Consider the following 57,671-nt stretch of genomic DNA (forward strand, 5'->3'; position numbering starts at 1 on the left):
GGTTGTAGCGCTTACTACCATATGGGTCTCTGTTGGCTTTATAATTTCTATCAAACCCTTAATCTTTTTAATCTGCATTTTATTCCTGGGGCTTGTACCCATAGTGTCGATTAAAATCAGGTCGTAATCAGAAAGCTTCCTCAATAAAATCGGAACCTCTTTGGGTTCAAATATTATTTCTACGGGAATTTCAAGAAGGTCTCCGTAGGTCTTCAACTGTTCAACAGCGCCAACCCGGTAAGTATCGGCAGTAACCAGGGCGACTTTTTTCCCCTGGTTTAGCGTATACAAAGCAGCCAGTTTTGCTATCGTGGTAGTTTTCCCTACTCCTGTCGGACCTATAAAAGCGATTTTAGTTGGTTCATTTTCCAAAAATTTTATAGGCTCCGTTGGCTTTATTATTGACATAATCTGGTTTTTTAAATGGGCCCTGGCAGTATTTTCGTCAAAATTCTCACCAGAAAAATTCCGTTGTAAACCATCGATAATCTTATCTATTAAGTTTCTGTCTATTTCCATTAAGACAAGCCTCTGGTATATTTCACTCAGTGGCGGCGGTAGGTCCGGCGAGGCTTTTTCTATATGTACACCTCGGGAGTACAGATTTTTTAGTATATCTTTTACTTCGTTTATCTCGTTTTTTATATCTTCCAATTTCTCTTGGCTGTTTTCCCTTGCAGGTACCGAGTAAGTCACAGGATTTGACACCGGTTTAGCCGGTGCATTTACATCGCAGGCGGCTATTACTTCTACTTTGGTCTTGGCAAGAAACCCCAGTATCCCACCTTTTTTAATCCGCCTTGTCTGAAGAATTATTGCATCTTTTCCAAGCTCACTTTTTACTTTGTAAAGCGCCTCTTGTATATTATCGGCTATGTAAGTCTTGATCCTCATTTACACTTTCACCGTCCCTACTGACCTTACTTCTACATTTGGATCTATCTCTCCGTAAGACAGAACCGGTACATGCGGGAGGCTGGTTTCTATAATTTTTCTAAAATGTCTCCTGACAAAGGGATTGGTTAAGACAATAGGCTGCATCCCGCGCCTTGTAACCTGATTGATGTTGTCGATCAATGAGCTCAGCATTTTTTGCACCGTAGCTGGATCGATTGAGATGTACACCCCGTTTTCCGTCTGGGCGACCGAATTTAAGATGAGCTCCTCTACATCCTTGTCAAGGGTTATTACCTGAGCTTTCTTATCGGGAATAAACCGGTTAGTTATGACTCTTTTTAACCGCTGCCTTACGTATTCCGTCAGGACATCAGTATCTTTAGTGATGTTAGAGTAGTCACCGAGAGTCTCCAGTATTGTAACCATATCTCTTACGGGTACATTTTCTCTGAGTAGATTAGAGAGCACCTTTTGGATTTCACCGAGGGTCAAAACTTTTGGTACCAGTTCTTCAACAAGAGAAGGGTATTGCTCTTTTATACTGTCCAGGATATTTTTCACTTCCTGTCTTCCGATCAGCTCGTGGGCATAGGCTTTTATTACCTCTGTCAGATGGGTGGCTATAACCGATGAAGAATCCACCACAGTATACCCTAGCATTTCAGCTTTTTCTTTTTTGTCACTGGTTATCCACTTCGCCGGCAAACCGAAAGCGGGTTCCCGGGTATCAATGCCGTCCATTTCTATCGGTCCTCCGGTAGGGTTCATTACCAGGTAGTGGTCAACTTTCAGTTCCCCTCTTGCTGCTTCCACTCCTTTGATTTTTATAACGTACTCGTTGGGCTTTAACTGGATATTGTCTCTCAATCTGACCATGGGAACTATCATGCCCAGATCCAGCGCGCATTGGCGCCTTATCATAATCACCCTGTCCAGCAGGTCCCCTCCCTGGTTTACATCGGCAAGGGGTATTATGTTGTAGCCGAATTCTACTTCTATAGGGTCTACCTGCAGCAGTGCGAGTATATTTTCCGGCTTTCGCATCTCTTCCAGCTCTTTTTCTTTGTGCATTTCCTGTTCCTTCATATTTTCCCGCTGGGATGTCCTCTGTATGGAAAAACCCATGTATCCGAATATTCCTGCAAGGGCCAGAAAAGGAATATGCGGTAAGCCGGGAATCACCGCGAAAAAGGCTAGTACACCGGCGGCTATCAACAGGATCTTCGGGTAGGAAGTAAGCTGTTTTACCAGGCCTTCCCCCATGTTCCCTTCGCTGGCTGCTTTTGTTACTATGATGCCTGTGGCTGTGGATACAAGCAGTGCGGGTATCTGGCTTACCAGTCCGTCCCCAACGGTAAGAAGTACATATCTGTTTAATGCGGTCATCGCGTCAAGGCCCTGGAATACCATCCCAGTAATTAATCCACCAATGATGTTCATGACCATTATAATAATGCCCGCTACGGCATCGCCTTTTACAAACTTACTGGCACCATCCATGGCTCCGTAAAAATCCGCTTCCCTCTGAATATTCATCCGGCGCTGTCTGGCTTCGGCTTCAGTGATAAGACCGGAATTAAGGTCTGCATCGATGCTCATCTGCTTACCCGGCATTGCATCCAAAGTAAATCTGGCGGCCACTTCTGCGACTCTTTCAGCGCCGCGTGTAATAACTATAAATTGAATGATAACTATGATGAGGAAAATTATAAATCCTACCAGCACATTACCCTTGACCACGTAATTTCCGAAAGCCTCAATAACCCGACCGGCGTAGCCGTTTAACAATATCAGTCGGGTCGAAGATATGTTGAGAGCAAGTCTGAACAGCGTAGCCATCAGCAGTAAAGATGGAAATATGGAAAAGTTAAGAGGTTTCTCCGTATTCATGGCTACCAGCAGAATTACCAGGGAAAATGTTATATTAAATGAGAGTAGTATATCCAGTAAACTCGAAGGTAAGGGTATGACCATCATAACGACAACCAGAACCGCAACAAACGCTACAGCCACATCGTAGGATTTCAACTACTACACCCTCCTCCCTTTCAAACTATAGACAAAAGCGAGTATTTCGGCGACGGCGTTATAGAACTCTTCAGGGATAATATCACCTACTTCTACCGACTTAAATAAAGTCTGGGCCAGCGGCTTATTTTCGACGACAGGTATATCTTCCCTTTCGGCTATCTCTTTGATCTTTTCGGCAACGGCGCCGGCTCCTTTCGCCAATACTACAGGCGCCGTATGAACCGACGCATCATAACCCAGCGCAATTGCGATATGAGTCGGGTTTGTAATTACCACATCGGCCTTTTTAACTTCCTGCATCATTCGCCTTCTCGATATCTGACGCTGTACCTGACGTATTCTGGACTTGACCTGGGGATTACCTTCCACTTCCTTGAGTTCTTCTTTGACGTCTTCCTTTGACATCATCAGGCTCTTCTCATACTCATACCACTGGTAGGTGTAGTCAAGAATGGAAAGACCTAAAAGTGCAATGCCTACCTTCAATCCCATTCTAAAAATCATACTCGTAAAATATCCCAGCGATTCCGCAAAGCTCATGTCCAGCATTAGTGCTGCGGTATCTTTTAATTCATTGAATCCACCGTAGAATATGTACATTATCAGGGCTAGTTTAACTATTGCTTTTACAAGTTCAATCAGGCTTCTTCTGGAAAAAATCCTTTTTACGCCCTCGACCGGATTTATTCTGTCGAGCTTAGGGTAAACCGGTTCAAGGCTGAATATAAAACCCACCTGTAAAAAATTTACCAGGAGTCCAATTGAGACTATACCTACAGCTACAGGGGCAGTTGACTTTAACGTAATAATTATGGAAGTATAAAATATGCCGTAAATATCATTGATACTGAGTTCTTGTCTTTTTAAATTTTCTATTAAAAAGTGCCTCAAAAGCGAACCGGTATTTTCGAATATATAAGTCCCGAAAATTTTTATAAGAACAAAACTTGCCAGGAGAATCAAAGCCGAATTAAGCTCCCTGCTCGAAAAAACCTGTCCCCGCTCTCTGGCTTTTTGCCTTCTTCGGGGAGTTGCTTTCTCTGTTTTTTCCTGTGCGAATAACTGTAAGTTCATGGCGAATTCAACATTCCTTGCAGTACTAACTGTATAATTTTGTAACTGCCGTTGAATAAAACATCCAGGGCCACCACGTACATCGGTAGCGCTATAATCAGGGCAATAAACCCGATAATTATTTTAAAGGGCAACCCCACAATAAACACGTTCATCTGGGGTACCGTCCTGGCTATGACCCCCAAGGCGAAATCCGCCAGGAAAGTAGCTACAACAGCGGGAATACTCATTTTTACCCCCGCCTCGAACATTCCAAAGAAACTTTTAAGCATCCCCTCTAGGAAAGAATGGTGAAAGACGGCTCCCCCCAGGGGTAATATATCATAGCTTTTTATTAATGCATTTAGCAAAACATGGTGGCCGTTAATACTCAGAAATATGAGGATGGTGAGGATGTAAAAGAAATTCCCCATTACCGGTACCTGGGCGTTGGTTTGAGGATCTATGACGTTTACTATACCGAAACCCATTTCCAGGTCTATTATCTCGCCGCATATGTACACTGCCGAGAATACTACGAATGTTATGAACCCTATGGAAAGCCCTACTGCTGTTTCTCTAATAAAAAGGATCACCGTATCCCACAGATTATCAGGCAGGGGTATTTTATTTACAACCGGGTAAATGATTATAGCGATCAACGCTGATACGCCTAACCTGCCCTGCACTGGAAATTCACGCCTGCCGAAAACCGGTGTTAGGATAAAAAACCCCAGAATTCTGAAAAAAATCATAAAAAAATTTACTAATTGAAACTCCATTTTATTTCACCGGTGCTCAATGTATAAAATTGGGTATTTCTCTAAATAGGGTTTCCGTAAAGTTCACCATCATATTAAGCATCCAAGGCCCGAATATCAAAATAGCCGCCATCACCGCCACGATCTTTGGCACGAATGTCAGGGATTGTTCCTGTATCTGCGTCGTAGCCTGGAAAATACTAATTAACAGTCCGACCAGCATTCCAATGCCTAGCATCGGAGCTGACACCAGTAGAACCACACTAAGTGCTTCACGGGCCAGATAAATTACGGTCTCCTGTGTCAATCCGTCATCCCACCCCGATCATTATCAATGAAAACTCGACAAAAGAGAACCTATAACAAGATTCCACCCGTCCACCATAACAAAAAGCAGTATCTTAAACGGAAGTGATATCATAACGGGCGGCAACATCAACATACCCATCGACATCAGAGTACTCGCAACAATCATGTCTATTACCAGAAAAGGTATGAAGATCATAAATCCCATCTGGAAGGCGGTTTTTAATTCACTGATAATAAAAGCAGGTACCAAAACATAAGTTGGAACATCATCCGGGGTTCTTACCTGGTTTTGCAGTTTTGCATAATGGAGAAATAGTGCTAAATCCTTTTCTCTGGTTTGCCTGAACATAAAATCCCTCAGTGGCCTCTGTGCTATATGTAAAGCATCCTGCGTGCTTACTTCTTCTCTGATATAGGGTTGAACCGCATTTTTGTTTATATCGGCAAATACAGGAGCCATGACGAAGAATGTAATGAACAGCGCCAGTCCAATAAGAACTTGATTCGGAGGGACCTGCTGAACCCCAAGACCACTGCGTACAAATGAAAGCACGATTACTATTCTTATAAACGAAGTCATCATTATGAGGATGGACGGAGCCAGAGACAGTATTGTCAGAATAAGTATTACCTGCAATGTTAAAGCCGTTTCCTGGGGATTGCGCGCCGATCTTACAAAATCCAGTACGGGTATAGGCGGTTCTGGAGCAGCCAAAGCCGTTATTGGTATTAATAAAAGGGTTATGGCTGCGAAAAGCGCCCTGACCCATCTAATTCTCTTCTTCATAATTTGTCATCACCATCTTTAATACTGTGAATACTCTTTATTTTATTTAAAAAATTATCAAGTTGATTTCCAAAATTCCTGTTTCCAAAACTACCGGTGTTTTCAGCCTCATAAATTAATTCCGCAGTTTTTTCATCCAGCTCTCCGATTAGACAAATCTCCCTTTCGGACGCAGCCAATACTTGTAGCCCCATTGGAGACTTAATTATAAATACCCGGTTGTGGGAATCCAGATGCAGTACATCCACTACTTCCATGTACTTGCTCTTCCAGCGGGGATACGGTGTATATCTGGCCAGCCATCGGGTAGTTATAAACGCCAGGATGCACACGAAAACTATAGTTATAAAATACACCGCGAACTTCAAAATGATCTGCCACGGGGAAGTCTGTTGTGAATCGCCAGGTTCTTCAAAACTGTACTTTTTTAAATTATCTACATCTATTGGATCACCATCATCCCCCAGTGCCGCCCAGCTCCCTTTAAATCCTAAAAACAACACTACTAAAATAATCAAAGCGTATACACCGTATTTTTTTTTCATGTTGCTACCTTCTTTACGCCAAAGCTTTCTTAACAGCTTCCAGTACCCTGTCCGGCTGAAACGGTTTAACGACGAAATCCCTAGCTCCGGCCTGTATCGCGTCTATCACCATTGCCTGCTGTCCCATTGCGGAACACATTATTATCCTCGCATCGGGATCTATACTTTTTATCCTCCGAACGGCTTCTATGCCATCCATTTCCGGCATTGTAATATCCATTACAACGAGACTGGGCCTCAATTCTTTAAACTTCTCTACGGCAACAGCGCCGTTTTCGGCTTCTCCCACAACCTCATACCCATTCTTTGTGAGTATGTCTTTAATCATCATCCTCATAAATGCAGCATCATCTACGATTAAAATTCCTGCCATTTTTACTCATCCCCCCGGTTACTGTAAGTAATTTATTTTCTCAAAAGAATTTAAAATTTCGGTTATTCTCACTCCGAAACTTTCATCGATCACTACAACCTCTCCTCTAGCGATAAGTTTACCGTTTACGAGGATATCTACCGGCTCTCCCGCAAGTTTTTCCAGCTCAATTATCGAGCCCGGTCCTATTTCCAGTATCTCTTTTATTTTTTTAACCGTTCTCCCCAATTCTACCGATATTTCAAGGGGAACGTCCATGATGAGATCCAGTGAAGATTTCTTGCTGGAAGTTACACCCTCACTGAAGTCCTCTAGTTCCACAGGTTTTACACCAACCTTTTCTCCTTTTTTCTCATGCACGGGCTTTTGCGGTTCAGGCGGAGCATTTTCAAGAACAGGTTCATCCGCATCCCCGCTTTTTGAAGCTTCAAGGGGAATTCCCCTTGATATGGATATCAACTCACTCACCAACTCTTTTGCAAAAGGAATTGACATGAGGAGCATTATTTCGCTTTCTATTAAGTCTCCCACTTCCATTTTAAATGAAATCTTCACTATCTTTTCGCCTTTATTGAAATAACTTTTGAGCGACTCGTCGTCTAAATTTATGCGCTTCAGCTTGGGTGGGGAAATGTTGATATTTTTTTTCAACAGCGTAGAAAGCGAGGTGGCCGAGGACCCCATCATCTGATTCATCGCCTCTCCAACGGCACTTAATCTCAACTCATCGAGCTCCACCTCGGTATTCCTGCCGTCCCCTCCCATCATAAGGTCAGCGATAATTTTTGCGTCATCTTCCTTCATTATTAAAATTGTGCTTCCCTCGATACCCTCAGTATGATCCACTATAATCGCAATAAAAGGTATGGAGTATTTCTCCTGCAATTTTTCTACAGTGATGAGAGTTACATCAGGGGTAGTTATAGTTACCTTGTTTCTCAAGAGGGTATAAAGGGTTGTAGCAGAAGTACCAATGGATATGTTGCCTATTTCACCCAGGGCGTCGATCTCCTCTTGAGAAAGAAATTCCCCCTCATCCTGATTCAAAAGGGATTTATTCAACAGCTCATTTATTTCCTCCTGCGATAAAATTCGATTTTCATCCATTCGCTTCATCCCTCTCACTTATAACTTTAGTAATCCTTACCGCAAACCTTCCATTTCTCTTGCCCATTATACCTTTGTATTTAAGTTTATCGTATACGTAAACATCCATCTCGCTATTAACACGCTTGTCCAGCTGTATTACATCCCCTATATCCAGATCTAAAAATTCTCTAACGGTTATTTGAGCTTTGCCGATCTCAGCCCTTATCTCGGCATTTACATTTTCCAGCTTTCTGGATAGGGTTTTTATAAAGCTTTCGGAGCTCTCCTTTTTGCTGGTCGATAACCATATCTTGGTAGAAAGTCTTGACATAACAGGTTCAATTACTATATATGGTATGCAGATATTTATCAGCCCATCGGTCTTGCCTATACGCGCATTGATTGTAATTAAAGCTATAGCCTCATTGGGTGAAACCAATTGAACGAATTGCGGATTTGTCTCAAGTTTATCAAAAACGGGATGAATTTCTAGAATATCCTGCCACGCTTCCTCCATCAGCTTAACTATTCTGGAATAAACCCTTTGAATGATATTAGTTTCGATTTCGGTAGGCTCTCTGGTTTTATCCTTATATTCACCGCTCCCTCCTAAAAGCCTGTCTATTATTGAAAAAACCATAGATACGTTCATTGCGATAATTATAGCTCCCCTTAACGGCTGGAAATCGACTATCCCTATGATGGATGGATTTGGGATGGAGGATATGAATTCCGAATAAGGCATCTGGTCAACACTGGATGCATTTATTTGAACCAGGGTCCTTAACTGTGTGGAAAAAAATGTGATGAGTTGCCTGGCAAAATTTTCATGGATAAGGTGGAGTGTATTGAGCTGCTCTTTCGAAAATTTATCGGGCTTTTTAAAATCGTAAACCTTTATTTTCGTTTCAAAAGCTTCTTTTTTTATCTCTTCAGCTTTTATTTCGCCTGTAGTTAGTGCAGTTATTAGAGCGTCTATTTCACTCTGAGAAAGAATTTCGGACAAATTACAGACCTCCTTAGCTAGTTTACAAGTATGTTCGTAAATAATACATCCTCTACTTTCCCCTTCTCCACCACCGTATTCATCATGTCTTTCAATTCTTTTTTTAGAATTTGCATACCCTTACTATCCTTTACGGAGTCATAGGTCTTTGACCGTAGGATAGAATAAACTCTGTCTTTTATTTCATACTCTTTAGTCTGCATCTCTTTTTCCGTTTCCTTATCACCCAATATGCATACGATTGAAAGTTTAATATAGCCTTTGTCGGAGAGATTTGTCAGGTAATCCCCCAACTGATAAGTTATATATTGTTTTTTCTCTCCTTTTTCTCCGCCCTCTGCTATCAAGTTTCTTGCGATAAAATACGCAGTAGCTGTAGAAATTATCATGAATAATACGAGTATTATCAGCAAGCCGAATACGGACTGCATCCTACTTTTTGACATGAATTTACCTCCATTCACCTGGGCTCCTGTGACCCTGAGGAAGAATTTAATATTATTATGTCCACACGCCTGTTCAGGGCCCTGTTCTTCTCGGAATCATTGGGCGCAATAGGGTGGTATTCCCCGTAACCCGCAGCAGAGATTATGCGAGGGGATATATTATGTTTTTCAATAAAATACCTTACCACATTCACCGCCCTCGTTGTGGACAGTTCCCAGTTTGAAGGAAATTCCCTGGTATGGATGGGCACATTGTCCGTGTGCCCTTCAACTCTAATAGGACGCCGGCTCTGTCTCAAGATAGGTGCGATTTTATCCAGTACCTGCCTGGCATCCTCTCTTAAGTAAGCCTTACCGGAATCGAAAAGAGCTCCTTCCATAAATCTTATCGCAAGTCCCCTTTCATCCATGCCCACCCTTATCCCTTTGAAATTATTTTCTTCTATTATTTCGAGAATGGTGTTTTCTAAATTCCGCAATTCCCTTTCTTCTCTGCCCTCGGGTAAATTCTCACCAACTAGGCCGCCCTCGATAAAACTTTTCTTTGTCAGGGTTCTCCCGCCATCTAATATACCTAAAGAGCCCTGTAAAGAAGTCATAGCCATATCGAACTTTTTCGCATCAATATTCGAAAGAGCAAAAAGCAGGACGAAAAATATAAGGATTTGAGTGATAAGGTCACCATATGTAGTCATCCAGAGAGGAGCACCGGGAGGGCTATCGTTGCCCCCTCCGTTTCTCCTTCTAACGCCAGGCAAGGCTATCACCGCTTTCGGGAGAAGTGCCCCTTTCTTTTAACGTCTCTCTCAGTTTCGGGGCCAGGAATGCTTTGAGTTTTTCTTCGATAATCCTGGGGTTTTCTCCGGCCTGTATGGAAAGAATACCTTCTATCATTACCTCTTTCATTAGAATTTCCTGTTTGCTACGAACCTTCAGTTTGCCGGCAATAGGAAGAAAAAGAAAATTGGCAAGAGTTGCCCCGTAAAAGGTGGTTATGAGAGCCACGGCCATACCCGGGCCTACGGCGCTAGGATCATCTAATTTGTTCAACATCTGGATCAAACCGATTATGGTACCTATCAACCCGTATGCGGGAGCTAAGGCGCCCATAGTTTCAAATATGCTCTGGCCTTCTTTATGTCTTTCTTCAAGAAAAGCGAGTTCCGTTTCCAGGATATTTTTAACGAGCTCAGGATCGGTACCGTCCACCACCAGCATTATGCCTCTTTTCATAAAATCGTCTTGAATCTGAGCTGCAGTATCTTCGAGAGCCAGAAGTCCTTCTCTCCTGGCTGTATCCGCCAAGTTTACTATTGTCCGGATTATCTCTTCACTGCTCATCTGTTTTTCTATAACAACATTTTTAAGTATTTTCACGACCTCTATGAGTTTGGAGAGAGGATAATTTATAAGAGTTGAAGCCACAACACCTCCTAATACTATCAGCATTGAAGGTATATTTATAAAAGCGCTAATGGGTCCCCCCATGTATATGGCCCATAGGAAAATTGCCAGCCCACCTATTATTCCAATTATTGTAGCGCGATCCATCAGCCTTCACTTCCCTTTACAATTCTTCTTTTATATTCAATAACCTTGTCCACTACTTCTTCAGGCGATTCCCGCACTATGTATGTCCTCTCGTTAGTCAGTTTTATTACGGTATCCGGTGTCGGCTCTATTGTTTCAATTAGCTCAGCATTCAGGTAAAATCTCCTGCCGTTCAATTTGGTGAGTTCAACCAAAATCACACCTCTTTTCATCAGCCCGGGCTAAAGAGCCCGGGCTCCGTGAAGATTACCTCTTGATATTCACCAGTTCCTGAAGCATTTCGTCAGATGCCGTGATTATTCTAGAATTAGCCTGGAAACCCCTTTGGGTTATTATCATCTGGGTGAACTCTTCGGCCAGATCGACATTGGACATTTCCAGCGAACCCGGCGATATGGTTCCCCTTCCTCCGGTGCCTGCCATGCCTATCTGCGGTTCACCCGAGTTGTTGGAATAGGTGTACATGTTCCTTCCGGCTTTTATAAGGCCGGACGGGTTGTCGAAGATCGCCAGGGCCACCTGGGCCAGTTCCATATTCTGGCCGTTGTCAAACACCCCCGTTATAGTACCGGTAGAATCCACCGAGATGCCAAGCAGGGTACCAGCAGGGTAACCGTCCTGGTAGGAGAGGTCTATGGTGGTCTCTTTTGCGTATTGGGTTACATTGGAGAAATCAAGATCGAATGTAATGGGCTCCGCCCCATTTACGTTAAGTGTAATTGGGGTGCTTGGGTTTCCTGAAGTCAGTATGCCGTAAGTGTTAAAAGACAGCGTGTCGTTATATATGGATGTATCGGCCGAGTCTTTTATGTCATAATCCCAGGTATTATCGCCATTTTTTGTAAAAGTAATTGTAAGGTTATGGGCATTTCCTTTGGAATCGTAGACCTTGAACGGGATGATGTACTGCGTTCCCACAGGATCCGCGTCGTTTAAATTTTTTGCAAACCTGACATCACTCGTGGCGCTCGCCGCCATCATCATGCCCTTTTTTACTATTATCGGGGATATATTCTGCGGCGTCTTTGACTGTGCATTCTGCCACCCCATTACTTTAAACCCGTTGGCTGTATTAACCAGATTACCTTCTTCATCAAATCCGAAATTGCCGGCTCTCGTATAGTAGTAACCCTGGCCGTCGGACATTATGAAGAAGCCGTCGCCTTCGATGGCAAGATCCGTCATATTCCCCGTGGCCTCCAGGCTGCTCGGAGTGTGTATCGTATCAATGGCCGCGATTGTCATCCCCAGGCCTACCTGCATCGGGTTCGTTCCACCCCGGTTGCCCTGGGGCGAAGACGCTCCTCTCATGGTCTGGCTCAGGGTATCCTGAAAAGTCACCCGGCTTTTTTTATAACCGACCGTATTGACATTGGCTATGTTATTGCCTATTACGTCCATTTTTATCTGATGATTTCTCAGGCCGGTTACGCCTGAAAACATTGACCGCATCATAATTTATCTTCCTCCCCGTTTTAATTAATGATTTCGGGGTGCCTGGACTCCTTCTGTCGATCCGGAGCCTTGAGCCTCCTGTGGTCCGGCTCACACTATTACGGCACCATCAATATTTGTAAACACATTCTCTTTGAGGTTGGGTCCATCAACCGCAGTTATGATAGTCCTGTTTTTTACACTGACAATAAAAGCTATGTCGTTCATGAGTATGAGCGATTCCCTGACACCCTTTTTCTCAGCTTTGTCCAGGGCGCTGTTGAGTTTTTTGAGCTGTTCAGGCGTCAAATTTATATTCCTTGAACTCATGCGAAGCTGGGCATGTTTTGAAATCTTCAGCTGGTTGTCCAGCTTTTCTTCTAAAATTTTCTCGAAGCTGCTTGAATCGCGCGAAATTCCTTCTTTTCTTACATTTTGCCCGATAGGTTCAATCCTGTTGGAATACAGAACAGCAGGGGAAATTTTTATATACTCGTCCACAAAACCACCATCCCGTTTCTGCTCTTTACCTTATTTCAAACACATCCCGCAGGGGAACCAACTTTTCTTCATCTCCGATGATCAAATTTAAATTTCCTTGGTCGAATGCCACGCCCTTTATTATTCCTGAAACATACCCTTCTTTAATACGGGCTTTGGCGGTTTTTCCTATAACGCTGATCGCAGACATCGCTGAAATCTGGGAATTCAAATTCTGCAGCTGTTCCAGGGACGTAAAAGTTGCAAGCTGCGCTATGTATTCCTTGCTGTCAAGAGGTTCGAGGGGATTTTGATGCTTCAGTTCGGTTATCAGCAGCTTCAAAAAATCATCTTTTCCGAGCTGGGCTCTGCCGGCTGAAACATTGTCTGCGCCCCTGTACGTCTGGGAAACTGCCGTAAAATTAACCTTGTCCACGGTTTAAACCTCCCTTCATACTACGTAATTTATCGTACTTGGTCCGAGGAGTTGGTAATACACGGTTTCCGACCTATCTATTGCTTCAACTTCTTCAAACCTTGTACCCCCGGTGCTCCCGCTACCCGCTTTTTTGAAAGTGTTATACCATTCACCATTTTCGAATTTATGCCCGTTTTGATTCATATCCAACTGAGATGAAAATTCATAGACCTTGACTTCGGTAATCGAATAACCCTGCTGTTGAATTTGATTTTTAATTTCATTAGCATTTGCCTGCAAAGTTTCTCTAATATAAGCATTCTTTACGAAAAGTTCTGCGCTCATTTCCCCCTCAACAGCAACGATCTTTATGACTATGTCGCCCAGGAATTCAGGCTTGAGCTTGATCCTCATTTCTCTTGCCTGGCCTTTTAAAGCCATCTGGACCTTGGCAACCACCTTATCGAATATTTCAGTCTTGAAAAATTGCTCCGGTTTTTGTTCAGTGTTTTTTTCGGCCCCCGCTCTTTCAGTGGTAAACGCTTTATCATCCGCACTCACGTCTATCGCAGCGTACTGAACACCAACTTTAATAGTTTCAGTTTTATCTTCTAAGGTTTCGACCACCTGCCCGTTAGGTGTCGATTCGTAACTGCCAACTGTGGTTTTGGCTGTAGTATTTTTATTTATATTTAATACATAGCCATGGCTCGTGGTATTGGAGAGTTCCGATTTGCTTTTACTCTGAACCTGGTTTTTTAGGATCCGTCCTTCGGTGATTACGTCTCGGGGGACTGTCTGGAGTTTTTTAGTCATGACACTTTTTTGGAGAAAATGTTCAAGATGGTCTTTAAAATCCTGTAAATCTAAGGATTTTAGTTGCGGTATTGACTCACAGAGTTTTCTGTAGAGCTGTAAAATTTTAAGGTTATCTATCTCCCCGCTCTTTTCAAATTTTATTACTATATTTTTCAACAGCGGAAGTACACCTTTATTTAACTGGTTTGCTCCGGTAATTATCCCGGGCATAAGACGATCAGCACTTTCGACGCTATTTGCGGTTTCCTCCGTCGTTTTTAAATCCTGATATAATAAGTTAATCAACTGGAGCAGAACGCTGCAAACAGCGGCATTTAAATTTTTTTTGTCGGACTCCTGTTGTAAAAGTCCCAGCAGGTTTTTAAAATCGCCCCGTTCTTCGTCGATATGCCTTCTCCTCAAATCCACTTTTGTTTGATTTGCCAGTACGGGGAAAAAAGCAGCCGATTCGGCAAACACGTTCTTCACCTCCTTTCTCTGCCTTTCTTTTATATTACTGGAGGCCCGACAGTTTCTTGGTAATGGCCGCCGCTCGCTTGGGATCCATATTAGCCAGTATTTCCGCAACGGATTCCTTCTTCATATTTCGGAATATCTGTATCACAAATTCATCTTCCATGGACTCGATTATTCTTGCGGCTCTGCCGGTCTCCATTAATTCGTAGTACTGGGCAATATTTTTCATATTCTTCTCGCTCTCATCCATCTTTGCTTTTGCCAGGTTAAGTTCCTCTTCTTTTGTCTTCAGCTCAATTTCCTTGTTCTTCAGCTCTTCCTGTTTTTTATTTATTTCATCCATCTGCCTGTTGATTTTGTCCCACTCAGCCTGTAACATGCTTCTTTCTTTTTCTATCTCCTCTAGGACAATTTTTTCCTCAGCGGTCCGACTTGAAAATCTTGCTCCTATAAATGGAATTTTGGAGATAGCATTACTCAACGCAGGTTCTGCCTTTCCTGCTTTGATAAACCATAGATAGAAGAAAACTCCGGCTATTAGGGTTGTAAAAAGGACAATAGCAACACCTATCAAGGTATATTTTTTTTCAGCCATGTTCACAGTTCAAATCCCCCTCCCCGCCTGAAAAAAGCGAGTGAGGCAATATCGTCGAGGGCTTTCTGTTCTTCTCTATTGAATTCCACAAGATAAGCGCCAAATCTTTTGTCTCTTAATCTCTCCAGAATCTGCCTTTCCTGCCTTGAACTTATAAAGACATCTACGGCTTTATTATATCGCTCAAGGGCACCGGCCACTCTGTATTTCTGATTTTTTACCTTTAAATCAAGGGTATTAATGCATGCTTCGAAAAAGGCAAGTTCTGCTGCCTTTAATGAATCCCGCATTTTTTGCTCTAAATTGACCTTTATGGCAGCTTTGTTCTCTTCCAAAATCTTCAACTCATTTTTTTCCCTTTCCAGTGTCAATATGACTTCCATCAGTTGCTGTTTCCTCATCTGCTCAATTTTCTGTTTCACCCTTAGGGGGGTGTTCAGGTTGAATTTAAACCGTTTCATTGGATGGAATTACTCCTTTTCAAAGATGCTCTTTAGATTCGCAAGGGCCTCTTCGTAATCGACTTTTTCATCAACTTCCTGAACCAGAAAGTTCCTGATGTCATCTATATATTTTAACGCCTCATCTATTTTGGGGTTACTCCCCCTTACATAAGCTCCGATGTTTATAAGGTCTTCGGCTTCGCTGTAAATCGAAATCAAGCTTTTTACCTTTGCGGCCAGTCTCCTATGTTCATCGGATATAACATCGATCATTAGACGGCTTACGCTGGCGAGCACGTCGATGGCCGGATAGTGGTTCCTGTTTGCAAGAGTCCTCGAAAGAACTACGTGCCCGTCAAGTATACCCCTTACGGTATCCGATATGGGTTCGTTTAAGTCGTCGCCCTCTACTAGGACTGTATAAATCCCCGTAATAGAACCGGCGTTGGACGTCCCCGCCCTCTCCAGCAGTTTTGGCAGTATAGCGAAAACTGAAGGCGTATATCCCCTGGTTACCGGGGGTTCCCCAGCTGCCAGGCCGACTTCCCGCTGTGCCATGGCAAACCTGGTAACCGAATCCATCATCAGCATTACGTCCAGTCCCTGATCTCTGAAGTACTCGGCGACAGCGGTGGCCGTAAATGCCGCCTTTGTCCTTATCAGCGGGGGTTTATCCGATGTAGCCACCACCACCACAGACCTTTTTAAACCTTCTTCTCCCAGGTCCTTCATTATAAAGCTGTTTAGTTCTCTTCCCCTTTCCCCTATGAGGGCTATTACGTTTACATCCGCTTTTGTATTTCTGGCAATCATTCCAAGCAGAGTGCTTTTCCCCACACCGCTGCCTGCGAAAATTCCAACTCTCTGACCCCGCCCGCAAGTAATAAGCGTATCTATGACCTTTATTCCCAGGGGTAAGGGCCTGTTTATCGGCGCTCGTTCTACAGGGTTTGGCGGGGAATTGAACAGGGGATAATAAGTGTGGCTTTTTATGGGGCCTTTGCCGTCAATTGGAGTGCCCAGACCATCCAGTATTCTGCCCAGCAGCTGCTCGCCAACGGGTACCGCGAGCTTTTTACCCGTAGCTTCAACTTCCCCGCCGGGCGCAATGCCCTCCATATCGCCGAGAGGCATCAGGATTATCGCATCATCTCGGAAACCAACAACTTCAGCCAGCAATTTTTTAGGCTCTCTGGTAGCTTTTATTTCGCAAATCTCCCCTATCTCCGCCGGCGGCCCCTGCGATTCTATTGTAAGACCCACAATTTTTGATATTTTACCCTTGGGTTTTAATGTATCGATACCGTCTATGACGGTTTTATAGTAATTAAAAACTTCACTAATCATCCTCCAGTACTTCCATTTCCTTTAATGCAGTTTGAAGGTTATCTAGCTGGGTGCGCAAACCAGCATCCAGCTCAAAACAGCTCCCCTGAATAATGCAATCTCCTTCCGATAAAGTAGGGTCCTTGATGAAATTGATTTTTTTATATCCTGCTTTATACTGAATCTCCTTCATTTTTTCTTCCAGTTTCATGTAATCCTTCTCACTGATCCTTACGAGTACATCTTTTTCTTCTCCCACTTTATCAAGAGCTGCTCTTATGAGGTTCATTATGTACTCGTTGTCCACTTCCACGTGTTTTCTGAGTATTTTTTCCGCTATATGAATTGCCAGCTTCAGACAGTCTTTTTCCAGAGTTTTTAGATACTCCCTGTTTTGAACTAAGAGTATTTCCCTCAACTCGTTGAACTGGCGAAGGCTTTCCTCAAAAAGGCCGGTTAATTCCTTTTTTGCATCTTCTGAGCCCTGCCTGAAACCGTCGCTATATCCTTTTTCGAAGGCTTCCCGTTTGATTTGTTCCTGCCTTTCCTTCGCCTCTTTTATCAATCTCTCGCTTTCTTTTTTTGCATTTTCAATTATTTCTATCGCTTTTTCCATGGCATCATCATAAAGTTTACTGGCTCTGTCTTTGAAAAACAGTTCTATGGGCAGCTGTACCCTCTCTCTCGATATATCCGCCAGGTTGGAAACCTTTACAGGAATATCCTTTATCCTGAAGGGTCTTTCTCTCAAAACTTCCGTATACTTCAGCACTTTAGACAATTATTTCGTCTCCTCCCCCGCGGGATATTATTATCTCGCCGGCATCTTCAAGTTTCCTTATTATATTCACTATCTTCTGCTGAGCTTCCTCAACATCTCTCAACCTAACAGGCCCTAGGTACTGCATGTCTTCCTTTATCATTTCAGCCTGGCGTTTCGACATATTGTTGAAAATCTTGTTTTTAACCTCATCGCTCGCTCCTTTTAGGGCTAACACCAGTTCCTGGCTATCGACTTCCCTCAGTATACGCTGTATTGACCTGTTGTCAAGGGTGAGGATGTCTTCAAATACAAACATCCTTCTTTTTATTTCTTCGGCCAGATCCGGGTTCTCCATTTCGAGAGCTTCGATTATATTCTTTTCAGTGCTGCGGTCAACATCGTTCAAAATATTTACTATAGCCTGGATGCCACCCACATTTGTGTAATCTTCCACCACAACTGCCGACAGTTGCCGTTCGAGCACTTTCTCTATTTCCATAATGACCTCAGGCGATATTCTTTCCATTGTAGCAATGCGTTTGGCTATCTCTACTTGTTTTTCCGGCGGCAGTGAAGACAGGAGCAATGCAGCCTTTTCCGGCTGCAGATACGCCATTATGAGTGCTATAGTTTGAGAATTCTCGTTCTGAATAAAGTTAATGAGCTGGGCAGGGTCGGCTTTTCTGACGAAATCGAAAGGCCTTACCTGCAGTGATGAAGTCAACTTGTTTATTATTTCAAATGCTTTCTGGGTTCCTAAAGCCTTTTCCAGGATTTCTTTTGCATATTCGATCCCACCCTGGGTAATGTAATCGTTAGCCAAGAGCATCTGGTGAAATTCTTCATAAACCGCTCTTCTCTCTTCTTCTCCCACTTTTCTTAAACTAGCGATATCCATTGTAAGCTGTTCTATTTCGTCTTCTTTCAAATAGCGGTATATATTAGATGCCAACTCGGGTCCGAGAGCAACAATGAGTATGGCGGCCTTCTGCCTCCCAGTAAGCCTGGACACGGGCATTTAAAACACCTCTATTCTTCGTTAAGCCAGGTCCTCAGAATTTTGGCCACGTCTTCAGGCCTCCTCCTGGCAAGTTTTTCTATATCACTGAATACCTCCTGTTTCTCCTCGGATACCTGTGAAGCAGCCTGCTGGGCCGCCGCCAGTTCGTGGGCGAGTCTTTCTTCCTCCATCCGCCTTCTTCTTTCAGTAGCAATTCGATAGGCTATTATAAATAGGATTGCGGCGGCTGCAGCACTAATGATTATAAGCATTCTCTGCCTTTCTTTTCTCTGATTTTCTTCAGTCAGTTGTTTTGACAATATGTCGGCCAGCTGATTATTAAAGGTCATGCCCTCAACTGTTATCTGATCACGCTGTATATCATAACCTATAGCATTTCCGACAAGGGTGGCTATTTTATTTTTTTCTTCATCATTCAAATCCCTGTTTATTACCACCGAAACCGTTATCTTTTTAACGGTTCCAGGAGCAACAGTAAGATTTTCTTTAGATTCATTTACTTCATAATTACGTATAACTTCAGTTTTCTGATAATTTGATGTTCCGTCGGTATTGAGCTGCATATAACCCGGTATGTTTGTGTCTGTGCCAGGATTCCCTATTGGAACGTTACCTGCTCCGGAAAAATGTTCTTTTAATTCCTGGACGCTGCGCAGAATTCCTTCGCCGGTTTCGGAGCTTACAGGTAAAAATAATGTGTTTTCTACAATTTTCTTATCAAAATTCAACTGGGCATTGACCCTGACAGCTACATTACCGGGCCCGAATATCTGTTCAAGTAGCGACTGTACACTGGCCTGCAGTTGCTTTTGAAAGTTATTCTGTATTGCCAGTTGAGAATTAACGACCTCCTTTGTATTTTGTTCTTCGGAAAGAGGAATGTTTGACAGCACTCTTCCAAACTCGTCAACTATGGTTATATTTTCTGGCTTAAGGCCTTCGATAGAATGGGCAATTAAATTTAAAATGCCGCGGGTTTCTTCTTCGGTAATTTCCACTCCTGGTTTAAGTTTTAAAAATACAGCCGCCGAGGGTTCCTTTTGCTCGTTCGGCTCTATAAACAGACTTTTCTGGGGCTGTACAATATGTACTCTAGCAGATTCCACCTGTTCCATTTCTTCAATGGTTCGTGTGAGCTCACCCTGCAGAGCTTGAGTATACTGAAGCTGCTTTTCCCACTCGGTGGTACCCAGCTTTGTTTTGCTGAATATATCGTTAAATCCTAATACACCACCCTTCGGAAGGCCCTCTCGGGCGAGATCTAACCTGATCTTGTAAACGTCCTTTGCATCAGCCAGTATAGTTTTTCCACCATCCGAGAGTTTATATGGAATTTTCATATCCTCCAGTTTTTTTACAATTTCTCCTGCGTCCCTTTCACTCAGGTTAGAATAAAGGGGCACATAATTAGGCCGACTGGCAAAGTACCCCAAAAAACCTACTATTAGAATCAGCAAAGAAGCGCTCAGTAACAGTTTGATTTTCTGCGCCCTATTCCTGCTTTCCCAAAATTCTTTCGCCTGCCGCTTAAAGTTGTTGATAAATTCCATTCAATTCCACCTTCACCTGTTAAATCTGCATCCTCATTATCTCTTGATACGCTTCAATTGCCTTGTTTCTTATCTGCACCGCAAATTCCAGGGATAGCTTTGCCTTTTCTGCAGCAATCATAACTTCATGGACGCTCATGTCTTCTCCGGCTATCAATTTTTTTAACACATTGTCGTAATCTTTCTGATACCCGTTTACTGTTTCAAAGGCTTTTACCAGTATATCTTTAAAGGAGTTATCCTCCTGTTTTTTTGAAGCCGCGACAACGTTGGTTAACTCTCCTCCAATACTTCTTATAATCAAAAGGCACCCCTCCTTCTTCTACTTTGGTCCGCTATGTCCTTCCTATTTCCAAAGCCTTGTTGATCATACCCTTTGCCGCATTTATTGCGGTTATATTTGCCTCATAACTTCTGGTGGCCGATATCATATCTACCATCTCAGTAACGACATTAACATTTGGCATCAGCACATATCCCTGAGGGTTAGCATCGGGATGAGTGGGATCGTATACCAGTTTAAAGGGACTTGGGTCTCTCTCTATACCTACGACCCTGACTCCAGCCCCCGTTTGTTTCGGGGATAAATTCGACAGCAGATCCTTAAAGGTAAAATTGTCCTTTCTTTCCTGAAAAACCACCCTCTGCCTCCTGTAAGGACCACCTTCTTCAGTCCGGGTCGTATTAACATTGGCGATATTATTGGATATTACATCCATTCGAAGCCTCTGAGCAGTCAGGCCGGAAGCGCTTATTTCCATAGACCTAAAAATCTCCACTTTTATCTCCTCCCTTCCGTTACGGCTGATCTAAGCAGTGAAAAATGTCTCTGAACCTGTTCGGCTATAATATTGTAAGACATAGCATTTTTAGCGAGCTCAACCATTTCCTTGTCTACATCCACATTGTTTCCGTCATTTCTCAAAACTCTGTCGTGTTGCATAACTATTTTCGGTTTTAAATCAAATGTGGACTTTAAATTGGATATGTGTTTTTCAGTGGAGGTTTTCAGAGGTAATCTAGAATTACTCTCGTCCAGATATTTTTGTAGCAGCTGTTCGAAAACCACATCGGATCTTTTAAAGTTAGGCGTATCTACATTGGCTATGTTATTTGCCAGCACCTCGTGCCTCATCCACTTTGCATCCATGATTTTCTGGAGCAGGGTTGGAGTTTCAAAGAGATTTATCAATTGGCTCACCTTCTCTTTTCGACATCAGTTACCATTTTCCACCTTTTTTATTCGCCAAAAACTTCTATTTTCCTTCTACCCCTTAAAATATTTGAAATATATTTAAAAATCTATCCCGAATGGGATAGAATGGCTTCTTCTATCCCTTCAGCAACCTGGCAGGCATGGCATAGAAATGCTTTAGCCCCATGGCTTTGCGCCCTTCCCTTTCGAGAAGTTTGCCTTTTTAGGGATAATTTGTCTATTTGTGTCAATATTATAACACACTTGGATAAAAATGTATATCATACTTTTGTACTACAAAAAAAATGCGTGAAAATTTTTCACGCATTTTATGAACGGACTTTTTTAAGTTCTTCTAGAAGCTTGTCGTTAAGCACCTTTATATAAGTTCCCTTCATGCCGAGGGATCTTGATTCTATGACTCCTGCACTTTCAAGCTTTCTTAAAGCGTTAACTATGACAGATCGCGTTATTCCGACCCTATCGGCGATTTTGCTGGCCACCAGCAATCCTTCATTGCCGTCCAGTTCTTCAAATATGTGCTGCACGGCCTCTAGTTCGGAGAAAGATAAGGTGCCTATTGCCAGCTGGACAACCGCTTTTTTGCGGGCTTCTTCCTCAATTTCCTCCGTCTTGGATCTGAGTATTTCCATACCGACCACGGTGGCGCTGTATTCTGCGAGCACCAAGTCGTCGTCGGTGAACTTTTCACCAAATCTCGCTAAAACGAGTGTACCCAATCTCTCTCCGCCACCGTTTATCGGCACGATTGTAACAAGCTTTTCGGGATGGGGGCACTGGGAATCTCGATCAAAAACGCACTCGAGCTCATCCTGAGGTATGTTTGGCCTTGTCTCATGGATTTCCAACAATTTGTCGTTGTAGTCTTTCGGGAACATTCTCTCTTCGAGAATCCGGTTTTGGATTACGTCGCAGTCGTATTCGTTAAGGAGAGCATAACCCAAAACCTTCCCCTTCCGGCTTGCTACATAAGCATTGGCAGATAACACCTCACTGAGTATTTTGCAAACCTCGTTAAAATCTACCGGGTAGCCCGCAGATCTTTGCAATAATTTGTTGATTCTCCTTGTTTTTTCTAACAAATCGCTGCTCATTATATATTTCCTCCTTTTACGATTTTTTATAAAATAATTTATAAACTTTATAAAATGTACATACTCAAATCTTTATCCTTCACTATATCTTTTAACCTTTCATTGACGTAGCTCCTGTCTATGACAACTTCACTGAGTTGAATTCTAATTTCTGAAGCATTGAAAGATATGTCCTCCAGGAGCTTTTCCATAATCGTGTGAAGTCTCCTGGCCCCGATATTTTCCGTCTGCTGGTTCACATATACTGCCACGCTTACTATTTCATCAATAGCATCTTCCGTAAAATGGATTTTTATACCTTCGGTTTCCAATAAAGCCTTATACTGTTTTATCAAGGAATTTCTGGGTTCAACCAGAATCCTTTTTAAATCTTCCTTAGAGAGGCTCTTCAGCTCAACCCGGATTGGGAATCTTCCCTGTAATTCCGGTATCAGGTCCGACGGCTTTGATATGTGAAAGGCTCCGGCTGCAATAAACAGGATATGGTCTGTCTTAACGGGGCCGTATTTGGTTACGACTGTACATCCTTCCACGATTGGAAGTATGTCCCTCTGTACTCCTTCTCTCGATACATCGGGGCCGATACCGTGCTCTCTGCCAGCTATTTTGTCTATTTCGTCTATGAAAATAATCCCGGTCTCTTCGGCTCTCTTTATGGCTTCGGTTACGACTTCGTCCATATCTATGAGTTTTTGGGCTTCTTCCTGCGTCAGTACTTTCCTCGCCGCTGCAATCGTTACTTTTTTCTTCTTTCTGCGCTTGGGGATAAAGCCGCCAAATAAATCCTGGAGGTTTATCCCCATCTCCTCAATGCCTGAGTTGGAAAACACCTCCAATACCGGAGGTGAATTGTCCTCCACTTCGATTTCTATCATTTCGTTATCGAGCTTGCCTGATTTTATATCCTGGAGTAGAGCCTTTCGCTTTTCCCTGGCAATTTTCATTCTGGACTCGTATTCTTCATCTTTCTCATCGACATCTACTTTTGATAAGTTCCCGAAAAGGGCTTCCAGCGGATTCTTGAAGTTGCTAGTCTTTACCGGGTCCGGCTGCAGGATTTCCGCTATCCTCAATTCCGCCAGTTCCCGGGCCCTGTCTTTTACCTGTTCCATTTTTTCGATTTTTACCATTCTGATGGATGTTTCCACCAGATCTCTTACCATTGAATCTACATCGCGCCCCACGTAGCCCACTTCTGTAAATTTCGTAGCTTCGACTTTGACAAACGGAGCGTTTACAAGTTTAGCGAGCCGCCGCGCAATTTCGGTCTTGCCCACCCCGGTAGGTCCTATCATCAGTATGTTTTTTGGCATTATCTCTTCTTGTAGCTCCTTTGATAGCTTTTGCCTCCTGTATCTATTGCGAAGGGCTATCGCAACACATCTTTTAGCTTCTTCCTGGCCGACAATGTATTTATCCAATTCTTCTACTATTCTCCTGGGAGTCAAATCCTCCAAGATAACCCCCTCCTTACAGAGCTTCAACGGATATGAAGTCATTCGTATATACACAGATATCAGCAGCTATTTTTAAAGCTTCTTCCACGATTTTCTCAGCAGGTAAATCGGTAAAACGGGCAAGGGCCCTGGCAGCCGCCAGAGCGTACGGTCCTCCCGAACCGATAGCCGCTATGCCGTCATCGGGTTCAATGACTTCGCCGTTACCCGAAATTATAAGTATGTGTTCCCTATCAGCCGCAATCAGCAAAGCTTCCAACTTCCTCAGCATCCTGTCGGTGCGCCATTCCTTGGCAAGTTCTACAGCAGCCCTTACCAAATTACCGTGAAATTCCTCCAGTTTTCCCTCAAATTTTTCAAAAAGGGTCACCGCGTCGGCTACAGAACCCGCAAAACCCGCTAGTACCCGGCCGTTATATATTTTTCTTATTTTCTTCGCGTGATGCTTCATTATGGTATTTTCCCCAAAAGTCACCTGACCGTCGCCGGCGATTGCGGCTCCGGTCTTGTTAACGACAGCTACTATGGTGGTAGCAGAAAACATCCGGCTTTCCCCCCCTTTTCACGAATGAGGAAAGGTTCTGTCATAAACCTCTTTCAGCCTTTCTTTTGTAACATGGGTATAGATCTGCGTTGTGGACAAGCTTACATGGCCCAGCAACTCCTGAACAGTCTTTAAGTCCGCTCCGTTATTCAGCATATGGGTTGCAAAAGTATGTCTTAGAGTGTGAGGACTGATTCTGGCGTTCAAAGACAACAAATTCACGTATTTATCTATTATCCTCCTTACGCTTCTATCGGTCAACCTGGTTCCGTTCTTGTTTAAAAACAAATACTCGCACGTTAAATTTTTTACAAGGTACGGCCTGCTTTTTCTCAAGTACTCTTCGAGGCTTTCAGCAGCTTTTGAACCGAAAAACACCACCCTCTCCCGCGAACCTTTACCGAACACTATAATGAAATTGGCACCCAGATTGACATCCTTGAGTTTTAGTGACACAAGCTCACTTACCCTCATTCCGGTGGCGTACAGAAGTTCCATGATGGCTCTGTCCCGGATACCAAGCACATCCCGCCCGGGCGCCGATAGCAAAGCCTCAATCTCTGCCGGATACAAAAACAGAGGCAATTTTTGAGGTAATTTCATACCTTGTACCATTTTTGTCGGGTCTTCTGAAACCAGGCCTTCGGTGCTGAGGTACCTAAAAAAACTCCTTATGGTCGAGAGCTTACGCGCAATAGTTTTTTTGGTTGCGCCGCTTTCCTTCAGATAAGCTAAAAAACCGCGTATGTCCAGATGGGTGATGTCGTTTAGGGTCTTCGTTTCGGATATTTTATTTTGTTCCAAATATTCGATAAACTGCCTTAAGTCGTTAGCATAAGCTTTTAATGTGTTCGGCGATTGGTTTTTCGCTGCGCTTATATAGGTCAGAAAACTGTCAATCGCTTGGTTTTCCACATTTATCAGCCTCGCGGTGAACAAATAATATACTACCATAACCTTTGTTTTTACGCAAGATTAAATTCTAAATTATTTTTAAATTGTATGTTAAATTTTTTTGAAAAACCATATTATACCATGAGCTCGTTGGCGGCAATGAATTCTCTCAAAATCTTTATAGAACGTTGAGCGAGCCGCTGGTTTCGTTCTTTTTTTGATTTGACCTTTTCCTCCAGCGGTGGGAGTATTCCAAAATTGGCCTTCATTGGCTGGAAATTTTTAGGGTCAGCTGAAGTTATATAATGGCAAAGGGATCCAATAACAGTTTCCAAGGGAAATGCAATGGGGTCCTTTCCTTCCAGCCGACGCACCATATTTACACCCGCAACTATCCCTGACGCCGCCGATTCTATATATCCTTCTACACCGGTAATCTGACCGGCGAAAAACAATCCGAAGGTCGCTTTCAGCTCTAGCCAAGGCTGCAGAAATTTGGGACTCATGATAAACGTATTTCTGTGTATGAAACCGTAGCGAACGAATTCCGGATCTTTTAAACCTGGAATTTTGCTGAATACCCTTTTCTGTTCGGGCCACTTCAGGCTGGTTTGGAAGCCCACCATATTAAAAAGGGTACCTTCCTTATTTTCCTTCCTCAGCTGAACAACAGCATAGGGTTGTTTACCGGTTCTCGGATCTATTATTCCAACCGGTTTTAGCGGGCCGAAAAGCAGGGTCTTCGGCCCTCTCTTTGCCATTACCTCGATGGGCATGCATCCCTCGAAAAATACGGGTTTTTCAAATTCTTTCAGAGAGTGAACCTCTGCGTTTACCAGCTCATGGTAGAACTCCAGGTATTCTTCTTCAGTCATTGGTAAATTCACATAATCCTCGTCTCCCTTGTTGTACCTGGAGCCCCAGAAAGCGATGTTCCAGTCAATTGAATCCCCGGTGATAATGGGAGCGGCGGCATCGTAAAAATAAAGGTATTCCTTGCCCAACAATTCGCTAATGGCTTTCGATAGAGAGTCCGATGTGAGGGGGCCCGTCGCTATTATCACTGGAGGTGAGGGAATATGACCCTCCTCTTTCCGGCAGACGTCAATCAGCGGGTGTTCTTGGATGGCAGAAGTCACAGCGCAAGAAAATTTTTCTCTGTCTACGGCAAGGGCCGCCCCCGCAGGGACGCTGTTTTCCTCGGCCTTCTTGATAATAAGCGACCCCAAAAGGCGCATTTCTTCTTTTAAAAGCCCTGCGGCATTGGTCAGTTCATTGGACCTCAAAGAATTGCTGCACACCAGCTCGGCCAGCTTATCGGTATGATGGGCAGGTGTAGATCTTGCCGGTCTCATCTCGTACAGTTCCACTTTAAAGCCCATATTCGCTATATACCAGGCTGCTTCACATCCTGCCAGACCTCCGCCTATTACCTTAACTTTTTCCATAAATTCACCCCTCAACCTGGTCTTTATAACCGCACTCCCTGTTAATGCATACCGCTGTCTTGCCGCTCCTCGTCGATTTTTCGACCATCAAGCCCCCGCAACGCGGACACGGGGTCTTGCTGGGCGGATCCCATGTCACGAATTCGCAATTGGGATAACTGCTGCAGCCGTAAAACTTTCGCCCCTTTTTGGACTTTCTGAGGACGATGTTTCCGCCGCACACAGGGCATTTTACGCCGGTTTCTTCAATTAACGGCTTTGTGTTTCTGCATTCAGGGAACCCCGAACATGCCATAAATTCACCGTACCTGCCGCGTTTTATTACCATATTTCTACCGCAAATCTCGCATTTTTCTTCAGTAACTTCGTCTTCAATTTTTACTTCCTCGATTTTCTCTTCGGCTATCTTCAGCTTTTCATTAAAGGGTCCGTAAAAGGATTCGATGATTTTCTGCCAGTTCTCTTCTCCCGCTTCTACTTTATCCAGCTGGTTTTCCATCTCCGCAGTAAAATCCAGGTCAACTATGTCGCTGAAGTACTCCTTCAATATCTCCGTTACAATTTGCCCTAGTTCCGTCGGTTTAAACCTTCCTTTTTCTTTTTTTACATAACCCCTCTTTTGTATAGTGTCGATTATCGGCGCATAGGTGCTCGGGCGACCGATGCCCTTTTCTTCCAGCGCCTTTACCAGCATAGCCTCGGTAAATCTCGGCGGCGGCTGCGTAAAGTGCTGTTCGGGCATAATTTTCAAGAGCGTCAGCTGCCGCCCTTCTATGAGAATGGGCAATGTACCTTCGTCTTTTTCGGCTTCCTCATCGGCTCCTTCTATATACACGGCCATAAAACCTGAAAATTTGAGAGTTGAACCGGAAGCTTTGAAAATGTAAGAGCCGGCTTTTATATCTACCGAAACGGTATCGTATACCGCCGGTGCCATCTGACTTGCCAGAAACCTTTCCCATATCAGCTTGTAAAGCTTGTACTGGTCCAAAGTTAAGGAGTCCTTAATGGAGTCAGGATGGCGGAAAACCGAAGTCGGCCTTATGCCCTCATGGGCATCCTGGATGTTTTTTTTGGCCCTTTGAACCGGTATGCTTTCCGCTACATACTCGGTGCCGTAATTAGCTTTAATATATTCTTTGGCTTCCTTCTGAGCTTGTTCCGAAATCCGGGTGGAATCGGTCCTTATATAAGTCACGAGGCCCACAGTACCCTCGCCCTCGATATCAAGACCCTCGTAAAGTTGCTGAGCTATCATCATAGTCTTCTTGGCGGTAAAGCCCAGCTTTCTGGCTGCTTCCTGCTGCATGGTGCTGGTGGTGAAAGGGGGTGCTGGGTTGCGGCGCCTTTCGCCTCTTTTAATCTCCACGACGATAAAAACTTCATTTTGCAAATCGGCTACAATTTTTTCCACCTGTTCCCTGTTTTTCAGGTCGATTTTATCGTTGTCTCTGGAATGAAGCTTTGCCTTAAAGCTGCTGCCACCAGCCCGATCTGCAAGTTCCGCCTCAATGGTCCAGTATTCTTCCGGTACGAACTCGGTTATTTCTCTTTCCCTGTCGCATATCATCCGCACCGCCGCCGACTGAACCCGGCCGGCACTCAACCCCCATTTGACCTTGCGCCACAGAATCGGGCTTATCTTATACCCGACCAGGCGGTCCAATATCCTCCTCGCCTGTTGGGCATCCACTAGATTCATATTTATTTTTCGAGGGTAACGCAGGGATTCGGAAACGGCGGTCTTTGTTATTTCGTGGAACTCCACTCTGCAAGGGGACTCAGGCGGGATATCTAGAAGGTGCGCCAAGTGCCAGGATATAGCTTCACCCTCCCTGTCAGGATCGGTGGCGAGCAAGACATTTTGAGCTTTAGCAGCCTCTTTTCTCAAGTTTTCTATTATAGGCCCCTTGCCGCGGATGGTTATATACTTGGGTACAAAACCTTTTTCTATATCGATTCCCAGCTGACTTTTCGGCAGATCCCGCACATGACCCATGGATGCCACAACTTTATATTCTCTCCCGAGGAATCGGCTGATAGTTTTTGCTTTAGCTGGGGACTCAACTATTATCAGAGATTTTGCCATAATACCACCTCAAACTCTCATGACATATCCTCCTGGCAGAGACACTATCAAGTCCTTCAGCTGGAGACGGGTTAGGATCGCATTAATTTCCTGAGGGACTTTACCGGTCTTCTGGATGATGATCTCTACGTTCGTGGGTTGATAATCAATCAGATTCAGCACTTCCATCTCCTCCAGGGTGATCTCCGAACCCTTTTCCATATCAACTCCAGCGCTTTTTCTTAAATTTAGTTCTTCCAGGATATCGTTTACGTTTTCGACCAGCTTTGCTCCCTGCTTAATCAGCTTATGGGTTCCTCTACTGTAAGGGCTGAAGATACTGCCCGGTACCGCAAAAACTTCCCTGCCCTGATCCAGTGCAAAATCGGCTGTAATCAAGGATCCGCTTTTTTCAGCGGCTTCTACCACCACAGTTCCCATAGAAAGACCGCTTATGATGCGGTTTCGCGCCGGAAAATTCGAAGACAGGGGCCTGAAACCAATGGGAAAACTGCTTATCACACAGCCCGCCTTAATTATTTCTGCCATAAGACTGTAATTTTCCGGTGGATAAACTATGTCTATGCCGCATCCCAAAACCGCCGTTGTCGACCCCCCGGCTTCGATCGCTCCTTTATGGGCGATGGAATCAATACCCCGGGCCATTCCGCTGACCACATTTATTTCGAGGGCTGCCAGCTCCCGAGCCATCTGCTCCGCAATCTTCCTGCCGTAAGAGGTCGGTTTCCTGGTCCCCACAATCGCTACAGCCTCGAGATTCAGAACCGTCACCTCTCCAAGGACATAAAGCACAGGTGGCGGATCGTAAATTTCCTTTAACAGGCGCGGATATCTTTCGTCATCCAGGGTTAAAAATTTCGCCCCGAGTTTAGCTGCCCTTTTTATCTCTTCAAAAGGGTTTACCCTTTTTTTGTATTCCATAATAATGTCGCATATCTTTTCGTTTATCCCCGGGACTTCCAGCAGCAGGGTTCTAGTTGCGTTCATAAAATGGGAATAAGTTTGAAAATAATTTAATAACTCTCTGGTCCTCACGGCACCCACATTGGGTATCATATTCAGAGCCACAAGCAGCTCCAGCTCTGCCATTATCATCCCTCAATAATATTAGTATTCTATACCGGGTTGTGCACCTATTCCTTTATGGAAATGGTGTTTTATTTCTCTGACCTCGCTGACCATGTCCGCCTTTTCCATTAATTTTTCCGAAGCATAGCGTCCTGTTAAAACCAGGGTTGTGGTTTCGGGCTTCAAATCTATCAAGCTCAATACGTCCTCTTCCGATACAAGGCCGAAATCCACAGCCACATTTATCTCGTCCAGTATAACCAGATCGTACTCGCCCCCGGCAATAACCTGCCGCGCCAGCTCAACCCCTTCTCCGGCGAACCTCAAATCTTCGGGATGCGGATCGCCTTTTTTCACAAAACAATCCCTGCCCTTTTGAACCAGATGAAAATTCGGCAGGTAGCTTACAGCCCGCACTTCACCGTAGTCGGGGCTTCCCTTCATAAACTGTATCATATAAACCTTCTCGCCGTGACCTATGGCTCTTAGAGCAAGCCCGAGAGCGGCCGTAGTCTTTCCCTTACCGTTTCCGGTATATATCAGTACCAGGCCTTTTTTTGGCTTCATACTATTCACCCCTTTAACAAAAAAATAATAGCACATATTGCCTTTCAGGTCAAAGTCTGTGGGTTTGCAATCAAAATTGTCACAATTTGGAACTTTTTGCTATGTCCCGGGAAATAAATATTTTAAAATCTTAAATTTTGAAAATACCTGTCCAGGTTTCTGTACTGCAGAGCTTCAGCCAGGTGTCTTTCCTTTATATTTTCACTTTGATCCAGATCGGCTATGGTCCTCGCCACTTTCAACACCCTGTTGTAGGCTCTGCCGCTGAGCTTCAATCTGTGAAAGGCTTCTTTCATGAGAAGTTTTTCGGCTTTGCCCAGCTTGCAGTATGTATTCATCATGGCGGGCGTGAGCTGGGAATTATAAAAAATATTTCGACCTTTATAACGCTCGAGTTGAATAGCCCTTGCCCGTTCGACCCTCTTTCTTATAGTTGCCGAATCAGTGGAATCCACCTTTTCGAAATCTGAAAAGGTCACGGGTGAGGCTTCCACCTGCAGGTCTATCCTGTCAAGTAGAGGGCCGGAAATTTTGCTTAAATACTTATGTACCTTTTGAGGCGGACAGGAGCATTCGTGGAAGGGATCACCGAAATACCCGCAAGGGCAGGGATTCATCGCCCCGATTAGCATGAACCTGGCTGGATAGGTAACCGTTGCATTTATCCTGGCTATGGTTATCTTGCCGTCTTCCAGCGGTTGGCGGAGCAGCTCTAAAATCTCCCTGGAAAATTCGGGCAGTTCATCCAGGAATAATACTCCGTGATGGGCCAGGCTAACTTCGCCGGGCTTCGGCACTCTCCCCCCTCCCACCAGGCCCACCGCAGAAATGCTGTGATGAGGCGCCCTGAAAGGCCTATTTTCAATTAAAGATGCGGTTCCCGATAAGAGCCCGGCGATGCTGTATATCTTGGTTAATTCCAGGGATTCCTCAAAAGTCATCGACGGCAGGATCGTGGGAATACGCCTGGCTATCATGGTCTTCCCGGAGCCGGGGGAACCAACCATCATCACATTATGATGGCCGGCTGCCGCTATCTCCAGGCATCTTTTTAAAACTTCCTGGCCTTTTACTTCGGAAAAATCCCCTTCAAAATCCTTTAGCGATGGGCCCTGAACTTTTGGTTTAAAATTCTCCGGTTTGAATTCGCCCTTAAAAAACTCCACGGCTTCTTTCAGGTTCTTCACGCCTATTACTTCTATCCCCTTGATGACGGCGCCTTCCTCGGCATTCTCAAAGGGCACCACGATCCCTCTTAAGTTTTTCTGTTTTACCTCTATTACCATGGGTAAAACCCCATTTACAGGCCTTACCCTTCCATCAAGAGATAATTCACCCACTATGGAATATCCCTGCAGCGCCCCAGCCGGAATTTGCTCAGTTGCCGCCAGAATACCGAGGGCAATGGGCAGGTCAAAATGGGGACCTTCCTTTTTTATATCGGCAGGCGCCAGATTCAGAGTGATCCTTTTTACGGGAAAATCAAAATTCTGATTTTTTATAGCCGCCCTTACCCTCTCCCGCGACTCCTTAACGGCCGTATCAGGGAGCCCTACTATGTCAAAGGCCGGAAGGCCGCTGGAAATGTCGACCTCCACGTCTACCAGGAAGCTGTCAAGGCCGTATATCGCACAACTTTTTAATGAAGCTAACATTTTGTCCTCCTAATTTTTCATAAGCTCTTGATGTAAGAAATCCTTTTCAGGTAAAAAAAAGAAGAGAGCTATTTTCAAAAATTCTCCACAATTGCGGATTTTCCTGCTTTATGCTCAATAAATTCCAGGTATGCAATAAACAAAAATTAGCGGCAAATATTTTACTTTTGTTTCTGTTCGCACCCTATACCCTCACAATAAAAAATAGCGCTTACTCGAAAGTGCAGTGCAAGTTAACGCCAGACTCTTTATCTTAGAAAAAGTTCTAGGAAGGTTGATTACAAATAAGCAAGCGGCTCTCCTCCTCGGCCTCAGTGAGCACCACGTATATAGGCTCAAAGCTAAACTGAAAGAGCACGGACCAGCTTACTAGACCACGGTAACCGGGGCCACAAACCGCCTCACTCTATACCGGAAAATATTCGTGAGTAGGTGGTTCATGATTTATATTAATCATCCCAGTGAACACCGGAACCGAAAGCTTCCGTTGATTAAATCAATAGTACTATTTTAAACCATCCTTAAGTTACATTGAGGCGTCGCTTATTACTCCTGTTGTTAACTTTTTGTTTTATGTAAGTTAAGTATACGACATATAGTGGTCGCAGTCCTGCTTTATATCAGTTTTGTTGACAATTTATTCTGTAAAATTTAATATTTATTTAGTGGGTATATTATAAAGATGTCAACGAAAGAAGTGATCCAATGAGACCAAATATAACAGCGGATGAAAAATTTAAGATAATGACCCAAGCGCCTGTAAACAGGCTTATTTGTTCATTAGCGGTACCCACCATAGTCAGTATGCTTATTACCGCTTTATATAATATGGCAGATACTTTTTTTGTCAGCAAGATAAGTACCAGTGCATCGGGTGCGGTAGGCATTTCTTTTTCTTTGATGGCAATCATACAGGCTATAGGTTTTACTATCGGAATGGGCTCCGGAAATTACATATCACGCCTGCTCGGTCAGAAAAAAAGGCAGTACGCTTCAAAGGTAGCGGCAACCGGCTTTTTCACCGCTTTATTTCTGGGTGTTGTAATAGCCTCAATCGGTTTAATTTTTTTGGACTCCCTGGTTTATATGCTTGGAGCCACCCGAACGATCGCACCCTTCGCAAAAAGTTATATTAAATTTATCCTAATAGGTGCCCCTTATATGATGGCCTCCTTCGTACTCAACAATATCCTCCGCTTTCAGGGCAGCGCTTTTTTTGCAATGCTGGGCATCGCAACCGGCGCCATTCTTAACATCATCCTGGACCCTATTTTTATTTTCGGGCTTAATATGGGCACCGGCGGTGCCGCACTGGCCACCATCATCAGCCAAGTCATCAGCTTTTTAATACTTTTTTATAATTCAGGTATAGGCGGAAATATTAAAATTCAGTTTAAGAATTTTACACCGAAATGGGAGATTTATAAAGAAATTCTTAGGGGCGGTATGCCATCCTTCTTTCGCCAGTGCCTCAGCAGCATTTCGACGGTCTGCCTCAATTTCAGCGCCGGTCCTTACGGCGATGCTGCGATTGCCGCCATGGCCATAGTGACGCGCATATTTCAATTTGGATTATCAGCGATGATTGGCTTCGGGCAGGGATTTCAGCCGGTATGCGGATTTAACTACGGTGCCAGGCGATACGACCGCGTGCTGGCTGCATTCTGGTTCTGCGTAAGAACTTCGGCTGTTGTGCTGCTGACAATTGCTTTATTCGGATTTGCATTTACATCTCAAATCATATCTATTTTTAGAAAAGAAGATTTGGAGGTGCTCGCCATCGGCAGCCGGGCCCTCAGGCTTCATTGTTTGACATTTCCGCTCACATCATGGGTTATCATGACGAATATGCTTTTGCAGACAATAGGAAAAGGACCTCAGGCCTCCATAGTGGCGGCTTCCCGTCACGGGCTTTTTTTCATTCCGGCCATCATGATCCTCCCGCGCCTTTTTGGACTGCTCGGCGTCCAGATCAGCCAGCCCGTATCCGATGTCTTTGCCTTCTTCCTATCAGTCCCGATTGCAATGAGCACCCTGAAGGAACTTCAGGAAAAGCAGTTCGAGGAAAAGATATGGTTGAGCAAAACCGAAGAATTAAAGGCAACATTATAAAGAAAAATACCGCTTTCGTGGTATCATCCTGAAAGCGGTATTTTTACATATTACTTTTTATCTTTTTTCTTTTTCTCGTAACGCTCTATTCCCATGCGTTCGGCCGAATGGTCGCGCCCCAGGAAGTAATTGAGCCAGGAAGAGGTCTGGTGCAGGTTCCAATCGGGAGGCGGTATGATATCGCCGTCCAGTTCATGCTCTTTTCCGAAACGCTTAAGACGGGCGTAAGCACGGACATAAGCACATTTTTTCTTGTTGGGATAAACCTCACACCAACCCATGTAGCTGCCTCCGCAAGCCCCGTTCCGCTGGTTTTTGGGACATTGAGACATGGGACAAACGTAGCCCACATCCATCAAGGCACAATCTCCACAATTTTGGCAATCGTAGAGGCAAACTTTCATGAGGTGTTCAAAGGCGTGGTATGGTCTCTCCAATGAAGTCCCGTCAACTATTCTGGCTATTGCCTGCATCGGCTTCCACAGAGGAGTACCGGGCTCAAGCATCAAACGATGCGTAAATGTGGACAGCCGGTAAATAAATTCCACCGGGGCGTCAAGGGGTCTGTTTTTACGGTCGACCGGATTGGGAGTGTTGAGACTGGTCTTGGGATCCTTCTCGTAGTAATAGAAACCGCCGGGGATCGGGAAATCAAATTCATGAATGAAGTCCAGCCAGTTTTTGCTCAGTTCTTCTCCTTTTTCAATAACATACTCCACATCTTCGTATTTTACGTTGTGACCACCGATGTGAACGCCATCGTAACCCATTCCTTTCATAAAGGCATACATCTTTGCCGCTCTGTCCAGGCGGGCTTGGCGTCCTTTATCCGGAGCCTGAGCTTCTTTCTCAAGCTCGGCTACCAGTTTGTCCGTAACCACGCAACCTGGAATCTTATTCTTGTTCATTGCTCTGGCCGTACCCAGAGGCAGAATGTAGATATTACCGACCACGGGAATATTCCATCCCTGCTGCCGGATAAATTGAATTACCTCATGGAATTTCCTCGCGTCATAACCCAACTGGGTGACAATGAATTGGGCTCCAGCTTTTATCTTTTTCTTTAATTTGAAATACTGGACCATTTGTTCCGCTTCCGTAGCTTTAAAAGGAGAAACAACAGCACCGGCAAATAAATCACTGGGCTGATGCTTGATGGTTCCTTTTATTCCCTGATATTCAAGTCCGCGGTTCATTTTGGAAATGAGGTCGAGAACATGGATGGGATCAACGTCAAAAACCGGCATAGGGCGACCCGCATAACCCGAAACAGTGTAGTCTCCCGTCATTACAAGAAGATTCCTGACCCCGGCCCGATCCAAGGCATACAGTTGGCTTTCGATCTGGTTGCGGTTTCTATCTTTGCAGGTGAAATGAACCAGAGGCTCGATACCTTTTTTAATCACTTCTGTGGCAATATAGTCAGCCAGAATAGCCGGATTTCCACCCGGGTTGTCGGTGAGAGTGAGAGCATGTATTTTTCCTCCCCGAGCTGCCTGCTCTGCTGCCATGATGGCCTCTTCCTGCGTCTTTTCCCTGGCCCCCCTACCCGGCACCAGTTCCCAGGTAACGGAAAAAACGTTTTTGTCCAGCAGGGACTCCTTAAAACGATTCTGCATTCTTACCTCTCCTTATCTAAAATAATAAGGCTGACCGCCGGGCTGCAGTCTTAATCGGTCGTTGACCGGTGATCCAGTGCTAAAAGCAGCCAGTTGTCCGCCAGTATGAGCGTTACTTTGTATTTTGACATAGAAAGTCTTACACTATATTATAAAATAATCTTCTCACATCCTGCAAAGTGTTTTGAGCCAAGTCCAATTTTTGTTTAATGCACTATTTTCGATTAGTTTTTCGGTCAATACCTAATCTATCCATTAGATGGGGTTATTTTTCTCAAATTCCTTTCACCGTTTCATCCGAAATTTACTTATTAAGAAGTACCCAATTCGATAATTTTTAAAACCGTGTTCAATATCGTATCGTAGGGGCTGATTATCCATCCTTCTCCGGCCGTTTTAACCCATTCCAGATGCTTCAGGAAATCCCGGTAAGTCTGTTCCGCGAAAATGTCCGGCGCTGTTGCGAATTCATAGTTGGCGCTTCCATCGGGGTTAAGTCCCATTTCCAGTGCGAATCTGACTATAAGGCCGCTGTTGGGCAAAGCTACAAACGCAGGATCAATACCGATGCCGTCGCCACCGGTCCTGGTCCCGACGAGCGTCGCCCACTTCGTGGCCTTTGCAAAGGCAGCAAAGCTCTCCGCCGACGAATACACGCCCTCGTCGACCAGAAGAAAGATCCTGCCTTTAAAACCAACAGGGCTCTCGGGTGATATGTCGTAATTCACCTCTCCATAACACAACAAGCTCTCTCCAATTTCCGGCGGGTAGTTTTTATTGACCGGCAGTTCATCAATTCTTTTTAGAAACCAATACTTGGCTCCTATGAAGGGTTTTATGTAATCTCCATCCTTGAAAGCGCAGTAAAATTTCATGCTCAAACGTTTATTGGATAAAGGAGATACTATGTTCTGCTCCCAGTAAGTCGTACTGCCACCACCGTTGCCCCTGATATCGATTATGAGGTAGGGGTAGTCTTTTACCGTTTCTAGGAATTCTCTTATCTTTTCCCTGTCACTTTCGACGTACCGGCTATTGAAGGAAAAAATCTTAAGATAGGCAATCTTTCCCTCTTCAATTATGTGAGTTTGGATTGAACTATCTTTTTTATTGACATTATTGACCGCAGTTATAGCGCTTGATTTTAACGGTTTTACTGTCACCTCTTTCAACTCCCTTTCGGGCGTCACAAAGGTGAACACGACGCTTTCTTCGCTAGGGGCTGTAATAACACCTTCCGATCTGAATTTATTTCTCTTTTCGTCATATTTAAGGTACCTTTGGTCTATCAAAGAAGCTATGTAATCATCCACTGGAATCGAGTTAATTTTAATAAGACACGAACCCTCAGGAATCCCGTATTCATCACTGTAAGCTGGGTCCAGCGGCCCTTCATCAATCTTTACGTCTCTGCCCTCGACATATTTGAAATTCATCGGGATAATTATTGGATCTTTCTTGATGATTTTATTCCAGTACTCGTACTTTTCAGTGGAATTCTCATTTGTTACAACTCTAGACCACGGATCAAACCGTGGACCGGAGCTCTTTTTCTCTCGATAATATTTATACTGCTCCGGGGAGATCAGTCCAGTATGACCGTTCTGCAGCGTATTTAAAAATCTCGACAGCACGCCGTAAAATTCCGCATCGCTCCTAGCGCTTCTCACTTTCGTTTCGAAATCCTTTTTTACTTCCTCGAAATCCAAACCGTGTTTTCTCTTGAGAACTTCAAGGTAAGGGTAATTCTCCTCTAAAATATCACAAAGGTACCTGAAGTCCTCCAGCCTTTGCTCCGCTGTGAGGCCCCTGAATGGAACGTCACTTTGAGTTTTAATATCTACCAGTGCCACCCAGGTGAAATATAATAGTCCGACTACCAGTAAAGCAATTACGCCAACCAATAATTTTTTAGAGAGTCCGGCCACAGTACAACCCCCCTCATTAAACCTAAATCCGGTTGAAAACGCTAAAAGGTTACGGATCTGAATCCTTTGCTTGTCGCGGCCCACATTCACCTCCTCCCCTTATACCTTCTGTAAAGATCCTGCCAGCATTCTAATAAAATCACAAAAATCAAAAGCTTTAAGTCCTTAACAGTTCACTTTCCATTGTCGTCCACAAAATAATATTCTTGACTCTTTGCACTGGGAAATAAATATTATCTATATTAATTCGGTATATCCCATATTTTCCCTCTCGTTTAATAAAAATTCCTCCGATTGATGCTAATCAGGCCTGCATTGAGCCTCTGTCGAAGACCCATGCAGGCTTAAGCCGACGGCCTCGGCCTTGTGAATTTTACTTCTCCTGATTTGAGCCAACCGCTGGTAATCGTTCTTTTCAAGAACTAAGACCGCTGTTATGAAGGCTGTGTACTTGTTTCTATTTAAAAAAAATAGCGTTTACTCGAAAGCAAACGCCAGTTGATTTAATGAAGATCTTGATGAAAGGGGTATTATTCATTAGCCAATAAATTTTCGACCTTATACTGCTTGTACAGTTCCTGTATCCAGGTGCTGTATTGCTGTTGAACTTTTTGATTAAAAAGTATATCTTTGATTTCATCTTTGCTCTCTTCATAATTAGCTTCCTGGGCTTCCTTTATTTCTTCCACTTTAATGATATGGTATCCATACTGTGTCTTTACCGGAGAACTAATCTCTCCTACTTTTAAAGAAAACGCGGCTTCTTCAAACTCCTTTACCATATCCCCGCTGCCGAAAAAGCCGAGGTCCCCACCCTTTTCCTTTGTAGCTGTATCTGTGGAGTATTGCTTTGCTAACTCAGCGAAATCTTCTCCGCTCTTTAGTTTTGCTATTATTTCATTGGCCTTTTCTTCATCCTCTACCAGAATGTGGCGAGCTCTGACCTGTTTTCCCTGGGCGAAATCTTCCTTGTTTTCTTCAAAATAGGATTTTATCTCTTCTTCAGTAATAGATATTTTGGGCTCCAGAAGTTTTTTAATTTTGATCTCCACAGCCAGGTCCTTTTTATATTCTCCCAGCGAATAACCGTTCATTTGCAGGCTCTGCGTAAAGGCTTCTTCGCCTCCATAGTATTCGTAAACCTTTTTCAGCTCTTTCTGGATATCTTCATCCGACACATCTATATTCTGTTTTTTTGCTTCCAGTTCAATAATTTTTTGTGAAATCAAATAATCCAGAGCTTTTTCTCCAATTAATTTTACCATCACATCGTATAACTCATCTTTACTGATTTCCTCACCGTTTACCCTGGCCACCACTTCCTTGGAACTCCGGAAACTGCAGCCGGCAATTAGAGCAAGAACCGCAGTTGCAATTATTAAACAGGTTACTATCTTACGCTTTATTTTTGGAAATTCAATCACTTTAAATCACACTCCACGATTTTTATTTGCCTTAACTAACCGCATATTATTAATGTTAACAGATATTGACCGTTTTTGCTAGATGATTATTCTGCATTATCAGTTCTTTAATATTTTTGATAACCCGACAATAACCATACGATTAGCCAGCTGCAAGCAGATAAGCGGAAAAAGGTGGCAGGGTTCCATAATATGCCGTATTGTTTCATGCTTTCTCCTTATTTTATGTTTTGCGCGATTATCAGCGCGGGCAAAGCAGGGGATATAATAGCATAAACAAGCTCGAGGCCATTTAAAACAAACTGTACATGTCACCAAAATCAAAAATCCTATATGAGTCATCATCAGCGGTTTTTCCAACAATAAAGCTTCTGTTATATGTTCCGTCACCCCACTGTGGTCCTTGCTCTTTTGCTTTTTCTGAAAGAGTTTGTGTAAAAGTTACATTGATAATTTCATATTCGGTCAATTTGTATTTCTCTATACATTCTTCCCACCCGTAGTAGTATAAAGGATTTGGCTTACCATTATCTAATTTTGGCTTACTATATTCTTTTCTGTTAATGTGGAAATTTCATGTATAATATATGATTGAATATAAATATCATCTTCAAATAGCTTCTTTTCATTTTCTATTGAAATTCTGTGCGGTTCTATATCCGCTAAAATATCGGACATAGCATCAAATTCAGCAGTAATCGTATATAAAAATTCTTTCATAACAGTTTCTTCCACAATGTTTTCCGGAATATCTTCCAATACAAAATTGCGGTCATCCACGCTTACTTTTCTTTTACCTTCAAAACATATGTTGCTTCTGAAGTTTGTATCTGTGTACACGCCGATAAATAAATACTCACTAAAATCAAAATAGCTAAAGTCAATAATTTTTTAATTTTTATTCCTCCTATCCTTCGGATGACTCTCTCTTTACGATCTCTTCAAGGATAGCACCAGCTTGCTTTACTACCTGAAGGCACCGATCTTCCTCCGTTCGGTACTTCTGTTTCAGCGGCGGACAGTCGAGATGCCCCATCTTCTTCCTGTATTTCTCGAAGAGTTCCTTTTCAAGAACTTTAATGCGGTCGCTCTCGTGAGCCCTGTCTTTTACGAACATTAGGCTTAACACCATTACGGCTCCAAGGAGCGCACCGCAGGTACCGTCGATATTCATGCCTCCGCCGAATCCTGCGGCTAACTTCAATACCCTTTTATCCAACCCCAAACCGTAGGTTTCATTAGCAGCATAAAGAATGGTCTCGGCGCAGTTGAGGTCGTAGGACTTCGAATAATATTTTTCTATATTGTCGAGCAGCACTTCACTACCCCCTCTGAAATTCACTTATTATAGTCATCCAATTCGATTATTTTCAAGGCCGTGTTCAAAACCGTATCGTAAGGGCTCACAACCCATCCTTCCGGGGCTGTTTTAACCCATTCCAGGTGCTTCAGGAAATCCCGGTAGGTCCATTCCGCGAAAATGTCCGGCGCTGTTGCGAATTCCTCATTGGCGCTTCCGTCGGGGTTCAATCCCATATCCAGCGGGAACCTGACTATCAAGCCGCTGTTGGGCAAAGCCACAAGAGCAGGATCAATGCCAATGCCGTCCCCCCCGGTCCTGGTCCCGACGAGCGTTGCCCACTTTGTGGCTTTCGCAAAGGCAGCAAAGCTCTCCGCCGACGAATACACGCCGTCGTCGACCAGAAGAAAGATCCTGCCTTTAAAACCGACAGGGTTCACGGGTGATATGTCGTAATTCATTTCTACAAAACTGGTAAAATCCTTTTTAATTTCCGGCGGATAGTTTTTATTCGCGGGTAAATCATCAATCTTTTTTAAGAGCCCATTCAATCTGTAATCAATGAATGGTTTTATGTATTTTCCACCTCTGAAAACGCAGTAAAATTTTGCGTTCAAATTTTCACTCAATAGAGGAGGTACTATATTTTTCATCCAGTAATCCGAATCGCCACCACCGTTACCTCTGATATCGATTATGAGGTAAGGGTAGTCTTTTACTTTTTCAAAAAATTCCCTTATTTTGTCCCCGTCACTTTCGGTATACCGGATATCGAATGAAGGGATTTTAAGATAAGTAATCCTTCCCTCTTCAATTATGTGAGTTTGGAATAATCTGTAAGCTTTATCTTTTTTGGCTATAGCATTTAGATTTATCTTTATCGGTTTCACCGTTACCTCTTTCAACTCTCTTTCGGGCGTCAAATAGGTGAGCATAACGCTTTCTTCGCTGCGGGTCGGAAAAACATTATCCAATAATCTAAATTTATTTCTCTTTTCATCGTATGTAAGGTACCCTTGGTCAACCAGAGAAGCTACGTACTCGTCCACCGGAAGCGTATTTATTTTAATAAGACACGAACCCTCCGGGATATCGTATTCGTGGCTATCAGCAGCATTCAGCGACCCTGCATCAACTTTTACGTATCTGCCCTCGACATATTTGAAATTCATCGGGATTACTATTAGATCTTCCTGCACGATTTTACTCCAGTATTCGTACCTTTCAGTGGTTATTTTATTGTTCAGAACATTTTCCCAAGGGTCGCTATTATTACCTCCATATAGCCGGAAAACATCAATAAAATATTTATACCGAGTTTGGGAAACCAAATCAGTATGGCCATTCTGCAGCGTATTTAAAAATCTCGACAGCACGTCGTAAAATTCCGCATCACTCCGAGCGCTTCTCACTTTCGTTTCGAAATCCTTCTTTACTTCCTCGAAATCCAAACCGTGCTTTCTCTTTAGAACTTCAAGGTAAGGGTAATTTTCCTCCAGAATATCGCAAAGGTACCTGAAATCCTCAAGCCTTTGCTTCGCCGTAAGGCCCCTGAATGGGACGTGACTTTCTGTTTTAATATCTACCCGTGCCACCCAGGTGAAATATAATAGTCCGACTATCACTAAAGCAATTACGCCAACCAATAATTTTTTGGAGATCCTACTCATAGTACAACCCCCCTCATTAAACCTAAATCTGGCTTAAACGCTAAAAGGCGATTTTAGATGAACCAGATCCGGCAACTTCTTGGAGTTCATTTTGGTGCCTAGGAAATCGAATCTCAGATTGCCGTTAGCTTTTTGCTGCCAACACTGACCTCCTCCTTATACCCTTGCAGCAAATCCTGCTAGAATCCTAATTTCAGCAGCTTTCCTTCCTGCGACGCTTTCAGCATAGTCTTAACAACCTTAAAAGCTTCAGGTTATCCAGATCTCACCTCAAAAAATTTACTTGCTGGGACGTCCGCGAAATAAATGAGGACCCCGTAAGATGTATAACCACCAACGACAGGTCCTGCTGTAGCTTAAAAGGCGTTTTTGAGGTGAACCAGCTCCGGCAGTTTCCCGGAGTTCATTCTGATGTCTATGACGTCAAACCTCAGATCACCGATGGGTCCTTTGTACTCGTTCAGGAAATTAAGGGCTGCGGTTCTTATCTTTTTCCGCTTGTTACGATCTACTGCTTCCATACCTCTGCCGAAAGCCTCGGAAGCCCTCGTTTTTACCTCAACAAAGACCACCGTATTTCTCTCTCTGGCTATAATGTCTATCTCACCGTACCTGCACCGGTAATTCACCTTTATGATTTCGTATTTATTGGATTTTAAATAATTCAGGGCGTAATTCTCCCCCATTTTCCCAAGTTCCTTATGATTCAACGCAATCCCAGCCCTTTATAGAAAAGCTCCTCCTGTGAACGGGGCAGAGACCGTATTTTTTAATAGACTCGACGTGTTTTTTGGTACAGTACCCCTTGTTGTTGCAAAAATCGTAATGGGGATACATTTCGTGGTAATTTCTCATTATCCTGTCCCGTTCGACTTTGGCTATTATCGAAGCTGCGGCGATTGATGCGCAAAGCCGGTCCCCGTGGATTATATTCTCCTGCGGTACGTCCAGGCCCGGGATTTTCAGGGCATCGACCAGGACGATATCGGGCTTTACCGAAAGGCCCTGTACAGCTTTTTGCATTGCATGGAGGGTTGCATTCAGGATATTGTGCTCGTCTATGTACTTTTCGTCAACCACGGAAAAATTGACAGCCACAGCTCTTCCTTTTATCTCTTCGTAAACCGCTTCCCGCTGCTTTTCGCTCAAGAGCTTGGAATCGTTCAGCTTCAAAATGAAAACATCCAGAGGGAGGATAACCGCTGCAGCCACTACGGGACCCGCCAGCGGCCCTCTCCCGGCTTCGTCAACTCCTGCTATGTATCGGTAGCCCTTATTCGCAAACTGCCTCTCCCGGGCAAAGAGTTCATAAACTCTCTTTTTTTCAGCCGCCAGGTCGAGCTTCACTGTATCGGCCTCCTTTACAGCTGTTATATCTTTTCTACAAACCCTCCCAGAATCCTCCTTCTTCACCCGGCTCTTCCAGGGAAATTCTCCCAAGTTTTCCTTCCTGAAATTCTTTCAGCAAGGTTTTAGCGGCCCTGAAAGTATCCGCCTTGCCGCCGGCGGCCATAAATCCCCTATTTTGGGCTATTTGCTCGAGAATCGCCGGCGGATTTTCGCCCGATTTTACTCCGTACCTTGCTGCAAGGGTTTCCGGGAACCGTCTCATCAAAAATCCTATCAATTTAAGCGATATCTCTTCCACATTCAACAATTCTTCCTTTATACATCCCAAAAACGCAAGTTTTAAACCAACGGCCTCTTCTTCAATCTTGGGCCAGAGAATTCCGGGGGTATCCAGCAGTTCAAATTTATCGCCGGCCTTGAGCCACATTTTCCCCCGGGTTATTCCGGGTTTATTTCCCGTTTTCGCGCCTTTTCTGCCCGCTATTTGATTAATAAAAGAGGACTTTCCTACGTTCGGCACGCCGAGAACTATGCCTCTTATAGGTCTTTTTATTTTACCTGAAAGCTCTTTTACGAGTTCATTCAGCTTTTTAAATCCGATCCTCCTGCGGGAATCCACGCTCAACGAATCCATCCCGTTTTCAGCAAAAAAGCTCGCCCATCGCCCGGTGATCTCTTCGTCCGCCAGGTCGGCCTTATTCATAACTACAAGTAGCTTTTTTGAACCGATCAAGTCCCGTATGTCGGGAATATGGGTGCTTTTCGGTGCCCGGGCATCAACTATTTCCAGCACTACATCCACCAGTCTCAGGTTTTCCTTTATAATCCTTCTCGTTTTGGCCATGTGGCCTGGATACCAGTGGATATCCAAAAAACTTCACCTGCCCATAAATTAATAAAGGGACTGATCTCAGTCCCTCTCCTTGATTCTCGCAGCTTTACCCCTCAAGCTTCTTAAATAATAAAGCTTCGCCCTGCGAACCTTACCTCTTTGAACAACTTCTATCTTCTCAATACGGGGTGAGTGTAAAGGGAAAATCCTCTCTACTCCCACGCCATAGGAAACCTTTCTGACGGTAAACGTTTCCCGCAAACCACCGCCTTTTCTGGCGATAACGGTACCTTCAAAAACCTGAATTCTCTCTCTGCTGCCCTCTACTACTTTGGTGTAGACTTTGACCGTATCTCCCGGCCTGAAGTCGGGTATGTCCTTTCTCATCTGTTCTTCCTCTACTGCTCTAAGTAATTCTGACATGTTCTCCCTCCTTTCTTAAATATGACAGAACCTATTATAGCACAACCCATTATTCTTGACAACCGAAACCCATTTCTTCCAGCAATTTTTTATCCAGTTCCGTCAGCTTGAGTTTTTTAAAAAGATCGGGCCTTTTTTCCAGAGTACGCCTGAGAGCTTCCCTGCGCCTGAACAGCTCTATTTCCCTATGGTTTCCCGAGAGCAGAACCTCCGGAACTCGAAGCCCCCTGTAAACCTCCGGTCTCGTATAATGGGGATATTCCAGCAGACCGTTGGAAAACGACTCCTCGCTCACCGACTCGTAGCTGCCCAGAACGCCCGGCACCAACCTGGAGGTGGCATCTACTACCGCCAGGGCCGGGATTTCACCTCCGGTCAATACAAAATCCCCCAGTGATACCTCATCGGTTATTATGGTTTTTACCCTTTCGTCGACACCTTCGTAATGGCCGCATATGAGAATTATATGCTCTTCGCAGGACAATTCCCTGGCCATCTCCTGGTTGAAAATTCTGCCCTGGGGTGAAAGCAGGATTATCCGCCTCTTTCTCGCCTCAACGCTACCCACCGCAAAATCCACAGCCTCAAAGATGGGTTCGGGTTTCATAACCATACCCGCGCCCCCACCGTAAGGGTAGTCGTCAACTTTCTTATGCTTGTCCCTGGAAAAATCCCTGATATTTAAAAGCTCTATTTTTATGAGGCCCTTCTCCCGGGCCCTTTTCAATATGCTCACATCCAGCGGTCCGGCGAAGAATTCCGGAAAAAGGGTGAGGATATGAAATAAAAGCACTACTCCATTCCCTCCATAAGTTTTACCACCATTTTATTATTTTCCAGGTCAATCTCTTTTACGACATCCCTTATGGCGGGCAGCAGCAGTTCTCTGCCGTCTTTCAGGCCAACCACGTATACGTCATTGGCTCCCGTTTTGAGTACATCCTGAACCCGCCCGAGCAGCTCGCCATCCTCTTCTTTGTAAACCTCCATACCGATTATATCGCAGATGAAATAATGCCCCTCAGGAAGCTTTACAGCATCCTTCCTGTGAACCATAAGATACCTGCCCCTAAAGCGTTCGGCGGATTCTACCGCATCGATTCCTTGAAGCTCTAAAACCACGAAATCTTTTTTGAGAAACACCACGGAATTTACACCGTAAGATTTTAAAGCACCGTCTTCTTCAACCAGAACCGATTTTAGCTTCCGGAACCGGGCTACGTCGTCGGTTAAAGGCTCTACTTTGACCTGCCCTCTAACTCCCCAGGGAGCGAGTACCCTCCCGACGGTTATGTACTCTCTCAAGGAAAAGGCCTCCCATCTTCGAATAAAAGGGTTAGGTAGAATCCTAACCCTTTTATAAAATTTCCACGATTACTCTTTTGCCTTCTTTGGCAGCTGCTGCTTTGACAACGGTTCTGATAGCCTTTGCTATCCTTCCCTGTTTCCCGATTATTTTGCCCATGTCATCGGGGTGGACTTTTAATTCAATTATTACGGACTGTTCGCCTTCCACCCTATTCACCGCTACCTCTTCGGGATGGTCTACTAAAGCTTTGGCAATGTACTCTACCAGTTCTATCAAGACTTATTCCTCCTTCGCATCAGAATTTTCTTCGCGGTTAGACTTCTGGGCTTTGTACTTTTCAAGGATACCGGTGGTCTTGAATAAGTGCTTTACGGTATCGGTAGGTTGGGCACCCTTTCTCATCCAGTCCAGGGCCTTTTCTTCATTGATTTTTATTTCAGCCGGGTCGGTGAGCGGGTTATAGTAACCAATCTCTTCTATGAATCTACCGTCCCGCGGGCTCCGGCTGTCGGCCACAACGATTCGGTAAAAAGGCCTCTTTTTGGCCCCCATGCGCCTTAATCTTATCCTTACCGCCATTTTTTCACCTCCTTTTACAGGTTAAAAAAGGGCAACTTGAACCTGCCTTTTTTTTTGCCTTTTTCCAGTTCGCTCAACTGCTTCATCATCTTCTTGGTTTGCTCGAATTGTCTTAAAAGCCTGTTAACATCCTGAACCGAGGTACCGCTTCCCATGGCGATTCTCCTGCGCCGGCTTCCGTTTATAATGCTCGGATTCAGACGCTCTTCCTTGGTCATGGAATTGATTATGGCTTCTATATGGACGAGTTCCTTCTCGTTAAATTCAACACCCTGCAGCTTCTGCGGCGAAAAGCCCGGTATCATGTTTAAAATCTGGTCGAGAGATCCCATTTTTCTGACCTGCTTCAGCTGTTCCAGAAAATCATTCAGAGTAAAATCTTCTTTCCTGATTTTTTCTTCCAATTCCCGAGCCTTATTATGATCTATAGCGGCAGTGGCCTTCTCGATAAGACTTAGCACATCACCCATACCCAGGATCCTGGATGCCATCCGCTCCGGGTAAAAGGGCTCCAGATCCGTGAGCTTTTCTCCCATACCAACGAATTTTATGGGACATCCGGTAACGGCCTTTATTGAAAGCGCCGCCCCTCCTCTGGTGTCTCCGTCCAGCTTTGTCAGGATGAGCCCTGTGAGCTGCAGCTTATTATGGAAAGCTTCGGCCACATTTACTGCGTCCTGACCGGTCATGCTGTCCACTACGAGCAGGATCTCATCGGGATTTACGGCATCCTTAATGTTTATGAGCTCCTGCATCAATTCGTCGTCTATGTGCAGCCGGCCGGCTGTATCTATAATGACGACATCGTTGTTATGCCGGGACGCGTATTCCAGGGCAGCCCTGGAAATATTTACGGGATTCTGCTCACCCATGGTAAAAACGGGTAATCCAATCTTTTCTCCCACAACCTGCAGCTGTTTGATAGCTGCGGGGCGGTATATGTCGGCCGCCACCAACAGAGGCCTTCTTCCCTTTTTTGAAAGATAAAGCCCGAGCTTTCCGGCGGTGGTGGTTTTCCCCGATCCCTGCAATCCTACCATCATGATAACGGTAACTTTTGAAGGCGAAAAATTCAGCCTGGATTCTTTCGACCCCATTAATCTGGTGAGCTCGTCGTTTACTATCTTGATCACCTGCTGGGCGGGAGTCAGGCTCTCCATAACCTCCTGCCCTACGGCGCGTTCGGTCACCCTCTGAATGAAATCCTTTACAACCTTGTAGTTAACGTCGGCCTCAAGCAGGGCGAGCTTAACTTCTCGCATTGCCTGTTTCACGTCGGCCTCGGTTAACTTCCCTTTTCCCCTCAATTTCTTGAATACTGCTTCCAGTTTTTGAGTCAAGGCTTCAAACGCCAAGTCATTCACACCCTTCTTTTATAAGCATGGCGAGTTCGTCGCACACTCTTTTCCACCTGGTCTTGCCCTGTTCGCTGATAAAAGGCTCCAGTTCCTCAAGGGACTTTAGAATTCTTTCCATGCCTCTCGTCATGAAAAGAAACCTTCCCACCAGTCCCAGTTTCTTCTCGCAATCCTCCAGAAAAGCGGTGGAGCGGTGTATGACATCAAAAACGCCCTGGCGGGTGACGCCGAAATTATCCGCAATTTCGCTCAAAGACCAGTCGCTGAAAAAGTGAAGCTCGAAAAATTCTCTCTGTCTATCGGTCAAAAAAGCCCCGTAAAAATCGTACAAAAGGCTCAATCTCAAAAGGTCCGGCATTTGTTTCACCTGTAAAGGATTTACGCTTTACATACTTATTTTATACAATAACCAGAGCCCAGTCAACAGATATTTAAAATATCGCATCCACAAAGGCATTCGGGTCGAATTCCTGCAGGTCGTCCACGCCCTCGCCGACACCGACGAAAAGCACCGGCAGGTTTAATTCTGAAGCGATGGCCACAGCCACACCGCCTTTTGCCGTGCCGTCCAGTTTGGTGAGGATGATCCCGGAAATATTTACGGCTTCTTTAAAAATTCTGGCCTGCGCTATAGCGTTCTGTCCGGTAGTGGCGTCCAGCACCAGCAGGCTCGAAATTCTCGCTTCCGGGTACTCCTTTTCACTGACCCTGTAGAGTTTTTTGAGCTCCTCCATAAGGTTTTTCTTAGTGTGCAGCCTGCCGGCAGTATCGCAGATTATTATGTCCGCGCGGCGGGCTTTACCTGCCTGTATAGCATCGAATAAGACCGACGCCGGATCCGATCCCTCCTGGTGCTTTATGACATCAACACCCACTCTCTGGCCCCAGATCGAAAGCTGTTCGGTCGCCGCCGCTCTGAAGGTATCGGCGGCGGCGAGGATCACTTTTTTGCCTTTGGATTTAAATTTATAAGCCAGCTTACCTATTGTAGTGGTTTTCCCCACGCCGTTTACTCCCACTATGAGGATAATAGCCGGGGGAATAATGTCGAACTTCGGCTCCGGGAAGACATTTATAATCTCGTTTTTCAGGGCTTCCTTCAGCTCTTCCGGAGATTTGATCTTTTCTGCCTTTACCTTCTCCCTGAGACGGGAAATAAGTTTTTCTGTGGTATCAACACCTATATCAGCGGTTATGAGGATTTCTTCAAGTTCTTCAAGGGTATCTTCATCTATTTTTGTTGAGAATTTCAGAAGGCTTTCAACTTTTCCGGCCAAGGAGTCTCTGGTTTTTGCAAGGCTCTGCTTCAGGCGGTCAAAAAAACCCATATTCCCACATCCTCCCTGTATTTAATCCTCCAGTTTTACAGTTATTAATTTCGATACCGCGGTTTCTTCCATGGCTATGCCGTAAAGGGCGTCGGCAACCTCCATTGTACCCTTTCTGTGGGTTATTATTATTACCTGGGTATGCCCGGACACTTTTTTCAAATAACGTGTAAACCTGTCTATATTGGCATCGTCCAGAGCCGCTTCAATCTCGTCAAGTATACAAAAAGGCGTTGCTTTAATGTTCAATATTGAAAAAAGCAAGGCAATAGCCGTTAGGGCCCTCTCACCGCCGGATAACAGCGTTAGGTTTTGCAGTTTTTTACCCGGTGGCTGAGCGATTATCTCAATTCCGGAGTCCAGAAGATTTTCCCCGTCGTCCAGAATTAATTCCGCTTTACCTCCTCCGAAAAGTTCAACGAACACTTTTTGAAACTCCACTTTAACCCTTTGAAAGGTGTTTAAAAACATTTCTTCCATGGTCTTTGTTAAATCCTTTATGAGGTCGTCCAGTTTTATTTTTGCCTGGAGCAGGTCGTCCCTCTGGCTCTTTAAAAAATCATACCTGGATTTGAGGTTTTCGTAATCCTCGATGGCATTCAAGTTAACCGTACCCAGAGCTATAATCTTGTCTTTAACGGAATAAAGCTCTTGCTGCATCCTTTCGTAACCGCCCAGGTCTCGTTTTAAGCCCAATGCGTCTTTCACAGACATGGAGTATTTTTCCATGAGCCCGGCTTCTATGTGTTCTATCTCAATTTTCAGCGAAGCCTCGCTGATACGGTATTCTCCCAGCGCATTCTCCGCCTTTTTACCCTCTCGTTCGAGCCGCACCAGGTCTTTTTGGATTGCCTCTATGTTTCGTTCGATTTCTTCTTTTTGATTCTTCACTTCTACCAAAGCATTGTGTAAATTTGCCTGATTTCTGGCGTGATCTTCCAACCTGTGCTGCAATTCCCGGATTTTGTTTCCGGTGGATTCCAGGGCTTCCCGGATTGCATCCATATTTTGCTCCAGTTCTTTCTTCTCTTTTTGCCATCCTTCCATATTCTGTTCAAGGTTTTGAATCTGATATTTGAGGCCGAGTTCTTCCTGTCTGAGAGAGTTCAAAACAGCTTTCAGGTCATTTATTTCCTTTTCAAGTTCATCCCTCAATTTTTTACTTTCCACAATTTCCCTCTGAAGGGTCTCTACCCTGGACTGGTGTTCTGCATTTTGCTCTTCTATGCAGCTTATATCCTCCTGTACCTTTAGAATCTGGCGGTCGATATCTTCTACATCTCTTTCGACCTGCTTTTTTTCGAGTTTTAAAAGCCGCTGCCTTTCCAACCTCTCTTCCATCAAACCCTTTTTTTCCATCTGTTCTTTTTCAAGACCTGCAATCTCAAGGTTGGATATGTAAACGTTTTGATTAAGGGCCTCGATGGACTTTTGGGTTTTTTCCATGGCTTCCTCCAGGGAACTGATCCTGTTTTTCAGGGCGGATATTTCTTCTTCAATGATACCCATTTTCTCCTTGATTTCCCTGAATTCCCTTTTGCGGCTCAACAGCAGGCTGGATTTTTTTAAGCTGCCCCCGGTTATAGGACCGCCGGGGTTTATTATCTCCCCTTCCAGCGTAACGACTTTTATGCCGAAATCCGTTTTCCTGGCTATTGTCAGAGCGCTGTCTATGTCTTCTGCAACAATGACCCTGCCTAGAAGATGAGCCAAAACCGGAGTAAACTTTTTATCGTATCCTATCAGCCTGCAAGCGACCCCTATACAACCCGGCAACGTGAGGATCCAGTTTTCATCCGGGCTTAATGATCTGGGTTTTACCGATGAAAGGGGTAGAAAAGTGGCGCGGCCGAGGTTGTTGCGCTTCAGATATTCAATGGCTTCTTTAGCGTTCTGTTCGGTATCACACACGATGTTTTGAAGCGCCCCTCCCAGGGCGGCCTCTATAGCAGTCTCCATTTTTCTGTCGGTATCTATAATATCCGCGACGGTTCCGTATATCCCGCTTACATTAATTTTGCCTCTTTTCAGATGAGAGAGAAGGTTCTTCACACCCAACTGATAACCTTCGTAACTCTGATTTATTTCGTCCAAGGCTCTGTAACGGGACTTTAATTCGTTAAGCAGGATAATTTTTTCCTGCAGCAATTTTCCAGTATTCCTGTATTCGCCGTTCTGCTCCTCGAGCACCTTTTGCAGGTGTTCCAGCTTTCTGTTGAAATCATTGAGGTTTTCTTTCAGACCCGCCAGCCTTCCGTTAATACTGTCCAGTTCCCGCAACGTTAAAGAATTAGCCTCATCGATCTGGCTCAGCTCTTTTTCTATTTGTGTTATGCGCTTTTGCATATTGTCCTTCATGGTTATGAGGCTTGTAATCATATTCTTAATTTCTGAAGCGGAATTCAAAAGGTCTATAACGTCGCCTTTCAAGTTTTCGATAGTAACCTGTTTTTCCCTTATCCGCGAATCCACGGAGGTTAATGCCTTCTCTTTCTCGTATAATTTTAGCTCCATACCGTTGATTTCTCTAATTTTTTCCTCCAGCTCTTTGACCTTGCAGCTCAAATTGTTTCTTGCTGCCGCCAGCTTTTCATTTAAAGCGCTGAGTTTTTGTTCGGTTATGCTTAGATCTTCTTCCAACTGTCTGAGCCTTTCTTTCTGCCACTCTTTTTCCTTTTCTATTTCCATTTTCTCCGCATTTTTATTGAAAAACTCTCCGTGGAGTCTTTCGTACTCTTCCTGCTTGTTGTACAGCTCCCTTTTAATATGTACCAGCCTTGCCTCCAGATTGGCCTTTTTATTTCTTATTTGTTCCAGCGCTAAATTTTTTTCTGCAAGGCCGGAGACAACTTGAGCCAGTTTTTCCTGAAGCCTTTCCAGGTCTAATAAGAGCAGGTTGACCTCCAGCAGCTTTTGCTGTTCAGATAGTTTCTGGTATTCTAGTGCCTTCTCCCGCTGTAAAAACAGAGGTTCCAGCTGAGCTTCGATCTCTGCCAATATATCGTCCACTCTGGTCAAATTTGCCATGGTCTCTTCCAGCTTTTTTTCGGCTTCCCTCTTTCTCGCCCTGTGTTTCATTATACCGGCTGTCTCTTCAAACATCAGGCGCCTCTCTTCGGGCCTGCTTATCAAAAACTCGTCCACTTCCCCCTGACTGATTATGGAGTAGCCGTCCTTTCCTATCCCCGTATCCATGAACAACTCCTGGATGTCCTTCAGCCTGCAGGGAACCTTGTTGAGGTAAAATTCACTTTCACCGGAGCGGAACACCCGTCTTGTTATACATACTTCCGAATACTCCAAGGGCAGTAAATGGTCCGAATTATCCAGGATTATTGATACCTCGGCCATGCCCATGGGCCTTCGGCCATGACTGCCTGCAAAAATGACGTCTTCCAGCTTTGACCCGCGCAGCGTTTTAATGCTCTGCTCACCCAATACCCAGCGGATAGCGTCGGTTATGTTGCTCTTGCCGCTGCCGTTAGGGCCGACTATGGCGTTGATACCGGGTTGAAATTCGATTTCTATCCTATCGGCAAAGGATTTAAAACCTTGTAGTTCGACCCTTTTTAGATACAAAAAAACAAACCTCCTTTACCTGAATCCCGCTCACCCTTTAGATTTTACCATATAAAGAGCTAAATAAAAATACCTGTCCGGAAAGACAGGTATTCACTCCCAAAAACTTATCGGGGTTCTACTATAAATTTAATTGCTGTTCTTTCTTCACCGTCAATTTCAATCTCTGCAAAAGCAGGAACGGTAACCAGATCGATGCCATTAGGAGCGACAAACCCTCTGGTTATTGCAATTGCTTTAACCGCTTGATTTACAGCTCCAGCACCTACTGCCTGAAGTTCAGCTACCCCTTTTTCTCTCAGGACGGCTGCCAGAGCACCAGCAACGGCCTTGGGTTTTGACTGAGCTGACACCTTTAGTACTTCCATTCTACATATACCCCCTTAAATTTTTTTTATTTAATATATTCTATGACTCATACAAAATTCCTTCTCAATTGTAAACATTATATTGCCATATTTCTGTTTTTTAAGAATCGTATTGCCGATCTTGCGGCGTTCTGTTCGGCCTCTTTCTTACTTTTGCCGCAGCCGCAGCCCAGAACCTTATCCTTCCACACGACCTCAACAAAAAACGTCTTGTCGTGATCAGGCCCCTCTTCTTTTACCACATTATAAGTAATCCTATCGGGTGAGATCCTCTGCAACATCTCCTGAAGAGCTGTCTTGTAATCGGGGAACAATTTTCCTTCTTCGGCCTTTTCCATAATGGGTTTGAACTTCTCCCTTATAAAGCCGGTGACAACATCAAAACCCTTATCAAGATACATGGCGCCGATCAGAGCTTCAAAGGTATCGGCGAGTATGGAAGCTTTTTCTCTGCCGCCGGTGATTTCCTCGCCTTTGCCCATTATTAAAAAATCTCCTAGAGTGAGCTTTCGCGAAAGATACGCCAGGCTTTCCTCGCACACCAGCAGAGCTCTTAATTTTGTCAGCTCCCCTTCCGTATAATTGGGATACTTATCGTAGATCCACTCGCTTATTGCCAGTTCCAGCACCGCATCCCCCAGAAATTCAAGCCTCTGATTGTGTTCCTGGGAAGAAAGCCCCTTTTCGTAAGCATAAGAAGGATGTATGAGAGCCTTGTTTAGAATATCAAGATCATCAAAATCGACACCCAGGATTTGCTGCAATTTTTTCAATTCACCACATCTTTTTTCATCTACAGCCATTTCTCGAAAACCTCATCTAATTTTTTATTTTGCCTATTATTATGGTGGCGTTGTGGCCTCCGAAACCCATGGAGTTCGAGAGTGCCACATTGATCTTTTTTTTCACGGAAGTATTCGGCACATAATTTAGGTCGCATTCCGGGTCCGGGGTTTCATAGTTGATGGTGGGGTGCACCTCATCGGTATATACCGTCATCACAGTCGCAATCGCCTCCACTGCTCCCGCCGCCCCAAGGAGATGCCCGGTCATGGATTTGGTGGAACTAATGAACAGGTTGTATGCGTGCTCGCCAAACACGCTCTTTATGGCCATCGTTTCAAATTTATCGTTCAACGGAGTAGAGGTGCCATGGGCGTTAATGTAATCTATTTCCTCAGGCTGTATTCCCGCATCCTTGATAGCCGCCAGCATGGCTCTTTTCGCCCCTTCCCCTTCGGGAGCCGGTTGAGTCAAATGATGGGCATCAGCTGTACAGCCGTATCCCAAAACTTCAGCGTATATGCGAGCTCCTCTTTTCAGGGCATGTTCCAGCGTTTCCATTACCAGGATACCTGCCCCTTCGCCCATCACGAAGCCGTCCCTGTCCTTATCAAAAGGTCGGCTGGCCCTGGACGGATCTTCGTTTCTGGTGGAAAGGGCCTTCATTGAAGAAAAGCCTGCTAGAGATAGTGGGGTAATGGGGGCCTCCGTACCGCCCGTTAAAATTACGTCCGCTTCGTTCCTCTGGAGTATCCTGAAGGCTTCGCCTATTGCCGCGGTGCCCGAAGCGCAGGCGGTAGTGACTGTAAAATTAGGCCCTTTGAGGTTGAAAAATATCGAGATCTGGCCTGAGGCCATGTTAGATATCATCATCGGGACGAAAAACGGGCTGACGCGTTTCGGACCTTTTTCCATCAGAACGCTATACTGTTTCTCCCAGGTTTCAACTCCGCCTATTCCGCAGCCGACAACGACCCCGACCCTAGTTAGATCTACGGAGGACAGATCCAGCCCGGCGTCATCTATGGCCATTCCGGCAGCCCCAATGACAAACTGCGCAAAACGATCCAGCCTCTTTAATTCCTTGTTATCTATATAGTCCTCCGGGTTATAGTCTTTTACCTCTCCTGCGAATTTGGTGGGGAATTCATCGCAATTAAAGCGTGTTATATAATCTATTCCGGATTTCCCTTCAAGAAGGGATTTCCAGAACTTCTCCTTGCCTGTTCCGACCGGCGATATTACTCCCAATCCTGTAATAACCACGCGCTGTTTTTGCATTTTGGTTCTCCCCCAAGCAAAGTATTATTTAAAGTAAGTCCCGCGAAAACTTCACGGGACTTACCGATCAACCTTATGATGTGTGATTTTTTATGTAATCTATCACGTCTTGAACGGTTTTGATCTTTTCTGCGTCTTCATCAGGGATTTCAAGGTCGAATTCTTCCTCAAAAGCCATTATTAATTCAACAATATCCAGTGAATCTGCCCCCAGGTCGTCGATAAAGGAAGCCTCGGGTACCACTTCATCTTCATCGACGCCTAACTGGTCGGCAATGATTTTCTTTACCCTGTCTAGAATTTCCATTAATTCACCCCCCTTCTATGGAGTGAAATTCAGATTGTCCCCATTAGTTTATTCCTTATTTTAAGATATTATAAAGTGAGCCCACCGTCAATAGCGATAATCTGCCCGGTTATATAGCTTGACTCGTCCGATGCCAGAAAAGCTACGAGGTTTGCCACATCCTCGGGTTCTCCCAATCTTTTAAGGGCAATTTTTTCAGCTATGACGTCCTCTGAAGTTTTCTGAATCATCGCCGAAGTCATGTCGGTCTTTATGAATCCCGGTGCGACGGCATTTACGGTTATGCCCCTGCTGCCCAGCTCCTTGGCCAGCGCTTTAGTAAATCCTATTATTCCCGCTTTGGCAGCAGCGTAATTTGCCTGCCCTGCATTGCCGTATATACCGGCTACCGAGGAAATGTTAATTATCTTCCCACCCCGCTGCTTCACCATATACTTTACAACACTTTTTGTGGTATTGTAGAGACCCTTTAAATTGGTGTTGATCACATCATCCCAATCTTTTTCGGTCATGCGCAGTATCAAAGCATCCCTTGTGATGCCGGCGTTATTCACAAGCACGTCGATTCGACCGTATTTCTGGTAAACGTCTTCAACCATCTTGGCGGCCTGATTGTAATCGGCCACGTCGGCTCTGTAGGCCATTGCCGTACCACCCAAACTTTCTATTTCGGCCACGACTTCCAGGGCTGATTTTTCATTTGTCTTATAATTAACTACTACGACAGCCCCGCTTCGGGCTAGTTTAATACTTATGCTCCTGCCTATCCCTCTAGAACCTCCCGTAACTATACAGGCTTTACCTGACAAGTCCATTATTTCCTCCCCCTAAAGTAACCTATAGTCTTGCGCAGGGATTCAATGTCCTCCACATTCAGGGTAACCAGGGCTCTGTCGATTTTCTTGACAAACCCCGAAAGCGCTCTACCGGGCCCTAACTCCACAAAAGTATCCACTCCCATTTCTCTCATTTTGTTGACGATGTCTTCCCAGAGTACCGGAGAGCTCACCTGTTTTACTAGAAGTTCCTTTATTACGGCACCTTCGCTAACCAGGTCCGCAGTTACATTTGAAACTAGGGGAATTTTAGCAGATTTTATGTAGATTTTATCCAGCTCCACCGCAAGCTTTTCACCCGCCGGCTTAAGAAGGCTGCAGTGGAAAGGCGCGCTTACGGGCAGCATGACAGCTTTCCTGGCGCCCTTTTCTTTTGCGATCTCTACCGCCTTTTCAACAGCCCTCACTTCCCCGGAAATCACTATCTGATCCGGACAGTTAAAATTGGCGGCTTCCACCACTCCGGTCTCCGAAGCGAGTTCACAGACTCTGAGCACCTCCTGCTTTCCTAGACCGATTATTGCAGCCATGGCTCCCTGTCCCGGCGGCACGGCTTCCTGCATATACATGCCCCTCTTCCGCACCAGGCGTACCGCTTCCTCGAAGTCTATGGATTCTGCAGCTACAAGGGCGGAATACTCTCCCAAGCTCAACCCCGCCACCACGTCGGGGACTATCCCTTCTTCTTTCAGTAAGAAGTAGCAGGCTACACTGTGAGTTAAAATGGCCGGCTGGGTGTTGGCGGTTTCCTTCAGCCTCTCTTCAGGACCGTTAAAGCAGATTTCGGAAATTTTATAGCCCAATACTTCGTCGGCCCTGTCGAAAATTTTTCTTGCCGTTTCAAAATTGGCGGTCAGCTCCCTGCCCATACCGACGTATTGGGCACCCTGCCCGGCAAACAAAAACGCCACTTTTCCCATCAATACTACCTCCACTTTTTACCGGATACCATTCCATCCAGCAGCACCCTGGCATCGTTGACAATTTCTTCTATTATTTCTTTCACAGGTTTAATTTCGTTTACAAGGCCGGCTATCTGCCCTGCCATCAGTGAGCCGTACTCCGCATCACCTTCCACCGCTGCTTTCAGTTTCCCCGCG

63 protein-coding genes and 1 riboswitch (2 of these 64 only partly in view) are annotated in these 57,671 nt (G+C 44.5%); of the genes, 1 reads left to right on the forward strand and 62 read right to left on the reverse strand.

Going from position 1 to position 57,671, the window contains the following annotated elements; genetic code table 11:
* The 36 genes from flhF to LZ11_RS00510 form a co-directional block, all read right to left on the reverse strand.
* Positions 1–894 carry the 5' portion of a flagellar biosynthesis GTPase FlhF gene (gene flhF / locus LZ11_RS00335; RefSeq protein ID WP_148865540.1) on the reverse strand. 231 nt of this gene lie to the left of the window's left edge, so the window shows 894 of its 1,125 coding nt (coding positions 1–894); the start codon lies at positions 892–894; its stop codon lies off the left edge, out of view.
* On the reverse strand, positions 895–2,925 hold the full coding sequence (flhA, locus tag LZ11_RS00340) for a flagellar biosynthesis protein FlhA (protein WP_148865542.1): 2,031 nt from the start codon (positions 2,923–2,925) through the stop codon (positions 895–897). It abuts the gene before it with no gap.
* Between the two features lie 3 nt (positions 2,926–2,928).
* Complete coding sequence (gene flhB, locus LZ11_RS00345; protein ID WP_148865544.1) at positions 2,929–4,002, reverse strand: flagellar biosynthesis protein FlhB; 1,074 nt, start codon at positions 4,000–4,002, stop codon at positions 2,929–2,931.
* The gene (gene fliR, locus LZ11_RS00350; RefSeq protein ID WP_148865546.1) at positions 3,999–4,763 is read right to left on the reverse strand and encodes a flagellar biosynthetic protein FliR; all 765 of its coding nucleotides are present in this window, start codon (positions 4,761–4,763) and stop codon (positions 3,999–4,001) included. Before fliR ends, flhB begins: the two co-directional genes overlap by 4 nt.
* A gap of 16 nt (positions 4,764–4,779) precedes the next feature.
* Positions 4,780–5,049 (reverse strand): flagellar biosynthesis protein FliQ, encoded by a 270-nt coding sequence (gene fliQ / locus LZ11_RS00355; protein WP_148865548.1) that lies wholly within the window; start codon positions 5,047–5,049, stop codon positions 4,780–4,782.
* A 24-nt stretch (positions 5,050–5,073) separates the two neighbouring features.
* Positions 5,074–5,838 carry a flagellar type III secretion system pore protein FliP gene (gene fliP, locus LZ11_RS00360; protein ID WP_148865550.1) on the reverse strand — a complete coding sequence of 255 codons (765 nt, stop codon included), beginning with the start codon at positions 5,836–5,838 and terminating at the stop codon, positions 5,074–5,076.
* Entirely contained in the window at positions 5,835–6,383 is a 549-nt protein-coding gene (locus LZ11_RS00365; RefSeq protein WP_148865552.1) for a flagellar biosynthetic protein FliO, read from the reverse strand. Before LZ11_RS00365 ends, fliP begins: the two co-directional genes overlap by 4 nt.
* A gap of 13 nt (positions 6,384–6,396) precedes the next feature.
* Positions 6,397–6,756 carry a response regulator gene (locus LZ11_RS00370; RefSeq protein WP_148865554.1) on the reverse strand — a complete coding sequence of 120 codons (360 nt, stop codon included), beginning with the start codon at positions 6,754–6,756 and terminating at the stop codon, positions 6,397–6,399.
* An 18-nt stretch (positions 6,757–6,774) separates the two neighbouring features.
* A complete protein-coding gene (fliY, locus tag LZ11_RS00375) occupies positions 6,775–7,863 on the reverse strand; it encodes a flagellar motor switch phosphatase FliY (protein WP_148865556.1) in 1,089 nt (362 codons plus the stop codon).
* Positions 7,856–8,851, reverse strand: a complete 996-nt coding sequence (gene fliM, locus LZ11_RS00380; protein WP_148865558.1) for a flagellar motor switch protein FliM — start codon at positions 8,849–8,851, stop codon at positions 7,856–7,858. Before fliM ends, fliY begins: the two co-directional genes overlap by 8 nt.
* A 17-nt stretch (positions 8,852–8,868) precedes the next feature.
* Positions 8,869–9,297, reverse strand: coding sequence for a flagellar basal body-associated FliL family protein (locus LZ11_RS00385; RefSeq protein WP_246110650.1), 429 nt, complete (start codon positions 9,295–9,297; stop codon positions 8,869–8,871).
* A gap of 14 nt (positions 9,298–9,311) precedes the next feature.
* On the reverse strand, positions 9,312–10,064 hold the full coding sequence (locus LZ11_RS00390) for an OmpA family protein (RefSeq protein WP_425473425.1): 753 nt from the start codon (positions 10,062–10,064) through the stop codon (positions 9,312–9,314).
* The gene (locus LZ11_RS00395; protein WP_148865564.1) at positions 10,042–10,848 is read right to left on the reverse strand and encodes a flagellar motor protein; all 807 of its coding nucleotides are present in this window, start codon (positions 10,846–10,848) and stop codon (positions 10,042–10,044) included. The genes LZ11_RS00390 and LZ11_RS00395 overlap by 23 nt, the downstream gene beginning before the upstream one ends.
* Positions 10,848–11,042 carry a flagellar FlbD family protein gene (locus LZ11_RS00400; protein ID WP_148865566.1) on the reverse strand — a complete coding sequence of 65 codons (195 nt, stop codon included), beginning with the start codon at positions 11,040–11,042 and terminating at the stop codon, positions 10,848–10,850. Before LZ11_RS00400 ends, LZ11_RS00395 begins: the two co-directional genes overlap by 1 nt.
* Before the next feature lie 52 nt (positions 11,043–11,094).
* Positions 11,095–12,303: a flagellar hook protein FlgE gene (locus LZ11_RS00405; RefSeq protein WP_148865568.1), complete on the reverse strand. Its 1,209-nt coding sequence runs from the start codon at positions 12,301–12,303 to the stop codon at positions 11,095–11,097.
* 90 nt (positions 12,304–12,393) lie between these two features.
* On the reverse strand, positions 12,394–12,783 hold the full coding sequence (locus LZ11_RS00410) for a TIGR02530 family flagellar biosynthesis protein (RefSeq protein WP_148865570.1): 390 nt from the start codon (positions 12,781–12,783) through the stop codon (positions 12,394–12,396).
* A gap of 25 nt (positions 12,784–12,808) precedes the next feature.
* Positions 12,809–13,198 carry a flagellar hook capping FlgD N-terminal domain-containing protein gene (locus LZ11_RS00415; protein ID WP_148865572.1) on the reverse strand — a complete coding sequence of 130 codons (390 nt, stop codon included), beginning with the start codon at positions 13,196–13,198 and terminating at the stop codon, positions 12,809–12,811.
* Positions 13,199–13,213: 15 nt separating this feature from the next.
* On the reverse strand, positions 13,214–14,458 hold the full coding sequence (locus LZ11_RS00420) for a flagellar hook-length control protein FliK (RefSeq protein WP_148865574.1): 1,245 nt from the start codon (positions 14,456–14,458) through the stop codon (positions 13,214–13,216).
* Positions 14,459–14,492: 34 nt separating this feature from the next.
* The gene (locus LZ11_RS00425; protein WP_246110657.1) at positions 14,493–15,050 is read right to left on the reverse strand and encodes a MotE family protein; all 558 of its coding nucleotides are present in this window, start codon (positions 15,048–15,050) and stop codon (positions 14,493–14,495) included.
* Between the two features lie 2 nt (positions 15,051–15,052).
* Entirely contained in the window at positions 15,053–15,511 is a 459-nt protein-coding gene (gene fliJ, locus LZ11_RS00430; RefSeq protein ID WP_148865577.1) for a flagellar export protein FliJ, read from the reverse strand.
* Between the two features lie 9 nt (positions 15,512–15,520).
* Complete coding sequence (gene fliI, locus LZ11_RS00435; RefSeq protein WP_148865579.1) at positions 15,521–16,840, reverse strand: flagellar protein export ATPase FliI; 1,320 nt, start codon at positions 16,838–16,840, stop codon at positions 15,521–15,523.
* Positions 16,833–17,591 (reverse strand): FliH/SctL family protein, encoded by a 759-nt coding sequence (locus tag LZ11_RS00440; RefSeq protein WP_246110658.1) that lies wholly within the window; start codon positions 17,589–17,591, stop codon positions 16,833–16,835. The genes fliI and LZ11_RS00440 overlap by 8 nt, the downstream gene beginning before the upstream one ends.
* 1 nt (position 17,592) lies before the next feature.
* Positions 17,593–18,600 carry a flagellar motor switch protein FliG gene (gene fliG / locus LZ11_RS00445; RefSeq protein WP_148865582.1) on the reverse strand — a complete coding sequence of 336 codons (1,008 nt, stop codon included), beginning with the start codon at positions 18,598–18,600 and terminating at the stop codon, positions 17,593–17,595.
* A gap of 11 nt (positions 18,601–18,611) precedes the next feature.
* Positions 18,612–20,153, reverse strand: coding sequence for a flagellar basal-body MS-ring/collar protein FliF (gene fliF / locus LZ11_RS00450; protein ID WP_148865584.1), 1,542 nt, complete (start codon positions 20,151–20,153; stop codon positions 18,612–18,614).
* 19 nt (positions 20,154–20,172) lie between these two features.
* Entirely contained in the window at positions 20,173–20,457 is a 285-nt protein-coding gene (gene fliE / locus LZ11_RS00455) for a flagellar hook-basal body complex protein FliE (RefSeq protein ID WP_148865586.1), read from the reverse strand.
* A gap of 31 nt (positions 20,458–20,488) precedes the next feature.
* Positions 20,489–20,932 carry a flagellar basal body rod protein FlgC gene (gene flgC, locus LZ11_RS00460; RefSeq protein ID WP_148865588.1) on the reverse strand — a complete coding sequence of 148 codons (444 nt, stop codon included), beginning with the start codon at positions 20,930–20,932 and terminating at the stop codon, positions 20,489–20,491.
* A 2-nt stretch (positions 20,933–20,934) separates the two neighbouring features.
* The gene (flgB, locus tag LZ11_RS00465; protein WP_148865590.1) at positions 20,935–21,345 is read right to left on the reverse strand and encodes a flagellar basal body rod protein FlgB; all 411 of its coding nucleotides are present in this window, start codon (positions 21,343–21,345) and stop codon (positions 20,935–20,937) included.
* A 146-nt stretch (positions 21,346–21,491) separates the two neighbouring features.
* A riboswitch (cyclic di-GMP riboswitch) is annotated at positions 21,492–21,578 on the reverse strand.
* A 99-nt stretch (positions 21,579–21,677) separates the two neighbouring features.
* Positions 21,678–22,463 carry a GTP-sensing pleiotropic transcriptional regulator CodY gene (codY, locus tag LZ11_RS00470; protein WP_148865592.1) on the reverse strand — a complete coding sequence of 262 codons (786 nt, stop codon included), beginning with the start codon at positions 22,461–22,463 and terminating at the stop codon, positions 21,678–21,680.
* 47 nt (positions 22,464–22,510) lie between these two features.
* A complete protein-coding gene (hslU, locus tag LZ11_RS00475; protein WP_148865594.1) occupies positions 22,511–23,920 on the reverse strand; it encodes an ATP-dependent protease ATPase subunit HslU in 1,410 nt (469 codons plus the stop codon).
* A 13-nt stretch (positions 23,921–23,933) separates the two neighbouring features.
* Positions 23,934–24,464 (reverse strand): ATP-dependent protease subunit HslV, encoded by a 531-nt coding sequence (gene hslV, locus LZ11_RS00480; protein ID WP_148865596.1) that lies wholly within the window; start codon positions 24,462–24,464, stop codon positions 23,934–23,936.
* Between the two features lie 18 nt (positions 24,465–24,482).
* On the reverse strand, positions 24,483–25,379 hold the full coding sequence (gene xerC, locus LZ11_RS00485; protein WP_148865598.1) for a tyrosine recombinase XerC: 897 nt from the start codon (positions 25,377–25,379) through the stop codon (positions 24,483–24,485).
* Positions 25,380–25,492: 113 nt separating this feature from the next.
* On the reverse strand, positions 25,493–26,806 hold the full coding sequence (gene trmFO / locus LZ11_RS00490) for a methylenetetrahydrofolate--tRNA-(uracil(54)-C(5))-methyltransferase (FADH(2)-oxidizing) TrmFO (RefSeq protein ID WP_222927129.1): 1,314 nt from the start codon (positions 26,804–26,806) through the stop codon (positions 25,493–25,495).
* 4 nt (positions 26,807–26,810) lie between these two features.
* Positions 26,811–28,895 carry a type I DNA topoisomerase gene (gene topA, locus LZ11_RS00495; RefSeq protein ID WP_148865602.1) on the reverse strand — a complete coding sequence of 695 codons (2,085 nt, stop codon included), beginning with the start codon at positions 28,893–28,895 and terminating at the stop codon, positions 26,811–26,813.
* 9 nt (positions 28,896–28,904) lie between these two features.
* A complete protein-coding gene (gene dprA / locus LZ11_RS00500; protein ID WP_148865604.1) occupies positions 28,905–29,984 on the reverse strand; it encodes a DNA-processing protein DprA in 1,080 nt (359 codons plus the stop codon).
* An 18-nt stretch (positions 29,985–30,002) separates the two neighbouring features.
* Positions 30,003–30,530, reverse strand: coding sequence for a cob(I)yrinic acid a,c-diamide adenosyltransferase (gene cobO, locus LZ11_RS00505; protein WP_148865605.1), 528 nt, complete (start codon positions 30,528–30,530; stop codon positions 30,003–30,005).
* Positions 30,531–30,652: 122 nt separating this feature from the next.
* The gene (locus LZ11_RS00510; RefSeq protein ID WP_148865607.1) at positions 30,653–32,185 is read right to left on the reverse strand and encodes a YifB family Mg chelatase-like AAA ATPase; all 1,533 of its coding nucleotides are present in this window, start codon (positions 32,183–32,185) and stop codon (positions 30,653–30,655) included.
* 705 nt (positions 32,186–32,890) lie between these two features.
* On the opposite strand from LZ11_RS00510, the gene LZ11_RS00515 reads away from it, so the two are divergent.
* Complete coding sequence (locus LZ11_RS00515; protein WP_148865609.1) at positions 32,891–34,297, forward strand: MATE family efflux transporter; 1,407 nt, start codon at positions 32,891–32,893, stop codon at positions 34,295–34,297.
* Between the two features lie 50 nt (positions 34,298–34,347).
* Here the strand turns inward: LZ11_RS00515 and LZ11_RS00520 are convergent, their stop codons facing one another.
* The 26 genes from LZ11_RS00520 to fabK form a co-directional block, all read right to left on the reverse strand.
* Positions 34,348–35,916 (reverse strand): methylenetetrahydrofolate reductase C-terminal domain-containing protein, encoded by a 1,569-nt coding sequence (locus LZ11_RS00520; protein ID WP_148865611.1) that lies wholly within the window; start codon positions 35,914–35,916, stop codon positions 34,348–34,350.
* A 311-nt stretch (positions 35,917–36,227) separates the two neighbouring features.
* Complete coding sequence (locus LZ11_RS00525; RefSeq protein ID WP_170240240.1) at positions 36,228–37,844, reverse strand: S41 family peptidase; 1,617 nt, start codon at positions 37,842–37,844, stop codon at positions 36,228–36,230.
* A gap of 530 nt (positions 37,845–38,374) precedes the next feature.
* On the reverse strand, positions 38,375–39,268 hold the full coding sequence (locus tag LZ11_RS00530; protein ID WP_148865615.1) for a peptidylprolyl isomerase: 894 nt from the start codon (positions 39,266–39,268) through the stop codon (positions 38,375–38,377).
* Positions 39,269–39,560: 292 nt separating this feature from the next.
* Positions 39,561–39,737 carry a hypothetical protein gene (locus LZ11_RS12305; RefSeq protein WP_170240241.1) on the reverse strand — a complete coding sequence of 59 codons (177 nt, stop codon included), beginning with the start codon at positions 39,735–39,737 and terminating at the stop codon, positions 39,561–39,563.
* Positions 39,738–39,799: 62 nt separating this feature from the next.
* Positions 39,800–40,027: a hypothetical protein gene (locus tag LZ11_RS00535; protein ID WP_148865617.1), complete on the reverse strand. Its 228-nt coding sequence runs from the start codon at positions 40,025–40,027 to the stop codon at positions 39,800–39,802.
* A gap of 148 nt (positions 40,028–40,175) precedes the next feature.
* Positions 40,176–40,586 carry a C-GCAxxG-C-C family (seleno)protein gene (locus LZ11_RS00540; RefSeq protein ID WP_148865619.1) on the reverse strand — a complete coding sequence of 137 codons (411 nt, stop codon included), beginning with the start codon at positions 40,584–40,586 and terminating at the stop codon, positions 40,176–40,178.
* Positions 40,587–40,606: 20 nt separating this feature from the next.
* Complete coding sequence (locus tag LZ11_RS00545) at positions 40,607–42,238, reverse strand: S41 family peptidase (RefSeq protein ID WP_148865622.1); 1,632 nt, start codon at positions 42,236–42,238, stop codon at positions 40,607–40,609.
* 356 nt (positions 42,239–42,594) lie between these two features.
* Positions 42,595–42,948 carry a YraN family protein gene (locus LZ11_RS00550; RefSeq protein WP_148865624.1) on the reverse strand — a complete coding sequence of 118 codons (354 nt, stop codon included), beginning with the start codon at positions 42,946–42,948 and terminating at the stop codon, positions 42,595–42,597.
* Positions 42,938–43,651, reverse strand: a complete 714-nt coding sequence (locus tag LZ11_RS00555; RefSeq protein WP_222927130.1) for a ribonuclease HII — start codon at positions 43,649–43,651, stop codon at positions 42,938–42,940. Before LZ11_RS00555 ends, LZ11_RS00550 begins: the two co-directional genes overlap by 11 nt.
* Entirely contained in the window at positions 43,620–44,459 is an 840-nt protein-coding gene (gene ylqF / locus LZ11_RS00560; protein ID WP_148865627.1) for a ribosome biogenesis GTPase YlqF, read from the reverse strand. The genes LZ11_RS00555 and ylqF overlap by 32 nt, the downstream gene beginning before the upstream one ends.
* Before the next feature lie 39 nt (positions 44,460–44,498).
* Positions 44,499–44,843, reverse strand: a complete 345-nt coding sequence (gene rplS / locus LZ11_RS00565; protein WP_148865629.1) for a 50S ribosomal protein L19 — start codon at positions 44,841–44,843, stop codon at positions 44,499–44,501.
* A 49-nt stretch (positions 44,844–44,892) separates the two neighbouring features.
* Entirely contained in the window at positions 44,893–45,636 is a 744-nt protein-coding gene (gene trmD / locus LZ11_RS00570; RefSeq protein ID WP_148865630.1) for a tRNA (guanosine(37)-N1)-methyltransferase TrmD, read from the reverse strand.
* Entirely contained in the window at positions 45,636–46,148 is a 513-nt protein-coding gene (rimM, locus tag LZ11_RS00575; protein ID WP_148865632.1) for a ribosome maturation factor RimM, read from the reverse strand. Before rimM ends, trmD begins: the two co-directional genes overlap by 1 nt.
* Before the next feature lie 52 nt (positions 46,149–46,200).
* Positions 46,201–46,428, reverse strand: a complete 228-nt coding sequence (locus tag LZ11_RS00580) for a KH domain-containing protein (protein ID WP_148865633.1) — start codon at positions 46,426–46,428, stop codon at positions 46,201–46,203.
* Positions 46,429–46,431: 3 nt separating this feature from the next.
* Positions 46,432–46,731, reverse strand: coding sequence for a 30S ribosomal protein S16 (gene rpsP, locus LZ11_RS00585; RefSeq protein ID WP_148865636.1), 300 nt, complete (start codon positions 46,729–46,731; stop codon positions 46,432–46,434).
* 14 nt (positions 46,732–46,745) lie between these two features.
* The gene (gene ffh / locus LZ11_RS00590; protein WP_148865638.1) at positions 46,746–48,086 is read right to left on the reverse strand and encodes a signal recognition particle protein; all 1,341 of its coding nucleotides are present in this window, start codon (positions 48,084–48,086) and stop codon (positions 46,746–46,748) included.
* Position 48,087: 1 nt separating this feature from the next.
* Complete coding sequence (gene ylxM / locus LZ11_RS00595; protein ID WP_148865640.1) at positions 48,088–48,447, reverse strand: YlxM family DNA-binding protein; 360 nt, start codon at positions 48,445–48,447, stop codon at positions 48,088–48,090.
* A 73-nt stretch (positions 48,448–48,520) separates the two neighbouring features.
* Positions 48,521–49,417, reverse strand: coding sequence for a signal recognition particle-docking protein FtsY (gene ftsY / locus LZ11_RS00600; protein ID WP_148865642.1), 897 nt, complete (start codon positions 49,415–49,417; stop codon positions 48,521–48,523).
* Positions 49,418–49,438: 21 nt separating this feature from the next.
* The gene (smc, locus tag LZ11_RS00605; RefSeq protein ID WP_148865644.1) at positions 49,439–52,996 is read right to left on the reverse strand and encodes a chromosome segregation protein SMC; all 3,558 of its coding nucleotides are present in this window, start codon (positions 52,994–52,996) and stop codon (positions 49,439–49,441) included.
* Between the two features lie 107 nt (positions 52,997–53,103).
* Positions 53,104–53,364 carry a stage V sporulation protein S gene (locus LZ11_RS00610; protein WP_013275863.1) on the reverse strand — a complete coding sequence of 87 codons (261 nt, stop codon included), beginning with the start codon at positions 53,362–53,364 and terminating at the stop codon, positions 53,104–53,106.
* Between the two features lie 77 nt (positions 53,365–53,441).
* Positions 53,442–54,167, reverse strand: a complete 726-nt coding sequence (gene rnc, locus LZ11_RS00615) for a ribonuclease III (RefSeq protein ID WP_148865647.1) — start codon at positions 54,165–54,167, stop codon at positions 53,442–53,444.
* A gap of 16 nt (positions 54,168–54,183) precedes the next feature.
* On the reverse strand, positions 54,184–55,428 hold the full coding sequence (gene fabF, locus LZ11_RS00620; protein ID WP_148865648.1) for a beta-ketoacyl-ACP synthase II: 1,245 nt from the start codon (positions 55,426–55,428) through the stop codon (positions 54,184–54,186).
* 73 nt (positions 55,429–55,501) lie between these two features.
* Entirely contained in the window at positions 55,502–55,735 is a 234-nt protein-coding gene (gene acpP, locus LZ11_RS00625; protein WP_148865650.1) for an acyl carrier protein, read from the reverse strand.
* 68 nt (positions 55,736–55,803) lie between these two features.
* Positions 55,804–56,550 (reverse strand): 3-oxoacyl-[acyl-carrier-protein] reductase, encoded by a 747-nt coding sequence (gene fabG / locus LZ11_RS00630; RefSeq protein ID WP_148865652.1) that lies wholly within the window; start codon positions 56,548–56,550, stop codon positions 55,804–55,806.
* Positions 56,550–57,491: an ACP S-malonyltransferase gene (gene fabD, locus LZ11_RS00635; protein ID WP_148865654.1), complete on the reverse strand. Its 942-nt coding sequence runs from the start codon at positions 57,489–57,491 to the stop codon at positions 56,550–56,552. Before fabD ends, fabG begins: the two co-directional genes overlap by 1 nt.
* A 5-nt stretch (positions 57,492–57,496) precedes the next feature.
* Positions 57,497–57,671 carry the 3' end of an enoyl-[acyl-carrier-protein] reductase FabK gene (gene fabK, locus LZ11_RS00640; RefSeq protein ID WP_148865656.1) on the reverse strand. The gene runs 773 nt beyond the window's last position, so the window shows 175 of its 948 coding nt (coding positions 774–948); the start codon falls outside the window, past its right edge; it ends in the stop codon at positions 57,497–57,499.

The organism is Thermosediminibacter litoriperuensis (assembly GCF_008124715.1).
GTDB classification, from domain to species: Bacteria; Bacillota; Thermosediminibacteria; order Thermosediminibacterales; family Thermosediminibacteraceae; genus Thermosediminibacter; species Thermosediminibacter litoriperuensis.

Bases quoted from the DNA above. Each gene is read 5' to 3' on its own strand.
- flhB (WP_148865544.1), bottom strand. From the start codon at position 4,002: ATGAACTTACAGTTATTCGCACAGGAAAAAACAGAGAAAGCAACTCCC.
- fliR (WP_148865546.1), bottom strand. From the start codon at position 4,763: ATGGAGTTTCAATTAGTAAATTTTTTTATGATTTTTTTCAGAATTCTG.
- fliP (WP_148865550.1), bottom strand. From the start codon at position 5,838: ATGAAGAAGAGAATTAGATGGGTCAGGGCGCTTTTCGCAGCCATAACC.
- LZ11_RS00365 (WP_148865552.1), bottom strand. From the start codon at position 6,383: ATGAAAAAAAAATACGGTGTATACGCTTTGATTATTTTAGTAGTGTTG.
- LZ11_RS00370 (WP_148865554.1), bottom strand. From the start codon at position 6,756: ATGGCAGGAATTTTAATCGTAGATGATGCTGCATTTATGAGGATGATG.
- fliY (WP_148865556.1), bottom strand. From the start codon at position 7,863: ATGGATGAAAATCGAATTTTATCGCAGGAGGAAATAAATGAGCTGTTG.
- LZ11_RS00385 (WP_246110650.1), bottom strand. From the start codon at position 9,297: ATGTCAAAAAGTAGGATGCAGTCCGTATTCGGCTTGCTGATAATACTC.
- LZ11_RS00395 (WP_148865564.1), bottom strand. From the start codon at position 10,848: ATGGATCGCGCTACAATAATTGGAATAATAGGTGGGCTGGCAATTTTC.
- LZ11_RS00405 (WP_148865568.1), bottom strand. From the start codon at position 12,303: ATGATGCGGTCAATGTTTTCAGGCGTAACCGGCCTGAGAAATCATCAG.
- LZ11_RS00425 (WP_246110657.1), bottom strand. From the start codon at position 15,050: ATGGCTGAAAAAAAATATACCTTGATAGGTGTTGCTATTGTCCTTTTT.
- fliJ (WP_148865577.1), bottom strand. From the start codon at position 15,511: ATGAAACGGTTTAAATTCAACCTGAACACCCCCCTAAGGGTGAAACAG.
- fliI (WP_148865579.1), bottom strand. From the start codon at position 16,840: ATGATTAGTGAAGTTTTTAATTACTATAAAACCGTCATAGACGGTATC.
- fliG (WP_148865582.1), bottom strand. From the start codon at position 18,600: ATGCCCGTGTCCAGGCTTACTGGGAGGCAGAAGGCCGCCATACTCATT.
- fliF (WP_148865584.1), bottom strand. From the start codon at position 20,153: ATGGAATTTATCAACAACTTTAAGCGGCAGGCGAAAGAATTTTGGGAA.
- codY (WP_148865592.1), bottom strand. From the start codon at position 22,463: ATGAGCAGCGATTTGTTAGAAAAAACAAGGAGAATCAACAAATTATTG.
- hslV (WP_148865596.1), bottom strand. From the start codon at position 24,464: ATGTTTTCTGCTACCACCATAGTAGCTGTCGTTAACAAGACCGGAGCC.
- trmFO (WP_222927129.1), bottom strand. From the start codon at position 26,806: ATGGAAAAAGTTAAGGTAATAGGCGGAGGTCTGGCAGGATGTGAAGCA.
- topA (WP_148865602.1), bottom strand. From the start codon at position 28,895: ATGGCAAAATCTCTGATAATAGTTGAGTCCCCAGCTAAAGCAAAAACT.
- dprA (WP_148865604.1), bottom strand. From the start codon at position 29,984: ATGGCAGAGCTGGAGCTGCTTGTGGCTCTGAATATGATACCCAATGTG.
- cobO (WP_148865605.1), bottom strand. From the start codon at position 30,530: ATGAAGCCAAAAAAAGGCCTGGTACTGATATATACCGGAAACGGTAAG.
- LZ11_RS00510 (WP_148865607.1), bottom strand. From the start codon at position 32,185: ATGTTAGCTTCATTAAAAAGTTGTGCGATATACGGCCTTGACAGCTTC.
- LZ11_RS00515 (WP_148865609.1), top strand. From the start codon at position 32,891: ATGAGACCAAATATAACAGCGGATGAAAAATTTAAGATAATGACCCAA.
- LZ11_RS00520 (WP_148865611.1), bottom strand. From the start codon at position 35,916: ATGCAGAATCGTTTTAAGGAGTCCCTGCTGGACAAAAACGTTTTTTCC.
- LZ11_RS00545 (WP_148865622.1), bottom strand. From the start codon at position 42,238: ATGAGTAGGATCTCCAAAAAATTATTGGTTGGCGTAATTGCTTTAGTG.
- rplS (WP_148865629.1), bottom strand. From the start codon at position 44,843: ATGTCAGAATTACTTAGAGCAGTAGAGGAAGAACAGATGAGAAAGGAC.
- rpsP (WP_148865636.1), bottom strand. From the start codon at position 46,731: ATGGCGGTAAGGATAAGATTAAGGCGCATGGGGGCCAAAAAGAGGCCT.
- ylxM (WP_148865640.1), bottom strand. From the start codon at position 48,447: ATGCCGGACCTTTTGAGATTGAGCCTTTTGTACGATTTTTACGGGGCT.
- ftsY (WP_148865642.1), bottom strand. From the start codon at position 49,417: ATGGGTTTTTTTGACCGCCTGAAGCAGAGCCTTGCAAAAACCAGAGAC.
- LZ11_RS00610 (WP_013275863.1), bottom strand. From the start codon at position 53,364: ATGGAAGTACTAAAGGTGTCAGCTCAGTCAAAACCCAAGGCCGTTGCT.
- rnc (WP_148865647.1), bottom strand. From the start codon at position 54,167: ATGGCTGTAGATGAAAAAAGATGTGGTGAATTGAAAAAATTGCAGCAA.
- fabF (WP_148865648.1), bottom strand. From the start codon at position 55,428: ATGCAAAAACAGCGCGTGGTTATTACAGGATTGGGAGTAATATCGCCG.
- acpP (WP_148865650.1), bottom strand. From the start codon at position 55,735: ATGGAAATTCTAGACAGGGTAAAGAAAATCATTGCCGACCAGTTAGGC.
- fabG (WP_148865652.1), bottom strand. From the start codon at position 56,550: ATGGACTTGTCAGGTAAAGCCTGTATAGTTACGGGAGGTTCTAGAGGG.
- fabD (WP_148865654.1), bottom strand. From the start codon at position 57,491: ATGGGAAAAGTGGCGTTTTTGTTTGCCGGGCAGGGTGCCCAATACGTC.